This window comes from Candidatus Defluviilinea gracilis, assembly GCA_016716235.1.
GTDB classification, from domain to species: domain Bacteria; phylum Chloroflexota; class Anaerolineae; order Anaerolineales; family Villigracilaceae; genus Defluviilinea; species Defluviilinea gracilis.
Genome location: JADJWS010000001.1, coordinates 173,015 through 230,685, shown reverse-complemented (window position 1 = coordinate 230,685; position 57,671 = coordinate 173,015). Strand labels below are relative to the sequence as shown.

The 57,671-nt window shown below is 54.4% G+C and carries 52 protein-coding genes, 2 tRNA genes and 3 rRNA genes (2 of these 57 running past the window's edge); 29 read left to right on the top strand and 28 right to left on the bottom strand.

Annotated elements, in window-relative coordinates; genetic code table 11:
* Together IPM31_01115 and IPM31_01110 are read left to right on the top strand one after the other, a co-directional pair.
* Nucleotides 1-421 carry the final stretch of an alpha-ketoacid dehydrogenase subunit beta gene (locus IPM31_01115; protein MBK9005568.1) on the top strand. It extends 554 nt beyond the left edge of the window, so 421 of the gene's 975 nt are visible here — the last part of the coding sequence; its start codon lies beyond the left edge, outside the window; its stop codon occupies nucleotides 419-421.
* Nucleotides 421-1,710, top strand: coding sequence for a 2-oxo acid dehydrogenase subunit E2 (locus IPM31_01110; protein MBK9005567.1), 1,290 nt, complete (start codon nucleotides 421-423; stop codon nucleotides 1,708-1,710). Before IPM31_01115 ends, IPM31_01110 begins: the two co-directional genes overlap by 1 nt.
* 42 nt (nucleotides 1,711-1,752) lie before the next feature.
* Here the strand turns inward: IPM31_01110 and IPM31_01105 are convergent, their stop codons facing one another.
* The 4 genes from IPM31_01105 to IPM31_01090 are packed head-to-tail and all read right to left on the bottom strand — an operon-like array spanning nucleotide 1,753 to nucleotide 5,971.
* Complete coding sequence (locus IPM31_01105) at nucleotides 1,753-2,106, bottom strand: hypothetical protein (protein ID MBK9005566.1); 354 nt, start codon at nucleotides 2,104-2,106, stop codon at nucleotides 1,753-1,755.
* 6 nt (nucleotides 2,107-2,112) lie between these two features.
* Nucleotides 2,113-2,646, bottom strand: coding sequence for a hypothetical protein (locus tag IPM31_01100; protein ID MBK9005565.1), 534 nt, complete (start codon nucleotides 2,644-2,646; stop codon nucleotides 2,113-2,115).
* On the bottom strand, nucleotides 2,643-3,953 hold the full coding sequence (locus IPM31_01095; protein ID MBK9005564.1) for a hypothetical protein: 1,311 nt from the start codon (nucleotides 3,951-3,953) through the stop codon (nucleotides 2,643-2,645). The genes IPM31_01100 and IPM31_01095 overlap by 4 nt, the downstream gene beginning before the upstream one ends.
* Nucleotides 3,954-3,967: 14 nt before the next feature.
* Nucleotides 3,968-5,971, bottom strand: coding sequence for a hypothetical protein (locus IPM31_01090; GenBank protein MBK9005563.1), 2,004 nt, complete (start codon nucleotides 5,969-5,971; stop codon nucleotides 3,968-3,970).
* Between the two features lie 201 nt (nucleotides 5,972-6,172).
* On the opposite strand from IPM31_01090, the gene IPM31_01085 reads away from it, so the two are divergent.
* Nucleotides 6,173-8,989: a tetratricopeptide repeat protein gene (locus tag IPM31_01085; protein MBK9005562.1), complete on the top strand. Its 2,817-nt coding sequence runs from the start codon at nucleotides 6,173-6,175 to the stop codon at nucleotides 8,987-8,989.
* Between the two features lie 3 nt (nucleotides 8,990-8,992).
* Here the strand turns inward: IPM31_01085 and IPM31_01080 are convergent, their stop codons facing one another.
* On the bottom strand, nucleotides 8,993-12,052 hold the full coding sequence (locus tag IPM31_01080; protein MBK9005561.1) for a right-handed parallel beta-helix repeat-containing protein: 3,060 nt from the start codon (nucleotides 12,050-12,052) through the stop codon (nucleotides 8,993-8,995).
* 168 nt (nucleotides 12,053-12,220) lie between these two features.
* Nucleotides 12,221-13,099 (bottom strand): EamA family transporter, encoded by an 879-nt coding sequence (locus IPM31_01075; protein ID MBK9005560.1) that lies wholly within the window; start codon nucleotides 13,097-13,099, stop codon nucleotides 12,221-12,223.
* A 240-nt stretch (nucleotides 13,100-13,339) separates the two neighbouring features.
* Here IPM31_01075 and IPM31_01070 point away from each other — a divergent pair, with 240 nt between their 5' ends.
* The 4 genes from IPM31_01070 to IPM31_01055 are packed head-to-tail and all read left to right on the top strand — an operon-like array spanning nucleotide 13,340 to nucleotide 16,189.
* A complete protein-coding gene (locus tag IPM31_01070; protein MBK9005559.1) occupies nucleotides 13,340-14,146 on the top strand; it encodes a DUF4388 domain-containing protein in 807 nt (268 codons plus the stop codon).
* 26 nt (nucleotides 14,147-14,172) lie between these two features.
* Nucleotides 14,173-14,703 carry an ATP/GTP-binding protein gene (locus tag IPM31_01065; GenBank protein ID MBK9005558.1) on the top strand — a complete coding sequence of 177 codons (531 nt, stop codon included), beginning with the start codon at nucleotides 14,173-14,175 and terminating at the stop codon, nucleotides 14,701-14,703.
* 6 nt (nucleotides 14,704-14,709) lie between these two features.
* Nucleotides 14,710-15,564 (top strand): alpha/beta hydrolase, encoded by an 855-nt coding sequence (locus tag IPM31_01060; protein MBK9005557.1) that lies wholly within the window; start codon nucleotides 14,710-14,712, stop codon nucleotides 15,562-15,564.
* Between the two features lie 4 nt (nucleotides 15,565-15,568).
* Nucleotides 15,569-16,189 carry a 4-vinyl reductase gene (locus IPM31_01055; protein MBK9005556.1) on the top strand — a complete coding sequence of 207 codons (621 nt, stop codon included), beginning with the start codon at nucleotides 15,569-15,571 and terminating at the stop codon, nucleotides 16,187-16,189.
* A gap of 91 nt (nucleotides 16,190-16,280) precedes the next feature.
* Here IPM31_01055 and fdhD read toward each other — a convergent pair whose 3' ends face one another.
* From fdhD to IPM31_01025, 6 genes are all read right to left on the bottom strand, one after another.
* The gene (gene fdhD / locus IPM31_01050; GenBank protein MBK9005555.1) at nucleotides 16,281-17,060 is read right to left on the bottom strand and encodes a formate dehydrogenase accessory sulfurtransferase FdhD; all 780 of its coding nucleotides are present in this window, start codon (nucleotides 17,058-17,060) and stop codon (nucleotides 16,281-16,283) included.
* Nucleotides 17,061-17,268: 208 nt separating this feature from the next.
* Entirely contained in the window at nucleotides 17,269-17,772 is a 504-nt protein-coding gene (locus tag IPM31_01045) for a CAP domain-containing protein (protein ID MBK9005554.1), read from the bottom strand.
* Nucleotides 17,773-19,048: 1,276 nt separating this feature from the next.
* Nucleotides 19,049-19,897: a 3-hydroxybutyryl-CoA dehydrogenase gene (locus IPM31_01040; protein ID MBK9005553.1), complete on the bottom strand. Its 849-nt coding sequence runs from the start codon at nucleotides 19,895-19,897 to the stop codon at nucleotides 19,049-19,051.
* 30 nt (nucleotides 19,898-19,927) lie between these two features.
* Nucleotides 19,928-20,314: a four helix bundle protein gene (locus tag IPM31_01035; protein MBK9005552.1), complete on the bottom strand. Its 387-nt coding sequence runs from the start codon at nucleotides 20,312-20,314 to the stop codon at nucleotides 19,928-19,930.
* 66 nt (nucleotides 20,315-20,380) lie between these two features.
* Nucleotides 20,381-20,869: a DinB family protein gene (locus IPM31_01030; protein MBK9005551.1), complete on the bottom strand. Its 489-nt coding sequence runs from the start codon at nucleotides 20,867-20,869 to the stop codon at nucleotides 20,381-20,383.
* Between the two features lie 240 nt (nucleotides 20,870-21,109).
* Nucleotides 21,110-22,306, bottom strand: a complete 1,197-nt coding sequence (locus IPM31_01025) for an acetyl-CoA C-acetyltransferase (GenBank protein ID MBK9005550.1) — start codon at nucleotides 22,304-22,306, stop codon at nucleotides 21,110-21,112.
* Nucleotides 22,307-22,482: 176 nt separating this feature from the next.
* On the opposite strand from IPM31_01025, the gene IPM31_01020 reads away from it, so the two are divergent.
* The 4 genes from IPM31_01020 to hemW all read left to right on the top strand — a co-directional run bounded on the left by IPM31_01020 (nucleotide 22,483) and on the right by hemW (nucleotide 26,253).
* Nucleotides 22,483-22,689 carry a type II toxin-antitoxin system VapB family antitoxin gene (locus tag IPM31_01020; protein ID MBK9005549.1) on the top strand — a complete coding sequence of 69 codons (207 nt, stop codon included), beginning with the start codon at nucleotides 22,483-22,485 and terminating at the stop codon, nucleotides 22,687-22,689.
* A 2-nt stretch (nucleotides 22,690-22,691) separates the two neighbouring features.
* The gene (locus tag IPM31_01015) at nucleotides 22,692-23,087 is read left to right on the top strand and encodes a PIN domain nuclease (protein ID MBK9005548.1); all 396 of its coding nucleotides are present in this window, start codon (nucleotides 22,692-22,694) and stop codon (nucleotides 23,085-23,087) included.
* A 6-nt stretch (nucleotides 23,088-23,093) separates the two neighbouring features.
* Nucleotides 23,094-23,255, top strand: a complete 162-nt coding sequence (locus IPM31_01010) for a hypothetical protein (protein ID MBK9005547.1) — start codon at nucleotides 23,094-23,096, stop codon at nucleotides 23,253-23,255.
* Between the two features lie 1,696 nt (nucleotides 23,256-24,951).
* Nucleotides 24,952-26,253 carry a radical SAM family heme chaperone HemW gene (gene hemW / locus IPM31_01005; GenBank protein MBK9005546.1) on the top strand — a complete coding sequence of 434 codons (1,302 nt, stop codon included), beginning with the start codon at nucleotides 24,952-24,954 and terminating at the stop codon, nucleotides 26,251-26,253.
* A 16-nt stretch (nucleotides 26,254-26,269) separates the two neighbouring features.
* Here hemW and IPM31_01000 read toward each other — a convergent pair whose 3' ends face one another.
* Together IPM31_01000 and IPM31_00995 are read right to left on the bottom strand one after the other, a co-directional pair.
* Entirely contained in the window at nucleotides 26,270-27,076 is an 807-nt protein-coding gene (locus IPM31_01000) for a helix-turn-helix transcriptional regulator (GenBank protein MBK9005545.1), read from the bottom strand.
* Between the two features lie 71 nt (nucleotides 27,077-27,147).
* Nucleotides 27,148-28,134 (bottom strand): hypothetical protein, encoded by a 987-nt coding sequence (locus IPM31_00995; GenBank protein MBK9005544.1) that lies wholly within the window; start codon nucleotides 28,132-28,134, stop codon nucleotides 27,148-27,150.
* Between the two features lie 135 nt (nucleotides 28,135-28,269).
* Here IPM31_00995 and IPM31_00990 point away from each other — a divergent pair, with 135 nt between their 5' ends.
* The 4 genes from IPM31_00990 (at nucleotide 28,270) to IPM31_00975 (ending at nucleotide 31,597) form a co-directional block, all read left to right on the top strand.
* Nucleotides 28,270-29,133, top strand: coding sequence for a winged helix DNA-binding domain-containing protein (locus tag IPM31_00990; GenBank protein MBK9005543.1), 864 nt, complete (start codon nucleotides 28,270-28,272; stop codon nucleotides 29,131-29,133).
* A gap of 435 nt (nucleotides 29,134-29,568) precedes the next feature.
* Nucleotides 29,569-30,093, top strand: coding sequence for a hypothetical protein (locus IPM31_00985; GenBank protein MBK9005542.1), 525 nt, complete (start codon nucleotides 29,569-29,571; stop codon nucleotides 30,091-30,093).
* Nucleotides 30,080-30,862 (top strand): hypothetical protein, encoded by a 783-nt coding sequence (locus tag IPM31_00980; GenBank protein ID MBK9005541.1) that lies wholly within the window; start codon nucleotides 30,080-30,082, stop codon nucleotides 30,860-30,862. Before IPM31_00985 ends, IPM31_00980 begins: the two co-directional genes overlap by 14 nt.
* Nucleotides 30,863-30,970: 108 nt before the next feature.
* Entirely contained in the window at nucleotides 30,971-31,597 is a 627-nt protein-coding gene (locus tag IPM31_00975; GenBank protein ID MBK9005540.1) for a hypothetical protein, read from the top strand.
* A 36-nt stretch (nucleotides 31,598-31,633) separates the two neighbouring features.
* On the opposite strand, the gene IPM31_00970 is transcribed toward IPM31_00975, so the two are convergent.
* Complete coding sequence (locus IPM31_00970) at nucleotides 31,634-32,089, bottom strand: cyclic nucleotide-binding domain-containing protein (GenBank protein MBK9005539.1); 456 nt, start codon at nucleotides 32,087-32,089, stop codon at nucleotides 31,634-31,636.
* Between the two features lie 115 nt (nucleotides 32,090-32,204).
* On the opposite strand from IPM31_00970, the gene IPM31_00965 reads away from it, so the two are divergent.
* On the top strand, nucleotides 32,205-32,774 hold the full coding sequence (locus tag IPM31_00965) for a TlpA family protein disulfide reductase (protein MBK9005538.1): 570 nt from the start codon (nucleotides 32,205-32,207) through the stop codon (nucleotides 32,772-32,774).
* Between the two features lie 46 nt (nucleotides 32,775-32,820).
* Nucleotides 32,821-33,294 (top strand): OsmC family protein, encoded by a 474-nt coding sequence (locus tag IPM31_00960; protein MBK9005537.1) that lies wholly within the window; start codon nucleotides 32,821-32,823, stop codon nucleotides 33,292-33,294.
* 271 nt (nucleotides 33,295-33,565) lie between these two features.
* Here the strand turns inward: IPM31_00960 and IPM31_00955 are convergent, their stop codons facing one another.
* From IPM31_00955 to IPM31_00940, 4 genes are all read right to left on the bottom strand, one after another.
* Nucleotides 33,566-35,143, bottom strand: a complete 1,578-nt coding sequence (locus tag IPM31_00955; protein MBK9005536.1) for a hypothetical protein — start codon at nucleotides 35,141-35,143, stop codon at nucleotides 33,566-33,568.
* Nucleotides 35,133-36,737 (bottom strand): hypothetical protein, encoded by a 1,605-nt coding sequence (locus IPM31_00950; GenBank protein ID MBK9005535.1) that lies wholly within the window; start codon nucleotides 36,735-36,737, stop codon nucleotides 35,133-35,135. Before IPM31_00950 ends, IPM31_00955 begins: the two co-directional genes overlap by 11 nt.
* A gap of 67 nt (nucleotides 36,738-36,804) precedes the next feature.
* Nucleotides 36,805-38,544 (bottom strand): LysM peptidoglycan-binding domain-containing protein, encoded by a 1,740-nt coding sequence (locus tag IPM31_00945; GenBank protein MBK9005534.1) that lies wholly within the window; start codon nucleotides 38,542-38,544, stop codon nucleotides 36,805-36,807.
* A 235-nt stretch (nucleotides 38,545-38,779) separates the two neighbouring features.
* On the bottom strand, nucleotides 38,780-39,613 hold the full coding sequence (locus tag IPM31_00940) for an NAD(P)-dependent oxidoreductase (GenBank protein MBK9005533.1): 834 nt from the start codon (nucleotides 39,611-39,613) through the stop codon (nucleotides 38,780-38,782).
* A 91-nt stretch (nucleotides 39,614-39,704) separates the two neighbouring features.
* On the opposite strand from IPM31_00940, the gene IPM31_00935 reads away from it, so the two are divergent.
* The 9 genes from IPM31_00935 to infA all read left to right on the top strand — a co-directional run bounded on the left by IPM31_00935 (nucleotide 39,705) and on the right by infA (nucleotide 48,557).
* Entirely contained in the window at nucleotides 39,705-41,003 is a 1,299-nt protein-coding gene (locus tag IPM31_00935) for a glycosyltransferase family 1 protein (GenBank protein MBK9005532.1), read from the top strand.
* Nucleotides 41,000-42,265, top strand: a complete 1,266-nt coding sequence (locus IPM31_00930) for a glycosyltransferase family 1 protein (protein MBK9005531.1) — start codon at nucleotides 41,000-41,002, stop codon at nucleotides 42,263-42,265. Before IPM31_00935 ends, IPM31_00930 begins: the two co-directional genes overlap by 4 nt.
* Before the next feature lie 308 nt (nucleotides 42,266-42,573).
* A 16S ribosomal RNA gene (locus IPM31_00925) occupies nucleotides 42,574-44,085 on the top strand.
* Nucleotides 44,086-44,211: 126 nt separating this feature from the next.
* Nucleotides 44,212-44,285, top strand: a tRNA-Ile gene (locus IPM31_00920).
* Between the two features lie 16 nt (nucleotides 44,286-44,301).
* Nucleotides 44,302-44,373 (top strand) — tRNA-Ala (locus IPM31_00915).
* Between the two features lie 331 nt (nucleotides 44,374-44,704).
* Nucleotides 44,705-47,666: ribosomal RNA gene (locus IPM31_00910) — 23S ribosomal RNA — on the top strand.
* A 75-nt stretch (nucleotides 47,667-47,741) separates the two neighbouring features.
* Nucleotides 47,742-47,858 (top strand): 5S ribosomal RNA (gene rrf, locus IPM31_00905).
* The 16S, 23S and 5S rRNA genes sit together here with 2 tRNA genes alongside, the layout of an rRNA operon.
* Before the next feature lie 229 nt (nucleotides 47,859-48,087).
* On the top strand, nucleotides 48,088-48,288 hold the full coding sequence (rpsU, locus tag IPM31_00900; GenBank protein MBK9005530.1) for a 30S ribosomal protein S21: 201 nt from the start codon (nucleotides 48,088-48,090) through the stop codon (nucleotides 48,286-48,288).
* A gap of 20 nt (nucleotides 48,289-48,308) precedes the next feature.
* Nucleotides 48,309-48,557: a translation initiation factor IF-1 gene (gene infA, locus IPM31_00895; GenBank protein ID MBK9005529.1), complete on the top strand. Its 249-nt coding sequence runs from the start codon at nucleotides 48,309-48,311 to the stop codon at nucleotides 48,555-48,557.
* 114 nt (nucleotides 48,558-48,671) lie between these two features.
* On the opposite strand, the gene IPM31_00890 is transcribed toward infA, so the two are convergent.
* From IPM31_00890 to panB, 3 genes are all read right to left on the bottom strand, one after another.
* A complete protein-coding gene (locus tag IPM31_00890) occupies nucleotides 48,672-49,595 on the bottom strand; it encodes a hypothetical protein (protein ID MBK9005528.1) in 924 nt (307 codons plus the stop codon).
* Nucleotides 49,596-49,639: 44 nt separating this feature from the next.
* Nucleotides 49,640-50,620, bottom strand: a complete 981-nt coding sequence (locus tag IPM31_00885) for a 2-dehydropantoate 2-reductase (protein ID MBK9005527.1) — start codon at nucleotides 50,618-50,620, stop codon at nucleotides 49,640-49,642.
* Between the two features lie 63 nt (nucleotides 50,621-50,683).
* Nucleotides 50,684-51,568, bottom strand: coding sequence for a 3-methyl-2-oxobutanoate hydroxymethyltransferase (gene panB / locus IPM31_00880; protein ID MBK9005526.1), 885 nt, complete (start codon nucleotides 51,566-51,568; stop codon nucleotides 50,684-50,686).
* 234 nt (nucleotides 51,569-51,802) lie between these two features.
* Between panB and IPM31_00875 the strand changes: the two genes are divergently transcribed.
* Both IPM31_00875 and IPM31_00870 read left to right on the top strand, forming a co-directional pair.
* Nucleotides 51,803-52,021, top strand: coding sequence for a YtxH domain-containing protein (locus IPM31_00875; protein ID MBK9005525.1), 219 nt, complete (start codon nucleotides 51,803-51,805; stop codon nucleotides 52,019-52,021).
* 403 nt (nucleotides 52,022-52,424) lie between these two features.
* The gene (locus IPM31_00870; protein MBK9005524.1) at nucleotides 52,425-52,637 is read left to right on the top strand and encodes a DUF2281 domain-containing protein; all 213 of its coding nucleotides are present in this window, start codon (nucleotides 52,425-52,427) and stop codon (nucleotides 52,635-52,637) included.
* Nucleotides 52,638-52,850: 213 nt separating this feature from the next.
* Here the strand turns inward: IPM31_00870 and IPM31_00865 are convergent, their stop codons facing one another.
* Entirely contained in the window at nucleotides 52,851-53,021 is a 171-nt protein-coding gene (locus IPM31_00865; GenBank protein ID MBK9005523.1) for a hypothetical protein, read from the bottom strand.
* A gap of 234 nt (nucleotides 53,022-53,255) precedes the next feature.
* Here IPM31_00865 and IPM31_00860 point away from each other — a divergent pair, with 234 nt between their 5' ends.
* Entirely contained in the window at nucleotides 53,256-54,668 is a 1,413-nt protein-coding gene (locus IPM31_00860; protein MBK9005522.1) for a hypothetical protein, read from the top strand.
* Here IPM31_00860 and IPM31_00855 read toward each other — a convergent pair.
* The 5 genes from IPM31_00855 to IPM31_00835 all read right to left on the bottom strand — a co-directional run.
* Nucleotides 54,657-54,803, bottom strand: coding sequence for a hypothetical protein (locus IPM31_00855; protein MBK9005521.1), 147 nt, complete (start codon nucleotides 54,801-54,803; stop codon nucleotides 54,657-54,659). The two genes, IPM31_00860 and IPM31_00855, sit on opposite strands and share 12 nt — an antisense overlap.
* 6 nt (nucleotides 54,804-54,809) lie before the next feature.
* Entirely contained in the window at nucleotides 54,810-55,967 is a 1,158-nt protein-coding gene (locus IPM31_00850) for a thiolase domain-containing protein (protein MBK9005520.1), read from the bottom strand.
* An 11-nt stretch (nucleotides 55,968-55,978) separates the two neighbouring features.
* Entirely contained in the window at nucleotides 55,979-56,407 is a 429-nt protein-coding gene (locus tag IPM31_00845) for a hypothetical protein (GenBank protein MBK9005519.1), read from the bottom strand.
* 85 nt (nucleotides 56,408-56,492) lie between these two features.
* A complete protein-coding gene (locus IPM31_00840; protein MBK9005518.1) occupies nucleotides 56,493-57,572 on the bottom strand; it encodes a hydroxymethylglutaryl-CoA synthase in 1,080 nt (359 codons plus the stop codon).
* Between the two features lie 18 nt (nucleotides 57,573-57,590).
* Nucleotides 57,591-57,671, bottom strand: partial view of a GIY-YIG nuclease family protein gene (locus IPM31_00835; GenBank protein MBK9005517.1) — the 3' end only. The gene runs 723 nt beyond the window's last position; the window shows 81 of its 804 coding nt (coding positions 724-804); the start codon falls outside the window, past its right edge — the gene reads right to left on this strand; it ends in the stop codon at nucleotides 57,591-57,593.

Sequence of the window (57,671 nt, the reverse complement as noted above, 5' to 3'; positions counted from 1 at the left end):
AGGCGAGTATCTCATCCCGATTGGAAAATCCAAAGTGCAGCGCGCGGGCAAAGACCTCACCATCGTCACGTATTGCAAAGGTCTCGAACTTTCGATGAAAGCCGCGGATGAATTATCCAAAGAAGGAATCGAAGCGGAGATCGTTGACTTGCGCACACTGCGCCCGCTCGATATGGAACCCGTTCTCGAATCGTTCAAGAAAACGAATCGCGCGATTGTCGTCGAAGAAGGATGGAAATCCTACGGCGTGGGCAGTGAGATCGTGAGTCGCATGTACGAAGAAGCATTCGATTATGTTGATGCGCCTATCATCCGCGTTGCACAAAAAGAAGTTCCGCTTCCATATAATCGCGCGCTCGAACAAGCCGCATTGCCGCAAGTGCCAGACATCATCGCCGCGGCAAAGGAGGTCTTGCGATAATGGCTGAAACGATCAACATGCCCAAACTTGGTTTCGACATGGCGGAAGGCACGCTCGTCCGCTGGGTGAAACAGGTTGGCGAAAATATCAACAAGGGTGATGTGCTTGCCGAGATCGAAACCGACAAAGCCACCGTTGAAGTGGAGTCGCCTGCGGGCGGCGTTGTTCTGCAACTCATCGTCAATCAAGGCGATGTTGTGCCGGTGAATGCGCCGATTGCGGTGGTGGGAGCGGCGGGAGAAAAGATTAGTGATCAGTCATCGGTGAGCAGTAGGCAGTCGAAAGTGGAAAGTGGAAAGAAGAAAGAGGAAAGTGTGGCGGATGAAAAGCCGGTTCAATCTACGGGGCAATCTGCTTCAGTTCCCTCGACAGTTTCCACGCCTCAAGCATCGTCCATCGTCCATGGTCAATCGCCAGAGATCAAAGCGTCGCCTCTTGCGAAGAAGATCGCCCGCGATAACAACATCAACCTCGCCCAACTCCAGGGGACGGGTCCCGGCGGGCGCGTGGTTCGCAAAGATGTGGAATCGGTTATCAGTGGCCAGTCATCAGTGAGCAGTAAACAGTCCGCGCCATCGATTTACCAATTACCAATTACTGCCCCAGACGACGAAGTCGTGCAATTAACCAAACTCCGCCAAGCCATCGCTCGCCGCATGACGGAATCGAAAACGTCCGTTCCGCATTTCTATGTGAGCCACGAATACAACATGGGCGCGGTCATGGCGATGCGAAAACAAGTCAACGAATATTTGCCCGATAACGAAAAACTTTCGGTCAATGATTTCATCGTTAAAGCGGTTGCGCTTGCGTTGCGTGAATTCCCGAACATCAACGCGACCTTTGCGGGCGATAAAGTCGTCCGTCACGGCGCGGTGAATGTGGGAGTCGCTGTGGCTGTCACTGGCGGCTTGCTCACCGTCGTCAACAAGAACACGGATCAACTTCCATTGCGGCAAATCTCCGCCGACGTGAAGCAAAAAGTTGCGCGCGCGCGTGATGGCAAGGTCAAGCCCGATGATATCGAAGGCTCGACGTTTTCGATCAGCAACTTGGGCATGTACGATGTGGAAAACTTCATCGCCATCGTCAACCCGCCCGAAGCGGCGATCCTTGCCGTCGGTTCTGCGCGCGAGGTTCCTGTTGTGGAAAGTGGCGAGTTGAAAGTGGGCTGGCGCATGAAAGCGACTGTGTCCGTTGACCACCGCGTCAGTGATGGGGCGGAGGCGGCGCAGTTCATGCAGTCGCTGGCGAAATATCTGGAAACGCCCGCGCTGATGTTGGTGTAAAAATGTAGAACTCCGAGTTTTTCAAAAACTCGGAGTTCTTGCTTATGCTATACCGCGCGCGGTCACAAATTGCGGTTTTATAGGACTGACGCAGTTGAACCTGTTGCGCCATAGTTGCGCTGCGGCGGCGGCAGTACAACTGCCCGCCAACTGCGTAAGTCCTGTTTTATAAAAAGGAAAAGCAGAATTCTCTACCATACATGAGAAGATTTTTACCGCAAAGCACGCTAAGGTCGCCAGGTTAAAAAGGTTTTCTTTGCGTTCTTTGCGGGTGTCGCATGGCGCCATGGCGACACTTAGCGGTGCACATGTACGGTAGAGAGAAGCAGAATAAACAGGCTGAAAAATCTTTTTTTCAAGTTGTCTCTCCGTTGATGCCATCGCGCGAATGGGCATGGCGCCTTATTTCACCATCAACCAGATTCCCGCCGCCAATGCGATCAGGCTGATGGCGATATTGATCAGCCCGCGCGCGCGATATCCAAGGTCGACGGCTCCGCTTCTTTCTTCGGGACGTCTGCCGCTGCCGGCGATCAAGCGGATCAGCCCGAAGAGCAGGGTGAAAAAGCCAAAGGCGACGAGCAGGATGCCCCATCCGCGCGAAGACCCAACCAAGCCTGCGAGATAGCCGCCTGCCGTGCCGGGACTCGCCCATTCGAGAAAGGCGTACAACGTAACGCCCGCCCCAAACAGGAAGATGATCACGCCGAACAATCGCGCGGGCAACCCGGAAAAATATTCGCGCCTGCTGTGCCGCCGGTTGAACAGCCTGATCTCGCCATTGGCGAACGTTTCGATTCCCAGCAGAACGCCGAAGGAGCCGAAGAGTCCCAGCGCAAGCGGAATGAGATGCGGCATGTTGAACTCTTCGGCGGCATACGCCATTCCGCCAGCGACGACGAACACAGGGACAGCCAGTTTGTCGGCGATGTTCATGGAGCGCGGCACTCGTAGATCGGAACCACGCCGGGAATCTCCGCCCAATTACAGCCATTGGAGATACAGGCGCGTTTGTCGGTGTATTGCGAGCAGGAGGGGGTCGAGCCGCCTCCGCAGGCTTGCGCGGTAATGTCGGAAAATACCGGCGTGCGGATGGACGTACCGCCGTCAGTTTGCTGGATGACGATCTGGTATTGCAGTGTTGCCGCGTCGAACGGAACCGCGCCTCCCAACGCGGACGTGGGGTTGATCGTCCGCTCGTAGAGGTCGCCGCCCGTCGGGTTCATCGCAATGCCCTGAAACTCTGTCGAGGAATTGTTTGTTTGAAAGCGATAGAATAACACGACGGCTGTGATGGCGTTAGGCGAGACAGCGCGCGCCACGAAAGTGACCTCTGTGGGTCCGCAGTTTGCGCCGCCGAGGTAGACGAGGTTCGTGGAGATGCGTTCTACTGTGATATTGCCAGCCGGAGGCGTGGGAGTTCCGGCTTGGACTACAATATCCGCATACATACTTGGCATCGAGTCTCCGCCGCCGAATGTGATGGGTATCTTGCCGCCATTCGGGGCGACTAGATTCCATGCGCCCACGTACCAGCCATCCGTCAAGGGCGCGGTTTGAGGGAGCGGGATGATAACCTGCTGACCGGGAGGCACCGGGACAGACACGAGAGAGCCGAAAGGCAAATCCAACGACACGCTCATGGGCGAGCCGCCCTCGGATGGCGACGGTCCGCCGGTAAAAACGAAACGATAGTCTGCGTTCCACACGCAAGTTCCCGTATTCTGAATCGTCCATGTTTTGGTAAATTGCTGTCCAGGCAACATGTGGGACTTCTGCAATGGGGACTCGGATACGACATCCAACTTGTCAATGCAGTCCGCTGAAGTGGGCGCGGGCGTGGAGGTTGAAGTTCCGCCCTCGATGATCAGGCTGGTCTCCGCGTAGGCGGACCAATTCCCGGCGTTATCTTGCGCGCGGAGTTGCAGAAAATATTCGCCGGGTTCGGTCACTCCGCAGTCTTGCGTGAGGGTGACGAGCGATCCGCTCGTATCGGTGCTGGGGAGGGCAAGAGCGTTCGCGCCGTTGATCGTAAGCTCGAATTGCGAAATGCCCGCCGGCGACGCGCCATGCGCGACGATGAGGCACGGGTTAGGCGGAACGTGGATCGTCCCGGGTAGAGGCGCGTCGAACCACGCTTGCGGCGCATTGGACAACCCGTTGTTTTCAGCGGAGGTTGGCGCGCATGCCGAAATCAGCGCAAGGACGAACAGGAAGATGATACATTTTTTTCTTGCGTTCATTATTTTCTCCTGCCCTATGGGGCGAAATAGTAAATATCCAATTGGAAATTGCCCAGCCCGGAGAGGCATGAGCCGGACCCATCATCATACGGATGCGGGGCGGCGGCTGGCGCGAGGATGAAGCCGTGATTGCTGGATGGATCCTTTATCCAATCAACCACCGCCTGCGTCACGCTGGCTTGATTCATGTAATTGGACATGGATGTGAGAGGAGTGTTGTACGTTAGGGACGTCAATGATGGACTGCTTGCAAAATGTATGCCCGCGCTCAGCCCGCTCCAATCTTTTTTCGCTTTGCCTATGGCGCTGATGCACGAGGCGGGTTTCGGCGCGGCTATGCCGGTGGCGCCGTAGTTCATGAATACCGTTGAAAATCGCAGATCGGCGTTTTGAACGACCGCGTTCGGCGGCAGGCTTAAACTGATATCGAATTTGACGCCTGCGGAGTAGTGTCCTTCACGATAACAGTCATCGTCATCCACGATGTACGAACCCACCAGGACCTGCCCGTTTTGGTTGCCGAAACCGTTGTTTTGATTCTTATATTTATAGGTATCTGCCCCGCCATAATCGTCGCAGTCGCCGTCTTGAATCCATTGCCCGCCGGTGGTTAGCCATTGCGCCGCCGGCGTGATCGTTACTTTTTTCGCAGCGGGCGGTTGCCCGGGACAATACGTAGCCATTTCCGAAACGCCCATACCGGGGTAATCTATGTATGCCTCCACGCCGTAGCATTTTGCTCCCCACGGCAGCGGCAGGAAGGCGACCCGCATGGCGGAGGGGTGAACGTCTGCCAGAAATTTTTTCGCTTGAGTCGCCGGGTCAATCTCATACACGCCATACCCGGCAATTTCAGTCGCGCCATATTGACAAAAGCCGGGCCAGCAGGCTTCGGGCTTCCATTCCCATTCCAAAATAATGTTTTGTTTCACCTTGGCGTTCATGATCCCGGGACATAAGAATCCCGCCACGATCGGGTCTCCATGCGCGAGGCAATCTGCCGCGTTGGAAGGTTCTCGAAGCGCGTATGGCGGAGGCACGCTGTTCACGCCTAAAAATTTATCCTCCTTGATCGGCGGGAGTTTTGGCAAGCCTTTCAACACAAATCCTTCGCCGCTGATCGTCACCTCCGCGGAAGGATTGAGAACGTCGAATTTTGATTCTCCCTGCCCGAGGAATTTCAATGCGCCGGCAAGCCAGCCCCAGCACTGCGCTTGAATGACCCCCGTTTGGTTGGGGAAGATCACATCGAATTGCGCGTACGGATTGATGTCGTCTAAAAAACGAAACGGCGGCTTCGGCATTTTTTCCCAGATGCCGTTTCCAGCGGATGTGTAGCAATACGAATCGTCAACGGGTTGTAGGGGAGTGAACGTCCATGAAATGTAGACCGGAATAAATTCCAGTCCGGCGCCTTGCCCGCCTCCCGGCGCGGACCCTCCGCCGGGCGCGCCCTGCCCGACAGGAATCTTCACCGGTTGTCCATCTGGCAGTGGGGCGTTCGGGTCAAGTTGCGGATTCGTCTTTTGTATTTCTTCAGGCGACGCGCCGTACCCCGAACCGATCTCATTTGGGGTTTGATTTTCCCCGGCAAATACCTGTATCACGCCGTTGCCCGCCGAAACATTGACGATAACGGTCTGTGAATTCCCGGTCTCGCCTTTGGCGTTGGTGGCGCGTGCGGTGAATGTGTGAATGCCGGGCGTAAATGCCTGCCACGTCCACGCGGCGGTATCCGGCGGGTTTGCCGACCCGAACGGCTTGCCATCCACGAACAGTTCGATGCCGGCGATGGAGTCGGGCGCGACAGCCTGCGCGCTGATGGAAACATAATCGCCCGCGCTCACTTCCTCTCCGCTGGCGGGAGAAGTGATGAAAACAATAATGGAAGAATCCAACGGTTCCTCGAAGGCGGGCGGGCTCGACCGTACAAGCAACAGCCCGCCCCCTCCAACAACGAGGAAGAGGACGAGCAGGATTCCCAGAAAACATCCCCAGCGGACGGATCGGTTTTTCATTGGCTTCTCCTTATGCGAATCCGCGCGAGTGACGGATGGCTCGGTAGGGACTTCGCTCCATGAAACCTGCCAACCGCTCCCGTCCTTTTTGCGAACCAACTTTCGGTACACGCGCCGCGTTTGCATTACGCTCAGAATAGCAAATCACATGCAAAACCACATGACATAATTTTCCAGTTTTCTTCGGTTTATAATTTCCGCATGAAGAAAAATCAGATAAGATCCGACCGAATAAGCGGGGAGTCTGATGATTTCGGCTCGTTCCTGAAATATCTTCGTTTGCGCGCCGGGTTGGGTCAGCGCGATCTCGGCATCGCGGTTGGTTACGGCGAGGCGCAAATTTCGCGCCTTGAACACAATCATCGCCTGCCCGATCTCGAAATGGTGCGCGCGCGATTCATTCCCGCGCTGGAGTTGGACGATCAGCCTGAATTGGCGAAGCGACTCGTCGAATTAGCGCGCCGGTCTTTGCAGGCAGGCGATGAGGATGAGTCTCAGGTGGAAGAGATGGGGATATTGGAGGCGATCCCCTCAACGATGGGCTCGCAGGTCGCTCGCCAGTCTGTGGCAGATTCGATTCAAGGCGCGCTGGAGCGAAACCGCGTTGTTTTAGTGTATGGGTTTCCCGGCGTCGGAAAAAGCGCGCTCTGCGGCGCGATCATGAGACGCGCGTACGAGTCGAAACAGCCGGTGTTCTGGCATACGGCTCACAGGGCAGACCCTGCGCCGTTTGAAACGCTCCTGCGGCAATTGGCGTTGTTCCTCGTGGCGCAAGGGGTCGAAGACGCCGCGCTGTGGATCCAGCCGGGCGGGCTTCCCATCGAAGCGGCGCTCTCGTCTCTTGCGGAGCATCTGCGTTCTTTACAACCTCTTGTCTGCGTGGATGAATTTCATCATCTCGCCGCTCGCGAGCAAGCGGTTGCGATGACCGAGAAGCTGATCGGCGAAAGCCGCTCGCGCTTCCTGTTCGCTTCGCGCGAGCGCGTTGCGATCGCGGGCGCCGAGGCGATCCTGTTGACCGGGATGAGCGAAAAAGAATCGCGCGAATTGGCGAAGTCGCTCGATGTGTCGCTTGCCGACGATGCGTTCCATTCCCTGTTCGAGATCACGCAGGGCAACCCGATGATGTTGAAGTTGGCGAGCCAAGCCATTCGGCGCGAGCCCGCGCATACGGATCAATTCCTGCGCGCGCTTTCCACACAGCGCGAAGTCGCATCTTTTCTTGTGGAGAATGCCCTGCAAGGACTCCCGCCCTCCGCATTGAACCTCCTTTCGTTGATCTCGATTTTCAGGCAACCCGTCAACCTGCTCGATATTGACATCGTCCAACGCTTGCGCGAGGCGGAGTTGGCGACAGCGTTGGACGAGGCGTTGTCTGTGTTGCAAAAACGACAATTCTTCGATAACCCTGTCGAAGCGCGGCTGCACCCGCTTTTGAAGGAACATCTCGAAGCGATCTTGAACGCGCGCCCGGAATTACACCGCGCGCTTCACGAACTCGCGGCGCGACATCTCCGCGCGGTTGCCCCGCATTCGCTGGAAGCGCTCCATCATCTTACGCAGGCGAACGACGCGCCGGAGGTGTTGCAATACGTTCGGTCTGCGCATCTGCATTGGGATTCGACCGGGCAGGGCGAGTACGCCGCCGATCTGATCGCCTCCATGTTGAATCGAACTCGCAACACTCCCGCGTGGAACGCTCCACTGGAAGCGCAACTCCTTTCCTATCGCGGTCAACTGCTGATGAGCGGACGACGAGCCGCCGAAGCCGAGGCAGATTTTCGTCAGGCGTTGTCGCTTGCCAACGCGGCAGACGCTTTGCCGCCGGAGCGCTTCTCGATCTCTTTGCGACTCGCCCGATTCTTGTTACAGCGCGGGAAAGCGGCGGAGGCGGATCAACTGTGCGACGAAGCCGAACGTATCGCCGCCTCGAATCCGGATCCCAGCCTGCTCGCCGAGGCGTATGCCGTTCGCTGCACCTTGAGGCTGATCCAATCGCGCTTCGACGACGCGGCAGGGCTTGCCCAGCGCGCGCTCGATCTCGCCGAACCGCTGGAACATACTCACATCCAACTCGTGGCGGGCGCGCGGACCATGGCTTACAACACGCTGGGTATCGTCTCGCACATCCGGCGCGACATCCCCGCCGCGCTCGCCCATTGGCGCAATGCGGAAGACGCCGCGCTGTTGGCGGGCAATCTGCGCACGGCGTTTCGCATCAAAGGCAATATCGGCGGTTTGCGCTTCGATCAAGGCGAACTCGACGACGCCCGCCAAACGTATGAGGAAATTCTGGATGCGACGCAAGCGCTGGGCGATATCTTTGCGCTCGGAAAAATCTTGAACGCGCTCGGCGCGATCTATCATTTGCAAGCGCGTCCCGCCGAGGCGTTGGAACTTTTAGACAAGGCGAGAAAATTGAAGCGGTTGATCGGCGATGCGCAAGGCGAGGCGACCACCGACAACCAGCGCGCGCAAGTTCTGCTCGGAACCGGACGCGCCGCAGAGGCGCGGCAAGTTATGGAACGCCTGCTCAAACAAACCGAAGAGACCGGCGAAACGCGCTGGCGCGCGTCTTACCTCGACACCTTGGGGATGATCCTGCTGGGGTTGGGAGAATTCGATGAGGCGCGTCTGCGGCTGGAGGAGGCATCGTCGCTCCCCGGCGCCGCGGCAGACCCGCAACTCAACACATACCTTCGCAATCACCTCGCGCTTGCGTGTTTGGGTCTCGAGGAGGCTGTGGAAGCGGAAGAGGTATTGACCAAAACAGAAGGTATGCTGAATGACGGCATGGTCGCGCTGGAAAGCCGTCTGGTTCATGCGCTGGTCTTGTCGGCGCGCGGCAGGCAGGCGAATGCGCTCGCCGCGCTGAAATCCATTGAAGAAGACGCAACGCGCCAAACGCTGTGCTTTTTTGCCGGCATGGCGCGCCATGCGCGCGAAGCGATCAAAGATGGGAATTCGATCGGTCACTGTGTTTCTGTGTTGGTTTGCGGCGGGGCATTGGAGAACTAATTGCTACGGAACGTAGTACTCAACTTGCAAGATCGGGTGTGATGTGGCGGAGTAGTAATTTCCGCTATAAAACCGAATCCAATCGTTGCCCCGGTCCGCGTTATCAGGAAGTTGGAAGCGCAAGCGGAACTCGGTCGCGCCGGTTAAATTGATATATTGCAACGCGGATGGATCTAATGCCGCCCAATACCAGTCGGTGATCGGGTTATTGAGGATCGTCCCCGCACTGCTCAGGCTGGCTGGCGCTTGAAAATCTCCGCGGTCGAGGCTATTGACCCCCAGCACACCGGAGGAGCCGAAATATCCCTTTCGTATGTCCACGACGATGTTCTGGTGCGTGGTGAACGGGTTGGTTCCCATGTAACTCTGACTGCGGATCATCAGCGTCACTTTGGTCACAACGGCGTTATCGGGCAACGAAGCCGTCGAAAAGTGAAGGATGGAAATATATTGCCGGTCGCGGTTATCGTCGCCGAGGATGAATGTGGACTCGGACGCGTTGCGTGTTCCGCCGCGCTCGCTGGTCTTTTGTGATTCAAGAATCCAACCGTCGTTTGACCCGACCGACCTGAAAACTACAGTGACAGGGATTGGCGCGGGCTTGTTGATCGCGTATATTTCACCATTTAAGAAATTTCCATTGCCGGCGCCCACCCCGCCAAGCGGCTGACCGATCGAGTCGCGGATGCTGTCGTCGTCCAGCGCGTGCAGTTGAATTGTCCCATTGCCTGTGCCGGTGTTCACTTGCACCACATAGCTCGCGCCCGTTTCCGGTGTAACCCCCGCGATTGAAGCGCCGCCGACTCCGGCTGTGGTCAACACAAAATCTACAAACGGCGCAGACCAATCCACGCCGGTCACAGGTTCAGAAAATACCACGCGGAAGCGGACGATGGCTGAATTGGCGGGAGATGCGTCCACGCGCGTGACAGATAGCACTGTCGGGGGTGAATCGACCGGGAACGGCGTCAGGCTTGGCGTGGTTTGAGTCGGCGGGAGTCCAGTTGTGGCTATCTGCGTGACCGGGAATGGCGTGATGGACGGGGTGACTATGGGAGTCGGCGATTGAAAGATCGCGGTCGATGTTGAAGTGAGTGCTGGGAATAGCGTAGGCGTGGATGTGAATACCGCGCCAAATTCGAACGCGCCGCGATCGGGCGCCGAGCCGCTGTATGAATCGTTGATGCCGGGGATGGATGCGCCTCGATCCACATTCGGGCTGGATGCGCTCAGGGTGAAGTTTCCGCCGGTGGGGTCCGCCAGCCCCGGTGGCGAGTCGGTACCGGCGCACTCGAGTCCCGATGCCTTGCAGAAATTGCCGATGCGGTTGTAATTTGCGTTTTCCCATTTGAAATGCGGATTGCTCGAGGCGCGGGTGTTATAGAGGTTGTCGTTGTTCCAATCGTTGTTGGTCGAGCCGCTGGTCTTTTCGGAAAATGTAAACCCGCTCACTTGAAAAATATTGTTGCGCATGACGGTGTTATGAATGGGGCTGATCAGATCCATGCCGTTGGCGTCGGGCGAATTCGTCCATGCGGTATTGTGATAGATCATCACCGCGCCGTCTGAGTTGCGATCCCATTTGAACGCTTTGTTCGTGAAATTCGTGATGGTGTTGCGCGTCACCCACACGGGACCCACTGTGATCGGCGCAAGCGAAATGCCGCTAAAGGCGCGGTCGATGGTGTTGTTGCGGAAGCGCTGATTAATGCACGCGCCTTCGGGTTCCAAACCGTCATCGGCGATATCGTATATGCGGTTATTGTAGATATCCGCATCGAAAGCAATGGCTGGGTCTTCGCCCGCAGGTCCGGAAACGCCGGTGTAGATTCCATTGAAGATATGATGGATCTGATTCCCGCGCGCGATGGCGCCGTTATGCCCGCGTAAGACGATGCCCGTTCCCTCGTGCGCGCTTCCTTTCACGGCGTCCCATTGCCAATTGCCCGCTGTCGGATCGTAGATTTCGTTGTGCTCGATGCGCGTATCGTTGCCGAGGTTTTCGCCGCCCGTCCAATTGATAAATATGCCCAGTTGCATGTTGTGGATCTTGTTGCGGCGGATCACTACATGAGATGAATTCAAAGAACACACGCCGCACCCATCGGTGCGCGTGCCGTAAAAGCGCATTTCGAATCCTTCGATCCAGATCCATTCGCGCCCGTTCACATCAAAAGCATGGTTGAAACGCGGCGCTTGCCAGGCGCGCGCCGCCGGATCGTCCGCGGAACGCGCATAAAGCCGCAAGGTTGCCGCTTCAAAAAACCAACCCTCGGCAATCGGCGCGTTGTTATGTCCTATGCCGTTATTCAACCCGTTCATCGATTCGTATTGATACATGCGCTTGCCGTCCCGCGCGAGATAACCGATGGCGCCGCCTATTTGTGTAAACCAGATATTGGATTTTCCCACTGCTTGAGTCCAGACACTGCCCGAAAGAGTATCTGCCCCTTCGAGGATGGCGCCTCCTCCCTCCGCCTTGACCTGGATCCAGTTCCCCGGCGTTCCCGAAGCGGGGAACTGGACGTTTTCACGATACATCCCGTCTGCTACAAGGATTTGGGTACCGGCGACTGCCGCATTGACCGCTTCTTGAATTGTTCGGTACGGCGCGGCGACTGAGCCGTTTCCACCGGGCGCCGCATCATCGTTAACGCGCAGGACGACAGTCGGCGTGAACGAGATTTCATCGGGTTGCGTGACAACAACGCCGGCAATTTCACTGCCCCCATCCACAACCCTCACATCGTACGATGTGGAGGGGGACAGCCCGAAGACACTGCCCGCCAGCCTGCCATCATCGATTCGTTTAAGAGGATGTCCGCGTTTCCAATCGATCGTCCCGGTTTGTCGATAGAACAATTCGGCGGAGGGTGGCAGGTTCGCGCCGCTTGCCACAACCCCCACAGTTTCGATGTTGGCTAGCAGGCTGATCCCCGTGAATGATATTTGTTTGGAGGATGAAATTTTCGCTTGCGGATGGGAAACTTCACGAGTGAACAGGAGGCACACAAGGAACATCGACGCCATCGCGCGAACCATGTTTGGAAATCCAGGCTTCATGATCTTCCTCCGGAGCCTCTTGTGCCGGATGCATCCCTGCCTGACGATCAAAGCTCCATGCGAGAACAAGTTCCTGCCGCAGTTTCACTGTGTCAAGACAGATTCCGCGAGACTTGCCGGGCAAACCGATCGGTCTCTTGAATCTTCGTTCCAAACGTATTGTACAACTTAATCGGGTTCGGCGCTGGCTCGCGCCGCGATTTCACCCCTCGTCAATAAAAGAACGGCAAGCAGGATCAACCCGCCTCCCGCCAACCCGGTGGGAGAAAGTTGCTCGCCGAACAAGCTTGCCCCTAAAATAACCGTCACAACCGGTTCCAGAGTGGAGAGCATCGCCGCGTTGGTCGGTCCGACACGTTCCAGCCCCGCTAAAAATGCGACGACGGGAATCGCGGTCGCAATGAACACAATGCCAGCCACGGTAAACCAGCCGGAGTTTGTCGTTGGCAGATGCGCCCCCTCGAACGCCATCATCGTTCCGAACACCGCGCCTGCCGACGCAAAGATTACCGTGGACGATTGCACCGGCGAGACGCGCCTCATCACATTTGCGCCGACGATGATATAGACCGAGTAGATCGCCGCGGCGGCGATTGCCATCACCGCGCCAATCGCCTGCCCGCCTTGCGGATCAACGGTCAATGCGGTGCCAGCCAACGCAAGCGCGAGCGCCACGACCTTGATGCGCGTTATCCGCTCGTGGAACACGATCGCCGAAAGGATCAGCACAAAGAATGGATACAGGTACAACAGCAGCGCGACGAGTCCCGCTGAGGCGTATTGGATCGCCGTGAGATACAGGAACGATTGTCCAACATACCCGAACGCGCCCATCCCAATCAATTGGGCGAGTATTTTTCCCCGCGGCAGTGATTCGCGCCGCGCCGCCAGCAAAATCCCCATCAGGATTGCCGCCAGCGAAAAACGGAGGAACAGAACGGTAAATGTATCCATGCCGGCGGCATAGGCGTAGCGACCGAAAATGGCGAGCGTTCCAAAGGCGGCGGCAGAGAGGGCAATGAGAAGGATGCCTGTTAATCGTTGCATGAGACGCGAATTATACACACCGACTGATTACCGTACGGTAATCTAACACACCGACAGCAAACGTGGTTTCCCGAAAAATCATTTGAGACACCCGCGGGAGACGCATCCGCCGGGCTTTCGGACAATTTCCCACCTCTCTTTTTTGACAATTGCGGAAACAGCCATTTTGTTTGACGTGTTCCCTCGCTTGCAAGTATAATCTTTCAATCTCCCACGGTGGGAGATTTTATTGAGGCAACCATGGCTCTGCGCGGCAACTTACGCGATTTCACTATTACTCAACTGCTCAACTTGATCAACCTTGCTCAAAAAACCGGCACCCTCGTGGTGGATGGACCCAGCGAGCAGGCGTACGTGTCGTTCCGCGATGGGAAACTGGCATACGCCAAAGTAGGGCAGGACGATGGGAGCCTTGCGGCGGTCCTTCACAAAGCCAATAAATTGACCGTCAATCAATATCGCGCCATCGTCGAGCGCGCGGGCAAGATCAACGACAAAGAACTGGGATTGTTGCTCATCAACGCGGGGTATTTGTCGCAGGAGGAAATCCTCGCCAACCTGCAATCGTATTTTACCGACGCGCTTCGCCGCCTGTTCACCTGGGTGGAAGGGTTCTTCCGCTTCGAAAGTGAAATGATGGCGCCCGAAGACCGCATCAACGTGCGGCTTGACCTGGAAAACATCATTATCGAAGGTTCGCGCCAATTGCGCGAGTGGGAGCAGTTGCAAGACGAGATCCCCAGCCTCGATATGGCGTTGAAGTTCACCGACCGCCCAATGAAGAACGTGAACCTGAGCGTGGAAGAGTGGCGCGTGGTTTCATTCATCAACCCCAAGAACTCAATGAAGCAGATCGCGCAGACCAACAAGATGAACGATATCGAAATTCGACGGATCGTTTACGGCTTGTTACAGGCTGGGCTGGTGGAGATCGTTCGTCCCGAAGGGATGGTCGTTCAACAAAGCCCGAAGATGTTCCCGACGCAGGATAAAGCGGAACAGAAGTCGCTGGTGAACAAATTGATCGGGCGAATACGCTCGCTTTAAAGGAACAGGCGGAAGGATAAGTTATTATGCAAACAGTCAAAATGGTCGTTACCGGTCCGTTCAGCGCGGGCAAGACGGAATTCATCCAATCGGTCAGCGAGATCGATGTGGTTTCGACAGAGCGTAAAATTTCCAACGCGGCGGAGAAATCCGTCAAAGAAGCGACAACCGTGGCGATGGACTTCGGTCGCATTACCGTGAACGACGATCTCGTGCTGTATCTTTTCGGAACGCCCGGTCAAAAACGCTTCGACTTCATGTGGGAAATCCTTTCCGAAGGCATGCTCGGCTTCATTGTGATGGTCGACAGCACCCGCCCCGAAACCTTCCGCGAAGCGCGCTCGATCCTCGAAACCTTCCGCGCCTACGCGCCCACCCCTTATGTGGTCGCCGCAAACAAGCAGGATATGGAAGACGCCTGGGACCTCGAGGACATGCGCCACGCCCTGCGCCTCGACGGAAAAGTAAAACTTCTGCCGTGCGTTGCCACCGACAAAGGCACTGTCAAGACCGTGCTCGTCGAACTGCTTACCAACGTTCTCGCAGATTTGAAATAATTTTCTGTGTCTTCCATAACCACCGATCAAGGAATCGTTCATTATGAGGTGTTCGGGCGCGGCAAGCCCGTCATCCTCCTGCATGGCTGGCTGGGCTCGTGGGGTCTGTGGCAGGAAACGATGGCATACCTCGGTAAATCCTACCGCACCTACGCGCTCGACTTTTGGGGTTTTGGCGAATCGGGCAAGAAGCGCGAGACCTACGCCATACAAGATTTTGTCAGCCTGGTCAACCAGTTCATGGAGCAGTTGGGCATCTCGCACGCGCCGCTGGTTGGTCACAGTATGGGAGGCACGGTCAGCCTCTCGGTGGCGATCCGCTATCCCGAACGCGTCAGCAAAGTAGTCGTGGTCGGCTCGCCGATCATCGGCTCCTCGCTGGCTATCCCGTTGAAACTGGCTGGATACAAACCCATTGCCTTCATGCTCTTCAACATGATGGGCGTCTTCCGCTTTGGTGTGCGAGTCGCTTCGCCCTTCATCTGTCGCGACGAACGCTTCGCGGAAATGATGGACCGGGACCTCTCGCGGACGACCGTCGAATCATTCCTCCTTTCGATTGCTTCCCTTCGTCGAACGGATCTACGACCCATGCTAGACCAGGTCAAAGTGCCCGCCTTGGGCATCTACGGCGACCGAGATATTATCGTGCACCCCAAGCAATGGCAACCCATGCAACAGGGAATCGCTCATGCGCAGGTCGAACGATTCCCCCTACTGGGCCACTTCCCCATGCTCGAAGAGCCGCGCGTGTTTGCAGAAAAACTTAAAGCCTTCCTCGACCAAGATAGCGCCGCACTCGCGCGAAAGACCTCCCCCCGGGCTGTTCCACAAAAAACATCACCCTCGGTGACCTTGTAACATCATGATCGACACCTTCCATTATCCGAATCGTATGGGGCGGATCATTTTGCTATCCATGGAAGAAGTGATGGGGCGCAACGGCGTCAACGCCGTGTTGAATCTTTCCTCCCATAAAACATTGATCGAAAATTACCCAGCCGATGATTCGAAACTGAATTTCCCCTTTTCCACCGTAAGCGCGCTGGGCGGAACGTTGGAGCAGGTCTACGGTCCGCACGGCGGACGCGGGCTGGCGACCCGCATCGGGCGCGCCTGTTTCAATTACGGAGTCCGCCAATATAGCGGGCAAATGGGACTGACCGAGATGGCGTTCCGACTGTTGCCCCTGCCCGCCAAGTTAAACGCGGGCGCGCGGGCGTTTGCCGAACTGTTCAATAAGTTCACCGACCAGCGCGTGCGGATCGAGGAAAATGGGAACACTTTGCTTTGGCACATCGAACGCTGTCCCTTGTGTTGGGAGAGGCGGTCGCATGAACCGGTCTGTCATCTGGCGGTCGGGTTATTGCAAGAAGCCTTGTATTGGTTGAGCGGAGGGAAGATCTTCCACGTGGAAGAACAAACATGCATCGCCGCGGGAGACCAAACCTGCGCGATCGCGATCGATCCCTCGCCGATGTTATAAATCACAATTGACAAGGCTTCACGAAAGTTCTATCGGCGCGATTTGCCAGGCGCTATGAGCCTCATCGGAACCGGTCGGCATGAACTGCCGGCTAGCGAAGCGACTTGACCCTTTGCCCATTGGAATATACGTTGAACCTGTGCCTTCGCGCATATCCAATCAATGTGATCCCATACAATTCAGCCATTTCGATCGAGAGCGAACTCGGCGAGGTGCGCGAGATTAGGATCGGCGCGCCCAGCCGCGCGGCTTTTTGAAGCATCTCGGAACTAATGCGCCCGGTGCTGATGAGAATTTTTGTTTCGGGGAATTCATTGTTCAGCACGCACTGCCCCGCAATCTTATCGAGCGTGTTGTGCCTGCCGATATCTTCCGCGGAGTAAACGATCTTTTCCCCATTACTGAGCGCAGAAGTGTGAACCCCGCCGGTCTCGCGATAGAGTTCCTGCGCGGCAAAAAGATCTTCCACCAGAGCGCTGATTTGTTCAGGATCGAATTGAGGCTCGTGGGATTTGAATGACACCTCCACACGGGCGAGGGTTTCCACCGCGGTCAGCCCGCCCGCGCAACCCGACGTTCTCTTCCACGATTTGGGCTGTTCCACACTCCGATTGAGCCACACATCCACGTTGTCGCCGTGTTCGCACAAGCGCACATCGGCAACCTCATCCATGCGCTGGATGATGTTTTCGTTGTACAGGAACCCAACCGCCATGGCTTCGAGATCGACCGGGGTGCACATAAACGTCAGCCAGACCTCCCCGTTGACGGTGAGCGACACCGGCGCTTCGACGATGGTCTCAGCGTCGTAGCCTTCCCATTTTTTGAATTCGTATCTTTCGTAGTGGATCGATTTTTGAGGGGAAATCATTCAATCTCCTGCGCCTGTTGCGGCGCGGCATGGATTGTACCCGAAGGCGGCACCCTGTGGTTGTTCGGCGCGGTTAAGGGGGCGGCTATTTCGGTGTGTAAAGACACAGAGACCGCAGAGATTTTGAGGTTTTCTCTCTGCGGTCTCTGTGTTCTCTATGGTGAAGAGGGTTTTCACACACACTTGCTTCGCCTCATCCCTCGGTTCGCTAGGGCGCTCCGAAGACCACTGCGTAATATCCAAAATCACCGAAGAATGAATACCCCACGCCAACCTCTGTATATTTTGTGGTGAGCAGATTTTGTCCATGCCTTGGATCGGTTTGGTCGGTTGCCCACCATGCGACCACCTCTTGCCCGGAGGGTGGCGGGTTGCGCCCATACACATTTTCGGTCACTGCGCCGGAATATCCGGCGGCGGTGGCGCGTGATTGCGGCGTGGAGCCGTCTGACCCGCTGTGGACGAATAGGCTGTTGCATGCCATGTCGTTGCTGTGCGCTTGCGCGGCGGCGGTTAACGCGGGGTTGACGGTTAACGCCGGGAGGCCGTTATCTGCGCGGTAGGCGTTGACCGCATCCACGACCGCGCTCGTGTTCGTTGAACTGACGGTAAACGCGCAAGTTGCCGAAGCAGACCCAGGTCCGCCTGACGCGGTGGTTGCCGTCCCGACGGTGATGATGATCCACAGCGAGGTGCCGTTGTCGATCGGCATGGCTTCGCCGGCAGGGTTGCGCAGTTCGTAGTCGCCTCGGTAGGCGGCGTCTTTCGCCGGCGCGATCATGTTCACAGATATATCCAGTGTTTTGCCCGGTTGCGTGGCGCTGAGCGGCTTGGAATCTGGCGCGCCCATTTGTTCGCCGCTGGTGAACACAAGCGTGTATTTGTCGGTCCAGGCGCAGGTGCCGGTATTTTTCACCCGCCAGGTTTTGACGAACGCTTCGCTTTGATCGAGGTTGGTGTTATCTGGCACGGTCACATCGGATACGAAGGCGGCGCTGTCGGCACAACCTGACGAATTCGACTTGGCTGTAGGCGCGGCGGATGATGTGGCGCTTGCTTTGGATGCGGGCGCGGCAGGCGAGGGAAGATTCGCCTCAGACGTGGGCGCGGGAAGAGTGGTTGGATTCTCGTCAGGTGTGGACGTTCCTCCCGCCGCGCAGGCTGAGAGCGCCAGCGTCAGCAGGGCAACCAGGGAAAACGTTTTGCGGAACATGATATCGTCTCCTTAATGGGTGAACAGTAAACTACCTACCTGACAGATATAAAACAAGACGCAGACATTTGCGCCGAGCGCCAGTGCGGCGCGAACGCTGAAATCGCCGATACAGATGGATTGTTCAGAGTAGCCTCCCCAAAAAATCTGAGTCCGTCTGCGTTTTCACCTGCCCTTGCGGGCGGCGCTGGGGCAGGTGTCCAAAGGTGAATCTGTCGGGTGGCTGGAACAGTAAACAGTGTTTCAATAAAACGCCTTGTTGTCTTGCTAAAAGGTTGTAGGTTGTTTTTAATTGGGGTAGTTGGGTTATGGAACATGACGATTGCTCTGTCTTGCGGGCATTTCTCACAAAGGGGCGAAATAGCCGTCCACGAGTGGGATCACGAATACTTCAACAGGCTCAGTGCAAACTTGTGTGAAGGGAGGACAAGCTCATTTGTTTCTTCGCGGTTGGAATTCGTAAAGGGTTATTCTGAAGAGCGGCGCGTTTTTCTTCGGCAGGTAGAACTTTAAATGCAGTCCAAAAGACTTCTGCGGTGACTTAAGTGGTGGTCATAGAATAAATCGGCTCTCCCGTTTCTGACGGGGTTGCGACTCGCAGGAAGATTCTTTTCCACGAATTTACACGAATTTTTTAAACACTCCGTGTGAATTTGTGAAATCCGTGGCTAAGGTTTTTGGGCTTTCCCGTTAATAACGGTAGAGCCAATAAACCTTCTTGCTGATGGTCAAAAGTATAGCACAACCCAACTGCTAACTGATCACTGATAACTGATCACTCGTACGTATAAAACCCTCTCCCCGATTTCCTTCCCAAATACCCCGCATCCACCATCTTGCGGAGCAACGGCGCGGGGCGGTATTTGTCTTCGCCGAGGTCGCGGTGCAGGACTTCCATGATGAACAGCACCACGTCGAGACCGATCAAATCCGCCAGCGTGAGCGGACCCATCGGGTGGTTCATGCCGAGTTTCATCACCGCGTCAATCGCTTCTTTCGTGCCGACTCCCTCTTGCAGGGCGAAGATCGCTTCGTTGATCATCGGGCACAAAATGCGATTTGAGATGAAGCCTGGCGCGTCGTTCGCTTCCCACGCTTCCTTGCCCATGACCTTGCACAGTTCCAGCGTTGTGGCGAGAGTCTCTTCGCTGGTGGCGAGACCTTTGATGACCTCCACCAGTTTCATCAACGGCACGGGATTCATGAAGTGCATCCCGATCACTCTGTCGGGACGTTCCGTCTGCGCGGCGATTTTGGTGATCGAAATGGACGATGTGTTGCTTGCCAGAATCACACCCTCGCGCGCGTTGGCGTCCATGTCTTTGAAAATTTTGAATTTCAGTTCGGGGTTCTCCGTCGCGGCTTCGATGACAAAGTCCGCGTCTTTCATCGTGTCCATGTTCGACGCGTATTGAATCGCGTCGGCGGAGGCTTTGCCCTCAGCGGAAATTGTTCCCTTTTCGAGCAGTTTCGCCGTGGACTTGGCAATCGCGGCTTTGGCTTTCTCCAGCGCGGCGGGTTGAACGTCCATGCACGTGACTTGATACCCCGATGTCGCCGCGACCTGCGCGATGCCGTTGCCCATTGTCCCTGCGCCGATTACAAATATTCGTCGAATAGTCATGTGGTCTCCTGGTCGTATTGTCTCGTAGCCCTATTGCGATGCGGTTGGTCCGCGTTTGGATTTTCGTAAGTATGCGATGAAAGCGTTGACGGATTTCTTCGTTGTTGTTGCCATATCGTGAACCCGTTGGAAGTCTTCGGCACTTACGTATTTACGATCGAGCGCAAGATAGATTTCGGATTGAACTTCGCTAGCAGAACGTCGGGCATATTTCAAAAAGCGGATGAATTCTATGTCGGACCCATCGTCGAAACCTTCCGCGATGTTGTGCATGATCGAACCAGCGGCTCCCTGAATTTGGTCTCGTAAGCGAAAGTCTTTTGAGAATCTGACCTGCTCGGTCAAGTCATAAACCTGATTTGTCAATTCTCTCGCCTGTTGCCACGCCCGAATGTCCTCAAACTTTTCAATTTTCATTTTTCCTCCATGACTGATGTTAATGACCATCCAACGATTTGACCATGCGACCATCTGACCATGTGACTATCCGACTTTATCTCTCCAAATTTTGTAATTGTTCTTGATCTGCTCAATATGTCCAGGAATATGCGCCGAATAAATATTCAGCCACTTCTCGAACGTGTACGGCTCATCGTATTGTGGATGTTTCCCTGTGTGTTCAAAAACTTCGTCGGGTTGTTTCTTGAGCAATTCATACGTCGTCTTGCGGACGAGTCTCACAACGTCCAACGCGTCTTCCCAACTTTGATCGTGATAATCCAGTTCGATTGCCCACTTGTCCTGATCGTATCCCATGAACGCGCCGCCTGGCTCGACGATCAACTTGCGAGCGCGTAACGCGGCGTTTGATTCTGAATCTGCCAAATGCACCAACACCTCATGCACGCTCCACTCCTTCGGCTCAGGCTTAAACTTCCACATCTCGCGCGGGATGTCTTTGAGAGTCTCCATGAGCATGGAATATCCATCGCCATAAAGTTCGATCTTTTCGTTGCGTTCTTGTTTATCCATTGCATTCATCCCTCGGTGGTCGAGCGCAAGCGGTCGAGACCACCAGTAACCAAAATATTTTATGTTACAAAATTTAGTATGCGTACCTGTGGTTTCGATACATCCCGCGACAAGCATCGCGGGACTACTCAACCACCGTGTTTACTTGTTTGCAACACTTCTGTACACTCGCAATTCTCTAATCCTCTAATTCTCCGTTCCTCAGTCTCCAGTCTCTAATCTCCAATTACTACTTACCACTCACTCCACCTCCACCGCCATTGCGACCGCCTCGCCTCCACCTAAACATAAAGAGGCAATGCCGCGCTTCAACCCACGATCTTTCAAAGCATACAACAACGTCGTCAACACACGCGCGCCGCTTGCGCCGAGTGGATGCCCCAACGCAATCGCGCCGCCGTTGACGTTGACCTTGTCCCAATTCCAGCCTTGATCTGCCAGCGCGTACCCGTCCGCGAGAACTTGCGCGGCGAAGGCTTCGTTGAGTTCGATCAAATCCACGTCGGATAACCTCCAGTCAATTTTTTTCAACAATTTCGGAATCGCATGAGCGGGCGCGGCGAACAAATATTTCGGTTCGACTGCGGCTTGGGCATAGCCCACCACACGCGCCATCGGTTTTAATTTATTTTTTTCCGCGTAAGCGCGCGACGAGATCACAACTGCCGCCGCGCCGTCGTTCATGGGCGATGAATTTCCAGGAGTCACTTTTCCGTTTGCTTTGAAGGCGGGCTTGAGTTTGGACAATGCCTCGAGAGTCGAATCTTTGCGCGGACCCTCGTCCGTATCCACGATCACTTCGCCTTTGCGCGATTCGATTCGGACGGGGACGATCTCAGGCGCGAATCGGCCTGCCGCTTGCGCCTCAACAGCCTTCCCGTGCGAGCGAAGCGCAAAGTTGTCCATCGCCTCGCGCGTCACCTCGTATTCATCCGCAATAAATTCTGCCGCGTTGCCCATGCTCCAATTTTCGAACGGATCCCACAAGCCGTCTTTGAGCAGCACGTCGGTGAGCGGCTGGTCTCCAAATTTTAATTCGCCCGAACGACCCGCGACGAGAAACGGAGCGCGACTCATCGATTCGAATCCGCCCGCGACGAAGAGCGACGCGTCGCCCGCCCGAACAGCCTGACTCGCCATCATCGCGGCTTTCAACCCCGACCCGCAGACTTTGTTGATTGTGCTCGCGCTGACCGTGGCGGGGATGCCGCTCAAAATTCCCGATTGACGCGCGGGAGCCTGTCCCTCGCCCGCCTGCACTACGTTGCCCATGATAACTTCTTCGATCTCTTCGGCGTTGATGCCTGCCCGCTCCACCGCGGCTCTCACGGCGATCGCGCCAAGTTGCGTCGCAGGGACGGAACTCAGCACACCTTGAAATTTTCCAATCGGCGTCCGCGCGGCGGATAAAATAACGGCTTCTGTTTCTTTGGTCATGGGTTTCTCCTGAATGAGGCGATTATAAAGCCAAATGTGTCACTGTCATTGCGAGCGAGCGTTAGCGAGCGAAGCAATCCCCAACACTATGATGGAGACATTTTCCTCGTAGGGGATTGCTTCAGTGTATAATACACACAACATGTGAAAATTATACACATGAGAAAGAGGATGCGATGCGAACCAACATTGTGTTAGATGACAAGCTTATCGGACGCGCCCAAAAAGTAACGGGCATCAAAACCAAACGCGAAGTGGTACATGAAGCATTGCGGTTGCTCATCTTGTTGAGTGAACAAACTGATGTGCGCACTTTGCGCGGCAAGATGGCTTGGGTTGGCAATTTAGATGAACAGCGTCAATCGCGCGTTTCAACGAACTGACCATGCTTCTCGTTGATACCAGCGTTTGGGTGGATTATTTCAATGGAATTGAGAATCCACAGACCGACTATCTCCACGAAAACCTAGATCGGACCCCGATATTGGTTGGTGATTTGATTCTCGCTGAAATCTTGCAAGGCTTTCGGAGCGAGTCTGATTTTGAGAAGGTTCGCCGTGTGCTTGGCAAGTTCATTCAAGCCGATATGGTTGGAACGGAGTTAGCGGTTCAGAGCGCGAGGAACTTTCGGTTCTTGCGCCAAAAAGGGATTACTGTTCGCAAAACCATAGATAGTTTGATTGCCACCTTTTGCATCGAAAACGACCATCAACTGATACATAACGATAGCGATTTCGATGGTTATGAAAAGCATTTAGGTTTGCAAGTCGTTCATCCATAACTACTTATGATTGACTCCGAACATTCTCTCTACGAACTCCTCGGCGGCGAGACGGGCGTGCGCAAACTGGTTGACCGCTTCTACGACTTGATGGATTCCGCTCCCGAAGCCGCGGACATCCGCGCCATTCACCCGAAGAGTTTGAAGCACTCGCGCGAAAATAATTGACGCATCGGAATCGTAAACAACGACAAACTCATTTGAGTCACGCAAAGCTTGTTCAAGGATCGAAGGTTGCGAATCGTATCCGCCCTCTGCGTTGGGTCGCTCGCGGCGGATGTAGAGGTAATCAAAATCCCAAGTTGAAAGACAATCTATATCTTGATTCAAACACGACTGCGCGTGTGTATACTGGCGTAAACTTTCCAGCAGTGGAAGTTCAGGCGTCCACTCGTGACCTTGCGCGGTGACGAGACTCGTCCGTTCGGTGAGCGCGGGGAACCATTCCGAAAGCGGATCGCTCAACGCCGCGTCACCGGTCAACACGAGGAAGCGCGAGTCGGCTGGCGTGTTGTTGCGAATCCATGCGAACGCTTCTCGCTCCTCGGGCAAGAGTCGGAGTTGATTTCCCATCTGCATCGAGGCGATCATGCCAGAGAGAAATAAATATGCCGAGAGCCCGAGCAGGACGCGGCGCGAGAAATTCGAGTCGAATACACTCTCGTTGGGGGAGGGGAGGGCGAGTCCGTTGAGGGTTGAATCAAGTCCGCGCACGGCGAGCAGGATGAGGGGAGTCAAAGAAGCGAATGGCGCCGCGCGCGGGTCGCTCAAAAAACTGAGTCCGATCCACGCGGGGAGGAAAAAGTCGCGGCGGCGGAAATCCGCCAGAAGACCGATGAAACCAAGAACTGCAACGATGTCGAGGATCGCTTCGCCGCTCAGGTTGAATTGAACGAGGTACAGAAGCGACGAGGCGTAATCTTTTGGGTGCGCCGTGAGCGCGGCTTGAAACGGCGCGACGCCGTGACGATGGAGGACAGTGAGCCACCACGGCGAGGTGAGCGCGAGCGTGAGCGCGGCTGTGGCGAGGAGATGCAAAAAAGTTTTTTTGTCGCGCAAGAAAAAGAGCGCGAGGATCAACACGCTGAACGCGGTCTGAAATGTGATCTCTGGATGCGTGAGCGTGAGCAAAGACGCGCTGATCGAAAGAGGGATGATGTTGCGCGGCTCTTTTGTTTTCAGCAATTTGTACGCGAACGCGAGCGCGAGAAACGAAAAGACCAACGCGGGCGCGCGCGTGACGCCTCCGCCCATGATCGTCCAATCGAAACTTTTGGGAATCATCGAATAGAACAACGCGGCGATGGAGGCGTGAAGCGCGTCTTGTGTGAATTGAAGCGCGAGAAAATAAAACGCGAGGATGGCGAGCGTGGATAGGATCGCGGGGAGATAGGTGAAAATATCTAACAATGAAATTTTTAGAGCGGATTGAATTATTCCCGCCAAATAAAACCCCAGCGGCGGATACACAAACGGGATGCCCGAATTATTATAGGTTGTCGTCTCTGGCAACGCAAAATGATTCGCTTGTAGGTCGCGTGTCATTTGGAAGAAGAGTCCGCCGTCGTTGACGGGACCGTTCGCGCTCATCGGCGCGGCGAGTCGGATCATCAAGCCGAAGAGGAGCGCGGTGAGGAGAATTAGTTTTGCGAATTGGTCGTTGTTTTGCATAGGTGTATTGGGCGTTGTCATAAATAATCCGCAGATTTTGCAGAGTAGACAGATTGAAAAAACAATTTTTACCGCGAAGGCGCGAAGAGCGCTAAGTTTTCAAAGGTTTTCTTCGCGCCCTTCGGGCTTAGCGGTTTAAGTGTGATCTGCGGATGGCGTCTATTTTACTTGCACTTGTGGTAAAACATTCCCCGTGTACAGCCTCTATTTTCACATCCCATTTTGCGCGCATCGCTGTGCCTATTGCGACTTCAACACCTATGCGGGACAGGAAGCATTGATCCCCGCCTACGTGGATGCGTTGTGTAAAGAGATTGAATTTGTCGGCTCTCGTCGCGCTGAGCGGACACTGAGCGAGCGACAGCGAGACGAAGTGGCAGACGAAGCGCAGGTGCATACAATTTTCTTCGGCGGCGGGACTCCCTCGCTTCTTTCCCCAAGTCAATTTGATTCAATTTTCCGCAGCATTCGCGCCAACTTCAACTTGACCGACGATGCGGAGATCACCATCGAAGCGAATCCCGGTACTTGCTCGTTTGCGAATTTGCTCGAATTGCGCTCTATCGGAATCAACCGCATCAGTTTCGGCGTGCAATCTGCCAACATGGAAGAACTCCGCATGTTGGAGCGGACTCACAACTTCTTCGATGTGATCCAAGCCGTGACCTCCGCGCGCAAAGCGGGATTCGGTAACTTGAATCTTGATCTCATCTACGGCTTGCCCGAACAGACCCTGCAAACGTGGCAAACCTCCCTCCAGCGGATTCTCGACCTGCATCCCGAACACATCTCCGCCTACGCGTTGACCCTCGAACACGGCACGCCGTTCGGACGCTGGTCCGCAAAAGGATTGATGCCGCTTCCCGACCCCGATCTCGCCGCAGAAATGTACGAATGGGCGAGTGAAACTCTCGAAGAGAATGGTTATGTCAATTATGAAATTTCCAATTGGGGGAAACACGTCGAAAGTCGAAAGTCGAAAGTCGACTCTTCGACCTTCGACTTTCAACCTTTGACTCCTTCTTTTGCTTGTCAACATAACTTACAGTATTGGCGCAGTCTCCCCTACCTCGCCTTCGGCGCCGGTGCGCACGGATACGTGGACGGCTACCGCTACTCCAACGTGTTGCGTATCAAAACCTACATCGAACGGCTGAACACTGATCACCGTTCACTGATCACTGCTTTTCCACTCTCCCCGGTAACGGTGAATCACCACAAACAAACCCTCCAAGACGACATGTCCGAATTCATGATGACCGGTCTACGCCTGACTCAAGAAGGCATCTCCGAATCCGAATTTGCGGATCGCTTCGGAACATCCCTGCGTGAGGTCTATGGAAAAGAAATTGACGAGTTGTTGAAGTTGGGATTAATTGAATGGTGTGAATCCCCCTCTCCCAGCGGGAGAGGGGCTAGGGGTGAGGGAGAAACCCTACGCATTACGAAACGCGCCTGCCTGCTCGCCAATCAGGTGTTTATGAGGTTTGTGTAAAAAAATTGACCCAATCTCACTTGTACCATGTAGCCCCGCAGAAATGTTCGGGCTGATCGGGCGCTCGAGGCGTGGAGGGTTCAGGCTGTCCGGGTCCCGCCATATCGAATACATCCATCCAGAACCCCATAAATCCCGGAAACGCTCCTTCGGGGACGTGCACCCAACCGTCTTTTGTTTGCAGGAAGAAGGATCCAGGCGCGTCACAGCCTTCGTCAGAAAGGCTGGACCCATCCGCGCGAGCGGACGCGTGTACTTCGGCGATCACATACCAAACGTGAGTCCTGCGTCCATTGAATGAATTCGTGCCCGCATACAGGATTTTTACCTGTCGGTCGGCGGAGTATCCTATGTCCATGAGGGCTCGCATTCCCTGTTCGGCAGATTCGTACACGCCTTTGGAGCGCGCAATGTTCAACTGTGTAAATGTGTACACCCATGAGGATACAACACATGCAAGGATAATCCCCAACGTGATAAGAGTCATACGCATGGTTCTCATCTTTAACTCCTTGTCCAGAAGAGTTTTGAGTCGGATTGTAAACAGGCTTTCACCATCTTGATTATCTATACTTATTCCTGGTTTCGCAACTGTGGATACCCGTAGCATTTCATTTTGAGTCACTCCTGTGGCTTCCCCCAGTTTCAAAATCAACTCAACTTTTGAAGTAACCTGGAATTTTTCGTAGATGTTCTTCAGGTGAAATTCAACCGTGCGTTCTGTAATGCCCAGCATGGACGCGACTTGCTTGTTACTCTTCCCCGCCAGGACAAGTGTTAGCACCTCTGTTTGACGTTTGCTCAAAATTTGACTTGAGGTCATGATTATATTTTTACTGTAACCAGTTAATCTTTTACCGACAAGCAGATTCTATTCACTGGTCTATCCCTTGTTCAAGCTGTAGTCACCATCCTCCAAATCGCGGGCGCGACGTGGGTCAAATCCGTCATCCCGCGCGTGAACTCCTCCCGCGCGGACTTGCTCCCGAGCACGATCAACGGCACATCCGCATCCGTGTGCTTGCGCGTGGACACATCCTCCATGTTTCCATGATCCGAAGTCACCAACACCAACAACTCCCCCTCCTCCCACCTCCCACTTTCCACTTTCTTCTTTCCTCTTTCCTCAACCTCCGACCTTTGACCTTCGACCTCCAACCCCTCCACCATCCCCCCAACCACTCCATCAAACACCTCCATCAACCCCACCGCCGTTTCCATCTGTTGCTTATGCCCCGCATAATCGCTTGCCCAATATTCGAAGAACGAAAAATCATAGTCCATTGCCAGCGAGATCAACCTTCGTCCCGCTTCGCGCGGATTCATCACCGGCGCGTCGGGGAAGCCGAGCATCGTCCGCCAGCCTTCGCCGGTGAAATCGGCTGAGAGCGCGCGCCCCGCGACTAGATCTTCATACGTGAACAACTCCAGCCCGGCGTTCGTCACTGCCAGCGGAATGGACGAGTACAACCGCTTGCCCGAATCGATTCCCTGAAAATAGCGCGGCGGATACGCGTTGAGCAATGCGGTTCGCTTCCCTGCGGCGACGCATTTCGAGAACAACGTCTCGCCGTCCAAATACGCCGCCACTTCGGGATTCGGTTTCGGTCCGTAGTGATAACCGAGTTCAGCCGAAATATTTTTCCCGGTCAACAACATCGCCTGCCCCGTCGCAGACTGCGGCAAACCGTCCACGCCCACACCAGCGTCAATTGCGATTAGCGAAGCGTGTTCCCCGTCGAACGGCGCGGAATCTCTCACGAGCGAACGTCCGCCCAACAGCGCGTTCAAGTTCGGCATCTTCGCCCGCGCCAACGGATTCGTTTCGGGATTGTCCTCGCCCAATCCGATCCCATCGAGAAAAATAAATAGGACGCGCATGTCGAGGATTATAATCCACGAAGAATCCAAACCTGACAGGTTTTATCGCGCGCGCTCCTGTCGTGACGTCTGTCCGCCGAAGCACCATGATGGATCGAGTCTCATCGGAAACCTGTCAGGTTTTTACAGGACATCATGCCCACCATTGACTTGAAAAAATTACAAACGCATCGTACGCGGACGTTCAACCTGCCTCCCCAGCGGAGGCTTGCCTCGCCCGCCTCAGCCTTGAAGTTCGTGGACGCGCGTGGCTTCGTCTACTTCTGGCCCATCAAAGGCATTGACCTGCCCTCGCTGTGGACAGCCGTTGCAGGCAATCGTCCCGTCGCTGATGCGCATGATGATCCCGGTCACATCACGTGGGGATGGAAAGACAACGCGCTCGATAAAAAGATTTGGTATTACGGAAAAATTCTCCGCAAAAAAGCGACGATGATCTCGCTCGAGATCGCGCCGTATTTTTACGCGCTCTCTGAAAATTATGGCTCGCCCGACGAAGATTATCTGCTCGCCTACGAAGAGGGGAGGTTGACTCAGTCCGCAAAGCAGGTGTACGAAACGTTGCTGAACGAAGGTTCGCTGAACACGCTCGACCTTCGCAAAGCCGCGAAACTGTCGAACGCAAAAGATTCTGAGTTCAACAAAGCGTTGGAAGTTTTACAAGCCGACTTCAAGATTCTCCCCGTCGGTGTGGCGCAAGCGGGCGCGTGGAAATATTCGCACATCTACGAGATCGTCCCGCGTCATTTCCCATCATTGCCTGAGCAAGCGCGAAAAATCGGCGAAAACGTGGCGCGCGCGAAACTGCTCGAACTCTATTTCGAATCCGTCGGCGCGGCGACCGAACCCGACGCGGCAAAACTCTTCGGCTGGAAAAAAGAATTGCTCGCGCGCGCAATCGCGGGACTTGTTCAGAAAAAGATCATCGTCGAATCTGAACACCCCAAACAAAAGGGGAAATGGTTGGCGTTGCCGAAGTTGGCAGGAGCGCGGACTTAAGTCCGCCCCCGATGACTTGCTCAATGCCTAAGAGTCGGTACATTAATAACTTCCCGTATGTTCGCTCGCAGTTGCACTGCATCCCCAACAGGCAGATACAATCCCGAAGGGATGAAAGGATTCTAGAATTTTGCAACCCGGTTCCCAAATCCCGAAGGGATGACATAATTTTCAACCTCTGACACCCCTTCGGGATTGAAAACGTTGATCTTCCAAGATCTATAATCATTTGACCCGTTTTGACACGGTGAGCGAAAGACGAACCGTCAACACATCGCCTTCGGGGTCTGTGGGTAATTGGCGTATTGCTCGGTTTAATTGTTAAGCGGACTAAAAGTCCGCGCTCCGATGTTCGAGCCGAAAAGGATGAAACTTCCACAACACAACAACGTAAATCAACTCAGAGTGTTTACTAAACAAGAGGAGAATGAAACCATGAAAAACCGTTCCAACCTATTTCTCGGCATCCTGCTCATCGCGGTCGGCGGATGGCTGGTGGCGACGAAACAAGTCCCTTCACTGCAAGCCTTCACCGAAAATATGACCGGCGCCATGTGGACCATCGCGGCGGGCGTTTTGATCCTTGTCATTGGCTTGCTCACCGGCGCGCCCGGCATGGCGGTTCCCGCCTCCATCGTCGCGGGTATCGGCGGAATCCTGTTGTATCAAGAGCGCGTTGACGATTATTCGTCATGGTCGTATATGTGGACTCTCATCCCCGGCTTCGTCGGCGTTGGCTCCATCCTTGCCGGCATACTCGGAGAAAACACGCGGCGCAACGTAAGCAGTGGGCTTCGCACCATCGCGTTCAGCGCGGTGCTGTTCCTCGTCTTCGGCACATTCCTCGGCGACCTGAAATTTCTCGGCGAATATGGCGTGGCGATCCTGCTCATCTTGTTAGGGCTGTTCGTCCTCGCGCGCGGCTTTTGGCGGGGCGGAGGTCATCATGAGACGGGGTAATTTATTCTGGGGATCGTTCATCATTTTGCTCGGCGTTTTGTTTTTTCTGCAAGCGCGGGGCATCATCACGAACGTCTTCAGTTTTATCTTTCCGCTCGCGCTGATCCTCGTCGGCGGCTGGATCATCCTCAACGTGTTCTGGAAGCCAGACATCAGCGACGATGACACGTTTTCGTTTGCACTGCAATCCGCGAAAAGCGTGCGCTACGAATTCTCGCACGGCGCGGGACAGATTCAGATCAGCGGCGGCGCGCCAACTGGCAAAGCCATCGTCGGCTCGTCGGCGGTTGGGATGAACACCGAAAGCCGCATGGACGGAGACAGGCTGAACGTCGAGATTGGAGCGGGACCTTCGATGATCCCCTTCATCGGGCCCTCGTCCGGCGTCTGGCGTTATCAGATCACGCAAGAAGTCCCCGTCACATTGGAGATCAACGCGGGCGCGAGCGGTCTCGATGTTGATCTGAAGGACGTGCTTGCGACGCGCATCGAAATCTCGACGGGAGCCAGCGGCGTGAAGTTGACCATGCCCGCGCGCGGCGTTTCTCTTCTCGACGTGGAGGCTGGCGCGGCTTCGTTCGACATTCGCGTCCCCGACGGCGTCGCGGCGCGCGTCCGCTTTGATGGCGGCATGAACTCGATGAACGTGGACACGAACCGCTTCCCCAAAATCGATTCGGGTTTTTATCAATCCCCCGATTTTGATTCGGCAGTCAACCGCGCCGAGATCAATTTCGAAGGCGGGCTTGGTTCGGTGACGGTTAAATAATTACGGCATGTCACTCTGAGCGATAGCGAAGAGTCTCCGTTGTTGTGACTGAGATGCTTCGCCCCTTCGGGGCTCAGCATGACATGGTGTTTTAAAATGGAGAATCAAATGAAAAAATACGACCCTCGTTTATGGATCGGACTCTTGATGGTGTTCGGCGGCGTGTTGATCTTTCTCGAAAACCTGAACATCATTTCGAACGTCAGCGGAATTTTTTGGGGAGCGATTTGGGGCTTGGTGGGAGTGTTCTTCCTCTACCTACTCATCAAAGATCGCAACAATAATTGGTGGGCGGCGTTCCCCGCGTTCACCTTGATCGGGCTTGCCGCGTCGTCGTTTTTACCTGACTCGCTCGAAGCCTTCGATGGGCTTGTGTTCTTCGCGGGCATCAGCCTTGCTTTCATCTGGGTCTATGCCACCGATACGAGTCGCTGGTGGGCGATCATCCCTGCCGGCGTTCTGCTCACGCTCGGCGCGATCTCCGCGCTCGATGAACTCACCGGCATGGACAACGGCGGCTTCCTCTTCCTCGGGCTTGGCATCACGTTCCTCCTCGTCGCCATCCTCCCCGGCGGAAGCGGTCGCAGTTGGGCGTTCTTCCCCGGCATTGCCCTGCTGATCTTCGGCGCGTTCCTCAGCGCAGACGTGGTCGGCTGGATGGAATATCTCTGGCCCGCCGTCCTCATCCTCCTCGGCGGATATTTCGTGTTGAAGTTTTTCAGGAAACCGGCATAACAATGCGCCGGGGCAGAGTCGCTCTGCCCCGGCGCTTTATTTCATCCCATTTTCAAGAATCAATTTCACTTGCTCGCGCGCATCCTTCCAGCGCGTTGAAATAGCCTCGGCAAGGCTATTCATGATTTCGCGCCCGGCCTCGGGATTCCTCTTTGTCAATTTCCGCAGATCGCTCCCGCGTATTCGCGCCGCCTCTAAAGGTTCAATGGCAATCACAGACGAGGTATATTTCCCGCTTCCGATCACAGCCGACCAGCCGAACAACCCTCCAGATTCTACGTGAGAGATCGTGATGGGCATTCCATCATAGGGTTTAAAGGAGATCTGAACTGTGCCGCTCAGCACGATATACAAATATTCGGCGGGCGTATCCTGCTCAATGACGAAATCCCCGGCGGGGCAAGAAATAGTTTCCAGGAGCGGCTCTAATGCGCTGAAATGTTCCCGACTCAAGGCGTCGAAGATCGGCAGGTGATGAACGTCAAAACCCATCTAAACATGTTAATCAAGGCGGATAAAACCCATCCAGTGGCAAACATCATATTTTGCATGACATTCTTCCTGAATTTGCCCCCGGCTCGAATCGACGGGTATACTTGCCAAAACCATGAACGAGATTCAACCCGCGCGTGACTTCCAAAAAGCCATCCCATTCTTGCTGATTGGGTTGGGAGTTGCCCTCATCACCGCCTCCGCTTTTTATCTCTATCGCAACCTCCCGCCTCGCGCCGACCTTACGGTTGTCCCGGCCGCGGCGAACTATCCCGCTCCCGAATTGACCCTCACCGACCTCGACGGCGTTTCCCATTCCCTTGCAGACTATCGCGGGCAGGTTGTGCTGGTCAACTTGTGGGCAACATGGTGCGAGCCATGCAAAGAAGAAATGCCCGCGCTTCAAGCGTTTTATAAAAAATACGAACAAGACGGCTTCACCATCATCGCGGTCAATGACGGCGACCCGACCGAAGATGTGACTCAATTCGCAAAAGATTTCAAATTGACCTTCCCAATCTGGCTCGACCCAACGTACATCGCAACGGAACAGGCATTCAAAACGCTTGGGCTTCCATCATCGTATGTGATCGATCGCAGTGGAACAGTCCGTTTACAGTGGATGGGGGGCATCGAAAAACGCGCGCTCGAGAAATACGTTGCGCCGATCATCCTAGAGAACTAACGTAGCGCGAGATAGTATCTCGCGCTACAAATTATCGGAGAACACAATGAAAGCATCAGTCAACTGGCAAGATGGAATGAAATTTATCGGCGTGGGTCCTTCAGGCTTCCCGATTCGCATGGACGCCGAATCAACCCTCGGCGGCAGTGACAGTGGAGTCCGCCCGATGGAGTTGATTGCATTAGGGCTGATCGGTTGCCAGGCGATGGATGTTATCTCCGTGTTGCAGAAGAAACGCCAACAGGTGACTGGGTTTGAAGTGAAGTTTGACGGTCCGCGCTCGCCTGATTTTCCGAAAGTGTTTACCCGCGCCAGCATCACATTTGTCGTCACCGGCAAACAGGTAAGCGAGGATGCTGTCTTGCGCTGTATCGAACTTGCCGCCACGAAATACTGTCCCGCCAGCGCGATGCTCGAGCAAGTCATCCCGATGGACTTGATGTATGAAATTTATGAAGATGAAGAGGATGGAAATAAACGATTGACGCATCAGGGCGTGTGGCAGGGTTTGACTGAATAACTGATGTTGCGCAGTTGAAGTCGATTTGATTCTCGTAATGCGACATTCATGTCGCTCTTGCGCAAGAACAGCCTAAACGCGAGATATTGCAGATCAACAATTAAACCGAGCAATCCTTCTGCTTTCTTTTGAACCACGGAGACACTGAGTCACGGAGTTTTTTTTTATTGCTCTTCTCTGTGTCTCAGTGGTTTAGTTTATTGCTCGATTAATTTAGAAAAGAGCAAAATCGCGCGTTACGATCTTTACTGCGTAATCTGAGCGAATCAAATCAACGCGCCTCAGATTCCACGCGCGTTCCAAAGTCGGAACATTCGCAGGCGGTGATTACTTGCGCTCCTCGCGTAAGCGTGCCATCGCGTTCCTCGCCGTCCGCCACCCAGCCTTCGAGGTCGAAGGCGAGCGTCCCGTCTGCGAGAATCCATTCGCCGTTGTATTTGCGCGCCACGTGGATGTGAGTCCCTGTGGACGAGCCGCCTTCGCAGGAGGGATAACCGATCGGGTCGCCGGCTTTTACCTCTGTCCCTACGGTCACGCGCGAATCGGTGGCGGTGTGCAGGTAATACAAAGCCCAGCCGGTGCGTTCATCGCCGTCTTTGTCGAGGTCCAGGATCACGCCATCCACATCCGCGCGGACGATGAGTCCGTCTGCCATGGCTGTTGCGTACAAATCACGCGCCACGGTGTAACAGCCGGAGGTGTCTGATGCGGGCGCGAAATCGAGGGCGGCGTAGGGTTGACCGGCGCCCCAGCCGGTGTGCGGTCCGCTGGTGTATGCCCACACATGACCGGGCAGAAACGGGAAGCGCAACTCCGGTTGGCGAAGACTGCCGGGGATGACGATGGGGGAATCGAGCCAGGGGTTGCCGAAAAAAGCCGAATAGGTGCGAGCCAGCCCGTCCCGTCCGATCGAAGCGTGGTATTCATCCCCGGAGCGCAAGCGTGAAAAATAATATTGAAGCGCCACCGATCCCGCATTCTGCCATGGGTCGGGTCGGGTTAAGGATCGGTCGGTGAGTTCGAACTCGGTCAGGTTGCCGCTGCGCCAGCCGTAATATCCGTTGTTCAGAATATTGGCGGCAATGACGAGTTGCAGATACGGCGAGTCGTAAAACGCGCGGCGAAAACCAAGCAGGTATTTTTCTTTGGGCGGTTCGGGTTGGGTGAGCGCGCCGCTTTGATATTCGAGCAGGGCAAGCAGTAGGCGCGGGCTGAGGCTATAGTTGACGGCGACATACTCTACCAGTTCGGCGCCGGTGCGGTTTCTTCCGCCCGCATACGCGCGATATTCTTTGAGCCAGCCGTTGGTAGACGATACGAACGCGCTGGCGTTGAAACCGATCTGCGCGGGTCCGTTCACGAAGGCGTGATCGGGGATGCTTTGAAATTCGGTGCCCCATAGCGGAAGATAATAGATCGGAATCTTCATCGGCAAGCCGACGGGCATGGTGGTCGCGTCGCGCGGGATGATCGGATTCGCTTTGAAGATTTCATCCACCGAGGTGTTGAAGCGCTTCGCCAACGCGGGCAGGTTGTCTCCGTTTTGGGCGATGTACTCCACCAGTTCGCCGGGTTGATATTGCGGTCTGCCGGAGGTCGGCGCGGGAATGAGCGTCGGCGCAAGCGGGGTGATGATGTTTTGGATGGCGGTATTCGGTTCGCGCGGCGCGCAGGAAGTGATAAAGATTGCGAGAATTAAACCTGCTTTAAACACGAAGGTCACAAAGTACTCTAAGGTTGGACGAATGATGAGCAAGATATTTTCCCGCAGATTTTCTTTGTGACCGTTGTGTTGTTTCGGCAAGCTCAACACGTCGCCTTTGTGTTTAAAAATGTTCTTAATTATCATCGTCTTCACGAACAATGAGCGATTTCGATTGACCGTATACATCTGCTGTGACGACGCGATTGCCGTTGACGAGTTTGCCGAGGTAGGCTTTATCGCCGGCGATCACTGTCCAGCCGCTTAGCACCCAGGGGATGCCGCCGTCCGCAATGATCCATTCGCCGTTGTACTTCCTTGCCACGTGAGTGTGCGTGCCGGTCGAGATGCCGCCTTCACACGAGGGGTGACCGATGTGGTCGTTTTGGTCCACCCATGTGCCCAACGTCACCCGTCCCTTGTTTGCCACGTGCAAGTACATGATGTTCCAGCCGGTTTGTTCGTGCCCGTCGCCGTCGAGGTCGATGACCACGATGCCGTTCCCCGAGCGCACCACCAAGCCGGGCGCCATCGCCAGCACCCACGAGTCGGATACCGCGCACCCGCTCTTGGCGGTAGAGGGGGCGAAGTCGACAGCCGCCAGCGCGCCCTCATCGCCCCATGCGCTGTGCGGTCCGCCGGTGTATGCCCACTCGGTGTTCATTTCAAAAGGCAGGGTCATCTCCGGTTGCGCGAGGCTGGGCGGGTAGATCGGTCCTGCGCCATCTGCGCGCGACCACGGGTCGCCAAACATATTGGCGTAGAATAACGCGAAGCCGCTGTTCGGGTCTATGATCCTCAACCATTCGTTGAGACTGTGTTGTTTCGAAAAGTAGTACATGATGGCAACTGTGCCGGCGTTCAAAGACGGATCGAGTTGATACCGGGTTCCGTCTTCGAAAGTGATCTGGGTCAGTTTCCCGTTCCGCCAGCCGTAGTAGCCTGTGGAAAGTTGATTGATCGCCCAGCCAAATTGCAGAAACATGCCTTTGTTGCGAAAATTTTCGTAGCCGAGAGGATAGGTTTTGTGAAAGTCATCGGAAGGCGCGCCGCGCACCCATTGCGCCTCATAATCGAGAATGGCAAGCAGGAGGCGCGGGTTGATCGAATTTTCCAGCGCCGAGCGTTCGAGGGCGGCGGCGCCGGTCATCCAACCGGTCGAGCCGAGATATTCGCGGTACGTGGATAAATATCCGCCGGCGTTCCGCGTGTACTGGGCAACGTCGAAGTCTAGCGCGCTGATGGAAAAAATAATTTCACTGTCGGGGATGAGTTGCGCATGCGATGTGTATTGCGCCGCTTTATCTCGGCGGTCTGGGATGATGAGCAGAGTGCCGGTGTCGAGGATTCCCTCTGCGGGAAGGATCTTCGGGGAGGTGATCTCGTTCGCTTCCACCTTATATCTGCGCGCCACAGCGGGGAGCCAATCGCCGTCTTGAGAGTAATACAGAATCGTCGCCCCGGGTTGTGTGGGAGTTAAAAAATTCGTCGGCGTGGAACTCGCCGCCGGCTGTGTGACGAACGAACTTAATAATGAGGTCGGTGTTGCGGTCAACGGGGGAGGCGGAGTCGTCGGAGCCGTGGTTGGCGTGGGCAGGGCTTCGAAGACCGGCGCTTGATCGACAGCCGGTCCGCCACTAGGAGTAGGGGTTTGGTATTGTCCCCATAGCGAGGAGGAATTTCCCCGGCATGACGAAAGTATAACGGTTGTAAGGGTCAGAATGATAAACGCGCGTTTCACAATGGGGATTATACCTTCAAGCAGTTCAAGGTAACCTGTTGCGCCACAAGGCCGCGGTATGCGGATGTTATCTCGAAATTTGATTGACGCCTTCGAATATCCCCTCTTCCGCTTGCAAGACGGTAGACCCGCGTGTGAGCCAGCCGTTATATAAAATGCCATCGCCGCTGGAGACCCATCCATCCAGGGTGAACGGAAGATTCCCATCGGCGGGAATCCATTCGCCGTTGTATCTGCGCGCGAGGTGAAGATGGGTCGCGTTCGAGATGCCGCCTTCGCAAGAGGGATGCCCGATGACCTCTCCGGCGTAGACGTATGCGCCGGGTTGAACCCGGTCGCGGGTTTCAATGTGCATGTATAAAACGGTCCAGCCGGTTTGTTCGTAACCGTCGTTATCCAAGTCCTGAACGACGGCGCCATCGTTCGAGCGGACGATGTATCCATCCGCAACCGCCACAACCCACGCCTCGCTTTGCGCGCATCCTGCGGCTTCGCCCGGTGGGGCAAAGTCTAACGCGCCCCAGGCTGAGCCGTTATCCCACCCGCCGTGGGGACCGCCGGTGAAGGACCAGGTCGCGCCGGGGGTAAAGGGAAGTTGCATGGGAGGCTGAGTCAAATTCACTGGGAGATGCGAAGCGATATCGTAGTCGAAGGGAAAGCCGAAGAGCGCATTGTAGGTCTGATAAAAACCGAGTTGGCTCACATCGAAATCCCATGTGGCTCGGTCGTTGAAGAGCGAGAAAAAATATTGAACGGCGGCGGTGCCCGCGTTGATGGTGGGATCCATGGGCGCGTAGGTCCCATCGTTGAGGGGCAATGTGCCGAGGGCGTTGACGCGCCATGAATAATAGCCGCGATTTAAATTATCCGCCGCCCACGCGGCTTGACGATACAAACCCGCGTAATAATCGTCGTAGTAGCCCATCGGATAATCCACATTCGCCGGCACGGGGTTGGTGACCCATCCGCTTCGATATTCGAGGATGGCAACGAGCAAGCGCGGGTTGACGGAGTAATTTTGCGCGACGCGCAGGATGATCTGCGAGCCGCTCAGGTAGGCGCCGTTCACATCCTGCACGTAATTGCCCAGGTAGCCGCCTTTGCTTTTGAGGTAGGTGTCGAGGTCGAACGCAATAGAGGCGGGTCCGTAGATCAACTCCGAGTCGGGAATCAATTTGAACTTTGAACCGGGGATCGGGTCCGTGACGACCGGGGGGATGTTGATCGCCTGACCGACGGATAACACCGACGCTTCATTCAACCCGTTTGCCTGCATCAACGCCTCGAGCGTGATGCCGTACGTTTGAGAAATACTCCCTAGGGAGTCTCCGGCTTGAACGGTGTATTGATCGACAAATTCGCGCGGCGGCGGGAGCGGGTGCGGCGCGTCGGGTGTTGGCGCGGTGAATGAGGAGTTTGGGTTGCGCGTGGGGATCGTCACTGAAATTGGCGCGCGCGTGGGCGTGGGTCCCGAGGGTGTTTTTGTGGGTTGGATGATTTCGCCGGGTTGAGGCGGCGCGGGCGTGAATGCCTGCCCGGTCACCGGCGCGAAGGGATCGTACGTGGGGTAGGGCGTGATCGCCGAGGGGGAACAGGAGGCGAGCGCGAGAGTGATGAATAGGTAATATATGAAGCGATCGGCGCGGCGAAACATGCGGGGGATTGTACCAAACAGATTCTTTGATAAAAAACGCGCAATGGAATTATCACCCGCTTCTTCATCTTCGTCCAGATCTATCGAATCGGCGCCGAACAAAATCACATGCGCCTGCTTCTGGCTGAAAAGATTGGTTTTCAAAATAGCCACGACGTTGATTGGTGAAACAAATTCACGGTTGAGCAGGGTACTTGGTAGATCGGGGTGCGAATGCCTGCTTCGGTATCATCGGTTTTCAAGTACAGGACTTACGCAGTTGGCGGGCAGTTGTACTGCCGCCGCCGCAGTGCAACTACGGCGCAACAGGTTCAACTGCGTAAACGCTAAAGTATTTCTTTTTCATCTCATTTTTGGCGAAGGTGTTGATTCATGTTGGTTATTCCCGCTACTTGAGCAATGCTTCTAACGCCTCTTCCAACTTTGGAGATTCAGCCGCATCTTTGAATCCCGCGATGCGACGATAAACCTCCGCCGCCGCTTTGTGGAATCCGCTGGGCAAGCCCGCCTCTTCAAAAGTTGACGCGATCTCGCGCATCTCGCCTTCGAACCTCCATGCCTTTGCCGTGACGCGCGTCGCTCTCCGATTTGCCTGCTCTGAAAAATTGGAGTCGTCCATATCCCATTGTTTGTAAAGTTCATCGCGCACACCGAGCGACTCGGCGGTTGCGAGAATTGCGCTGAGCAGGGCGGTTGTCCCTTTCGAGTAAGCCGCGTAACACATCTTGAGCGCGGACGCCTTACCGATTTCATCACCGATGATTCTCGTTTCGAGCGGTCCGTTTGAAAAGCAATCGGCGATAACCTTTGCGTCTTTGCCCGACAAATAAAGAACGGTCTCTTTCGGTGTCCAGGCAGGTCCGCCGATGATACCTCCGTCAATGAATTGGATGTTGTTGGCGGATAATAATTCTCCAATTCTCTTTGCCCGCTGCGGCGAAATCGCATTGGCGTCGAGATAATATCCCTTGAAACCGCAGTCAATCACCGACTTCGCAACATCCTCAGCCGCATGTGGAGGGCAGACGCTGAAGATGATCTCGACGGAGTCGCAAAGCCGTTTCATTGATTCAACTTCAATCAAATTATATTTTTCCGCGCGGCGGCGAGTCTTATCACTGCGGTTTTCTGAAACCCAACGAACTTCATGTCCGTTGTTGACGGCGGACGCGGCGATGGAAACTCCCATCTCGCCAGGATGCAGGATGCCAATCTTTGCCATAATGTCTCCTTGATGCGATCTGTTCATGCGACAGTGCAACTGCGCCAAGAACTTTTTGAGTATAGCATTTTCCGCAAGGTAAAATATTCGCATGAAGATCGTCATCCTCACCTACGGTTCGCGCGGCGATGTTCAGCCGTTTCTTCCACTGTCTATAAAATTAATTTTACGGGGACATTCTGTCAAACTTGCCGCGCCGAGTCGCTTCGAGGATTTGGTCGAAGGGTATGGCATAGAATTCGTCCCTTTGCCGGGTGATCCCGGCGCCGCGATCCTGCGCATCAACGATGCCCGCAACAATATTTTCAAAATGTTGCGCGAGGGGTATGCGCACGCGCTCGAAGTCGGCGCGGACGTGTTCCAGCAAAGCGCCGAGGCGTGCAAAGATGCCGACCTCATCATCCACGCTTTTTCGCACATGGTTGACGGTCACACCCGCGCGCGAGAGATGAATATCCCCGATGTCCACGTGCAAACCTTTCCGATGTTCGCGCCAACGGGCGATTATCCGAGCGTTGTGTTGCCCGATCTGAAACTCCGCGCGTTGAATTATTTCACGCACGTCGCGGGGATAAAAATAATGTGGTGGTTGTCGCGTTTTGGATTTCGACACATCAGCCGCCGCGCGGGACTCCCCAAACGGAAACTTTATTTCCCCTTTGACAAAACATCGCCCTTCGATAAACTCAGGACATCGCTTCGCCCTCCGACCTTGATGCTGTGCGCGTGGAGCCCCAGCCTTATCCCACCTTCAAAAGAATGGTCGGCGAACGTCCACGTGACGGGATATTTCTTCTTTGAAAAAGCCGAATCGATTCAACCGTCAACTGAATTGCAAAACTTTCTTGATGCGGGCGAACCTCCCGTTTGCGTTTCGTTTGGGAGCATGGTTAATCGTGATGCGGAAAAGATTGACCGTATCGTTCGTGAAGCTCTGACGAAGACAGGTCAACGTGGGATCATCTTGTCGGGATGGGGAGGCGCTCGTAAGAATTCCTCCAATGATCTGCTCTACATCGAATCCGCTCCGCATGATTGGCTTTTGCCGCGCTGTAAAATGCTCATCCATCACGGCGGCGCAGGGACAGTTGCCGCCGGTCTTCGAGCGGGCATCCCGCAAGTTGTCGTCCCGTTCATGACCGATCAACCGTTTTGGGCGCGGAGAGTCCACTCGGTAGGCGCGGCGCCTAAACCAATTTTGGTAAAGCGCCTTTCTGTTGAACGATTGACTCAAGCCATCAGCGAAGCGAGTGGCGATAACATTCGTCAACGCGCACATACGCTTGGGCAGTCCATTTATAAAGAAGACGGTGTGATGCGCGCGGTAGAATTGATCGAGTCACACGCGCGAAATTGGAAAGAAAGAACGATCAACCAAAACGATAAATGAACATCACCATCCTCACCTACGGCTCGCGCGGCGACGTCCAACCGTTTCTTCCGCTTTCGCTCGGCTTGATGGCTCGCGGGCATTCAGTCAAACTTGCCGCGCCGAATCGCTTCAAAAACCTTATTGAGGGATACGGCATTTCGTTCGTCCCTTTGGCAGGCGACCCCGAAGATTTGAGTCGCCGCTTGAACAATGTCGGTTTCAATCCGTTCAAACAAATGCGCGAGATGATGGATCATGCCGTAGCCATCGGCGCCGATGTTGCGCGTCAAACCGATGAAGCCTGCCGCGATGCGGACCTCATCATCCACACGTTTGCGCACGCGGTCGGTGCGCACACCATTGCCCGCGAAAAAAATATCCCCGACGTTCACATCCAAACTTTTCCGATGTTCACGCCAACGGGCGATTATCCCAACGCCGCCATGCCCGATCTGAAACTCCGCGCGTTGAATTATTTTTCACACTATGCTTCCAGTCGAATTTCAAAATGGACTGCCACATTTGGATATGAACAAGTCCGCCGCCGCGCAGGATTGCCCAAGCGGAAACTTTATTTCCCGTTTGACGATGATCCGCTTCGCCCTCCAACCTTGATCCTGTGCGCGTGGAGCCCCAGCGTTTTACCCCCTTCGGCAGAGTGGAAGGTAAATGTCCACGTGACGGGATACTTCTATTTCGACTTTGTTGATTCATCCTATCAACCACCACATGAGTTGCAATCCTTTTTGGAATCAGGAGAAAAACCCATTTGCGTTTCGTTTGGGAGTATGGTCAATCGTGATGCGAGACGAATTGATGAGATCGTTCGTGATTCATTGAAGCAAACCAATCATCGCGGAATTATCCTTTCGGGATGGGGAGGCGTGAATCAATCTTCGTCAAAAGATTTGCTGTATCTCGAATCCGCTCCGCATGATTGGTTGTTGCCGCGTTGTAAGATGGTCGTTCACCATGGTGGGGCAGGGACAACTTCTGCCGGGTTGCGCGCGGGGATTCCAAATATTGTTGTGCCGTTCACTGGCGATCAGCCGTTTTGGGGAAGACGTGTTCATGCGATCGGCGCTGGACCAAAACCTATTCTTATAAAGAATCTCACGGTTGAACGATTGACGCGGGCGATCGCCGAGGCTTCGAGTCCAGCCGCAGGTGAGCGCGCCCAAGCCGCCCGTCGAAAGATGCGAGGCGAGGATGGCGCGAGTCGGGCGGTGGAGTTGATCGAATCCCATGTTCGAGATTGGAATGAAAGGGCAATTTTTTAAGGTTAATTTGTCTGACGACTATTGACAAAGTCAACGAAAAGCATATAATCAGCGTTCGCAGTACGTTGATGGATCTCGTCCCCCTGACAGATCATTGAAAATTGAGCAAGCAGTCTCCAGTCAGAGACACAAGCCTGTTGGTTTTGCAGTCTGACGAGCCGATGTTGAAAGCGAACATCGGTTTTTCGTCTGTCGATGATTTGACAGGCCGAACAGCACCTTGACAACTGAATAGTGATAGGAAGCAACAACTCTGTCGATCCAGTAAAAAAAACCGTAAACTAACACTCGCAAGAGTGAAAAAATTTTTTGCGGAGAGTTTGATCCTGGCTCAGGATGAACGCTGGCGGCGTGCCTAATACATGCAAGTCGAACGAGGTGCTTTTTGTAGCAATACGAGGAGTATCCTAGTGGCGAACGGGTGAGTAACGCGTGGGTGACCTACCCCAAAGTGTGGAATAACAGTCCGAAAGGATTGCTAATGCCGCATGTGGTCTGCGAGTTTAGAAATCGTTGACTAAAGGAGCAATTCGCTTTGGGAGGGACCTGCGTCCCATCAGCTAGTTGGTGAGGTAACGGCTCACCAAGGCTACGACGGGTAGGGGACCTGAGAGGGTGGCCCCCCACAATGGAACTGAAACACGGTCCATACACCTACGGGTGGCAGCAGTAGGGAATATTGCACAATGGGCGAAAGCCTGATGCAGCAACGCCGCGTGCGCGATGAAGGTCTTCGGATCGTAAAGCGCTTTTCTGAGAGATGAGAAAGGACAGTATCTCAGGAATAAGTCTCGGCTAACTACGTGCCAGCAGCCGCGGTAAAACGTAGGAGGCGAGCGTTATCCGGATTCACTGGGCGTAAAGCGCGTGCAGGTGGTTCGGTAAGTTGGGCGTGAAATCTCCCGGCTCAACTGGGAGAGGTCGTTCAATACTACCGGACTTGAGAGCAGAAGAGGAAGATGGAATTCCCGGTGTAGTGGTGAAATGCGTAGATATCGGGAGGAACACCAGTGGCGAAGGCGATCTTCTGGTCTGTTTCTGACACTCAGACGCGACAGCTAGGGTAGTAAACGGGATTAGAGACCCCGGTAATCCTAGCCGTAAACGATGTGAACTTGGCGTTGGTGGGTTAAACTCCATCAGTGCCGAAGCAAACGCGATAAGTTCACCGCCTGGGGACTACGGCCGCAAGGTTAAAACTCAAAGGAATTGACGGGGGCCCGCACAAGCAGCGGAGCGTGTGGTTTAATTCGATGCTACACGAAGAACCTTACCCAGGCTTGACATACAGGTGGTAGAGATCCGAAAGGTGACCGACCCGCAAGGGAGCCTGAACAGGTGTTGCATGGCTGTCGTCAGCTCGTGTCGTGAGATGTTCGGTTAAGTCCGCTAACGAGCGCAACCCTCGCCGCGTGTTATACGTGTCACGCGGGACCGCCGGTATTAAGCCGGAGGAAGGCGGGGATGACGTCAAGTCAGCATGGCCTTTATGCCTGGGGCTACACACACGCTACAATGGGCAGTACAATGGGTTGCCAAGCCGCGAGGTGGAGCCAATCCCGCAAAACTGTCCTCAGTTCAGATTGCAGGCTGCAACTCGCCTGCATGAAGCTGGAGTTGCTAGTAAACGCGCGTCAGCTATAGTGCGTTGAATACGTTCTCGGGCCTTGTACACACCGCCCGTCACGTCATGGGAGCTGGTAACACCTGAAGCCGGTAGCCTAACCGCAAGGAGGGCGCTGTCGAAGGTGGTGCTGGTGACTGGGACGAAGTCGTAACAAGGTAGGTGTACCGGAAGGTGCGCCTGGATCACCTCCTTTCTAGAGTACTTGAGCGATCTCCCTCACGAGAGATTTGCTCCACTCATTTTCATGTGCCTTACGGTGATGAGGCGCTGGACATGGGGTTGGAATTTCCTATCACTACTCAGTTGCCAAGGTCCATACGGGCTTGTAGCTCAGTTGGTTAGAGCACTGTGCTGATAACGCAGGGGTCACAGGTTCGAATCCTGTCAAGCCCACTACCCAGTTCGATCTGGGGATGTAGCTCAGTGGGAGAGCAGCGCGTTTGCAACGCGAAGGTCGCGGGTTCAAATCCCGCCATCTCCACTGAGTTCGTGTGAAGTTTTGGAGTAAAGAAAAATTTGTTAAACAGTTCGCAGACATAAAGCCAGAAAAGCGCCGCAATGTTTAAAGGTCGAAGTTTTCCGACCCGGCGGTGTGTGCCGGGTCGAACTGTCTCTAAAATCTGAATATTGTTGAAGGGTGACCGATGCCCTTGATGAATAAAATAAGATCAAGCGCGTCGTTCACTGGTCAACCGGTGAGTTGCACCTTAAAAACTGAATAGTGACTGAAAGATAATATCCTCAAATATCAAGAAATATTTGTAGGCCGAAAGCAAGTAATGAAGAGTAATAAATTCTCCGCATCACGTGGAGAAGCTACTAAGGGCTTTCGGTGAATGCCTTGGCGCCAAATGCCGATGAAGGACGTGGGACACTGCGATAAGCCCCTGGGGAGCCGTGTACAGGCTGCGATCCGGGGATGTCCGAATGAGGAAACTCGCTCGAGCGAACCTCGAGCATCCTCCTACTGAACACATAAGTTGGAGGAAGGTAACCCAGGGAACTGAAACATCTAAGTACCTGGAGGAAAAGAAAATATTCTCCTAGTAGTGGCGAGCGAACGGGGAACAGCTCAAACCGTCCGTGCTTGCACGGGCGGGGTTGTAGGGTCTGGCATATGGAAGTTACAAAACAGTCAGTTAGCGGAAAGGTGTGGGAAAGCCTGCCAAAGAGGGTAAGAGCCCCGTATGCGAAAACTGATTGTCTTCCGCCAGATACCTGAGTACTGCCGGGCACGCTAATCCGGCAGGAATCTGGGGAGTCCACTCTCCAAAGCTAAATACATTTGGCGACCGATAGTGAACAAGTACCGTGAGGGAAAGGTGAAAAGTACGGCTGTTAGCCGAGTGAAATAGAATCTGAAACCGAAAGCCTACAAACAGTTGGAGGACTAACAGCGGGTTGAGCGCTGTAGAAATACAGATGTTCCCCGCTATGTCTGACAGCGTGCCTCTTGGAGAATGAGCCTGCGAGTTAATCTCAGTGGCTAGGTTAAGGGAGTGACACCCGAAGCCGTAGCGAAAGCGAGTCTGAATAGGGCGTACAGTCGCTGGGATTAGGCCCGAAACCGAGTGAGCTACCCATGGGCAGGGTGAAGCGAGTCTAAACGCTCGTGGAGGCCCGAACTTACTAATGTTGCAAAATTAGAAGATGACCTGTGGGTAGAGGTGATATGCCAAACGAACTCGGAGATAGCTGGTTCTCCCCGAAATAGCTTTAGGGCTAGCGTCATGCGTTTAATACTGGAGGTACAGCACTGAATGGGCTAAGGGGCTTACCGCTTACTGAACCCAATCAAACTCGGAATGCCAGTATTCCAGAGCATGGCAGTCGGACTACGGGAGATGAGTTTCGTGGTCGAAAGGGAAACAGCCCAGATCATCAGCTAAGGTCCCAAAATCTACACTAAGTGGGAAACGAGGTGAGGTTACTTGAACAACCAGGAGGTTGGCTTAGAAGCAGCCACCCTTTAAAAAGTGCGTAACAGCTTACTGGTCTAGTGACCTTGCGCGGAAAACTTAACGGGGCTAAGTGTAGTACCGAAGCTATGAGTCTCAGCATTTGCTGGGGCAGTAGGGGAGCGTTCCATCAGCGGTGAAGGTCGATCGATAAGGGCGACTGGAGCGGATGGAAGTGAGAATGCAGGCATGAGTAGCGTATAAACACGTGAGAACCGTGTTCGCCGTAAATCTAAGGTTTCCGACGCCAGGTCATTCCGCGTCGGGTTAGTCGGGTCCTTAGCCGAGGCCGAAAGGCGTAGGTGATGGACATCCGGTCAACATTCCGGAACCGCTCAGGACGAGTGATGGGGGGACGCAACGAGGTAGGCCAGCCTGCTATTGGATGCAGGTGCGATCTGTTTAGGCGTTGAGGCTGATTGGCAAATCCGTCAGCTGAGCTGAGACAAGAGCGAGCCGTAAGGCATAAGTGGTTGAGCCTTGTTGCCGAGAAAAGCCTCTAAACGTTGAATTCTGAGCGCCCGTACCGCAAACCGACACTGGTAGATGGGTAGAGTATACCAAGGCGAACGGGAGAACCCTTGTTAAGGAACTAGGCAACATGACCCCGTAACTTCGGGAGAAGGGGTACCTTCGAGCGTTCGGGTAACCAAAGCGCTTGAAGGTCGCAGTGAAATGGCTCTGGCGACTGTTTAACAAAAACACAGGTCTCTGCTAAGCCGTAAGGCGATGTATAGGGGCTGACGCGTGCCCAGTGCCGGAAGGTTAAGGGGAGAGGTTAGCGTAAGCGAAGCTTCGAACCGAAGCCCCGGTGAACGGCGGCCGTAACTATAACGGTCCTAAGGTAGCGAAATTCCTTGTCGGGTAAGTTCCGACCCGCACGAACCGCGTAACGATCAGAGCACTGTCTCAACAAGGGACCCGGTGAAGTTGAAATGGCTGTGAAGATGCGGCCTACCCGCAGCAGGACAAAAAGACCCCGTGGAGCTTTACTGCATCTTGGCATTGTATTTGGACATGATCTGTGTAGCATAGGTGGGAGGCTTTGAAGCTGGGGCGTTAGCCTCGGTGGAGCCATCAGTGAAATACCACCCTGATTATGTTTAGATCCTAACCCCATTCCGTCATCCGGATGGGGGACCGTGCCAGGTGGGCAGTTTGACTGGGGCGGTCGCCTCCTAAATGGTAACGGAGGCGCCCAAAGGTTCCCTCAGGTGGAATGGAAACCCACCACAGAGTGTAAAGGCATAAGGGAGCTTGACTGCAAGACCAACGCGTCGAGCAGATACGAAAGTAGGGCTTAGTGATCCCACGGTACCGAGTGGAAGGGCCGTGGCTTACCGGATAAAAGCTACCCCGGGGATAACAGGCTGGTGAGATCCAAGAGTTCACATCGACGATCTCGCTCGGCACCTCGATGTCGGCTCATCGCATCCTGGGGCTGGACAAGGTCCCAAGGGTCGGGCTGTTCGCCCGTTAAAGCGGTACGCGAGCTGGGTTCAGACCGTCGTGAGACAGGTCGGTCTCTATCCGCTGTGGGCGTAAGGGATTTGAGAGGAGCTGCTCCTAGTACGAGAGGACCGGAGTGGACTGACCTCTGGTGTGCCAGTTGTTCCGCCAGGAGCATTGCTGGGTAGCTACGTCGGGCAGAGATAACCGCTGAAAGCATCTAAGTGGGAAACTCGCCTCAAGATTAGATCCCTGTATTCTGGTTAACAGAGTAAGACCGCAGGTAGACCACCTGCTATATAGGCAACAAGTGTAAGCGCAGTAATGTGTTGAGCTAAGTTGTACTAATGGTCGAGGGCTGAATCCCGTGATGTGGAGAACTTATTACTCTTCCACGCAAATCTTATCAGTTACTGTTCAGCACTACCTTGTGAAATAGTCTCTTGGTGATTGGAGCGACGGGGGTACACCCGGTCACATCCCGAACCCGGCAGTTAAGTCCGTCAGCGCCGATGGTACTTGGAGGGCGACCTCCTGGGAGAGTAGGTCATTGCCAAGAGGCTTTTCTTAAAAAAGCACACGCGCAGTCTATCCAACTGCGCGTGTTTCATGTATAATTAATCTTGCAGTTCGGTTGACGGGCATAGCCCCGATTACAAAAGAGGAGCGTGAAGCGCACGGTTTGATCCAGCGATCATTTTGTCGTTTCTTATTTCTTGAAAGACCCTCAACCGACTCTGCATGTAAGCAGAGTTTTTTATTTTCATGCGGGAAGGAGGTGACTTCGTTTGGCATCCGTAAATCTTCGTAATGGCGAATCGCAAGACTCGCTGTTGAAACGCTTTCGCAAAAAGGTCGTCAAGAGCGGAGTGCTCAGCACCGTCCGCCGCAAACGCTGGTTCGTCTCCAAAAGCGAACAGCGCCGAATGGAAAAGAAAAAAGCGATCCGTCGCATCAAGCGGCGCACCTTCACCCGCGACGGCGAGTGAAACAAGTAGAAAGAGACACTATGGCTAAGGAAGAAGATAAAATTCGCGCCGAAGGACTTGTGATCGAGGCGCTGCCCGGCACCCAGTTCCGCGTGAGGCTCGATAACGGGCATGAAGTGCTCGCCTACCTCTCCGGTAAAATGCGTAAACACTACATTCGCATCCTGCTCGGAGACCGCGTCGCGATGGAAATGTCGCCGTATGATCTGACCCGCGCGCGCATCACGTTCCGCCAGCGCAAAAATGCGCCCATGCCTGTGCAAGAATAGCCATCCCTCCTTTTTCATTGATGGAACTGAAACGGCTCTCGAAGTTTCGAGAGCCGTTTTACATTTAATGCGGATGGACACAACGCTTCTTTCCACAAGTGCGGCTGGTTCGCCCTACCTCGCGCGGAGTTTGCTCCCGCACGCGCGGCAGAAGCGATCCCCGGCGACGGCGCGCGTGCCGCATTGGTGGCAATAGACTTCCTCTTGCGATTCATCCGTTTGGGAGCCTGCGCGTTTACCGCGTCGTTTTCGAGAGTTGGAGGAGTGCGATACATTCGATTGCAGGGATCGACGATACAAGATCAACACAAAACCGATCATAGCGATCCCGATCCCGCCGACAATCCATGGAAGATTGTCCACCGAAGTACGGCCCAACGTATCCTCGCCCAATGGCTCAGACGGTTGCACCTGGCTGACCGCGTTTGGAGAAGTAAGCGACTCTGTGTCTCGTCGATATTCCAGCTCCATTTGATAAGAATGTCCCATCTTCAGGCTGTTTTTGTTAACGGTAGCAATGAGGAACTGACCATCTTGCGAAGTCGCAAAGGTGTTGGCGGGATCGATCATAACCTCGCGGCTATCGACGGGAAGGCTTAGAGTCAGGCGGAACTCGTTTACTTGATAGTCGCCGAACCATTTGTAAATAAACGATCGTGTGTTCCCTTCACGCAACATGGGTTGATAATATTCAATGCGATACGGCGCGTAGGAATCCACATTCAACGCGATCGTTTGCCAGTCGCCTTGCTGGGTAGGCGTCTCAAAAGGAGCGTTAATCAACTGCCCGTTCACATTAGAAGCCACCGCGGTCAAGTTTCCCTCTTTTGGGAATCGCAACATCACTTGAGCCGGGAGCGGCGTTTCTGCCGACACGACAAATTCATTGATGATCAGCATGCTTGGCTGGTCGTATTCAGCCCATAGTTCAATGCTGAGAAAATCCAATTTGACCTCTCCCTGCGCGCGCGCTTTCGATGGAAAAGCAAGCAGAAGAGAGATGAGAAAAAAAGCATACCACTGTTTTATTTGAGACATGCAGACACCTCTCCCCGAATCTTACCATGTAAATCAATATCAATTCACTGTGGGCTCTGAAGCGAGCGCGTCAGTTGCCAGCACGCCCAGTTCATTGGTGTTTCGATATTACGTTTCTTCCCGATCTCGACCACCGCGCCGCAGATCGCGTCGATTTCCGTGGGCGCGTTGCGGAGCACATCCTGCAACATGGACGATTGATTTGCTGAAGTCTTGCGCGCCACCTCTTCCACCATCGCTACGGGATCGTTGAAGGGCAGTGTTATTTTTTCCGCGCGGGCAACTTCGGCGACTTCACTTGCTAATCTCGCCATCATCTCGCGCGCGGAAGGACGATTCAATAACTCGCCGTTTGGCACGCGGAGCAACGCGGTCAATGGGTTGATCGCCGCATTGATGACGAGTTTTCCCCACACCAACGATTGCGCGTCTTCGACGAGATGCACGTTGAATTTTGCCGAGAGCAATGCTGATTCGATAGGATCGAGTTTTTCATGACGTTGAATCGTGACAACTCCCTCGCCCCCGGCGCGCGCTAATCCCGGTGCTACGAGGGTTGCGCCGGTGGTTGTGCTTCCTAAGGCAACGCGGGAATGTTTAGCCACAGAGATCACAGAGTTCTTTGAGTTTTCTTCTCTTTTTTTCTCTGCGCTCTCTGTGGCTGATTTATTTAAAACTTGTGCGAGTGTTTCGTAATTGCCGATCCCGTTTTGGAGCGTGACCGCGAGTCCATCGTCCGCGAGACATTCTGAAAGTTGATTTGCGGTGCGTTCCGTTTGCCATGCTTTGACCAGCACGAGCGCGTGTTTCGCGCCAACACATTCACGCGGATCGTCCGTAGCGCGGACTTTGAACGCTGTTTCGTTTCCATTGGAATCAACGATCCGCGCGCCATCTTTTTGCAGGGACGCGATTCCCTCCTTCCATGTGCCGAGCATGGTGACGTTGTATCCCACCTGCGATAAACGCGCCGCGAACAGAGTTCCCAGCGCCCCAGTGCCGAGGATGAGGATATCGTTTGCCATGTTACGCAATACGCAGTACGCAATACGTTTTACTCCATACTGCGTACTGCGTGGTTTGTTGTTTTAGATGAGTTCCTTTTGCAAAGATTCCCACTCTTTGTCGTCCATCTCAACGGTGTGTTCCTGCGCGGGAAAGCGTTTCGATTCGACATCTTCGATGAAATCGCCGAACGCTTTTTGCATCTCGCTGTGAAAGTTCGCGTACTTCTTGACGAACTTCGGCGTGAAGCGGTCGAACAGACCGAGCAGGTCGTGCGTGACCAGCACTTGCCCGTCACAGCCTGCGCCCGCGCCGATTCCGATGGTGGGGATGGAAATCTTTTTGGAGATCAACTCCGCCAGCCGCGCAGGGACCGATTCAAGCACGATGGCGAAACAGCCCGCCCCTTCGAGAATGAGCGCATCTTCCACGAGTCGTTTCGCGGCGACGGCGGTCTTGCCTTGCGCGCGGAATCCGCCAAGTTGGTTGACCGACTGCGGCGTGAGTCCAAGATGCCCCATGACGGGAATCCCCGCGTTGACGATGGAGCGGATCGCATCCGCGCGTTCGCGTCCGCCCTCGAGTTTGACCGCGTCCATGCCGCCGTGCTGGAGGAAGCGTCCCGCGTTGCGCGTCGCCTCTTCGACGGACACTTGATACGACATGAACGGCATATCGCCGACGAGCAGGGCGGACTTTGCTCCGCGTGAGACGGCGCGGCAGTGATGGAGCATCTCCTCCATGGTGACGGGAAGCGTGTTTTCGTATCCCAGCACCACCATGCCGAGCGAATCGCCGACGAGAATGGAATCGACTCCCGCCTTGTCCATCGCCAGCGCGGTGGGATAGTCGTAGGCGGTGAGCATGGTGATGATCTCGCCGCGTTCCTTTTTCTGGCGATAGGTGAGCGTGGTGACTTTTTTGCGCGCGGTCGTTGCCGCGCTGGTGGAAATTGGTGTTGCAGACATGGTATCCTCCGAATAGGTAGGAGCCGTTTGGTGCGGTCGTCCCCTTGTCGCCGCGGTGGACAGGCTTGGGTAAATTTTGCCGTCGCGTTCACGCAAAGCGGATACGCGCGGTACTCGTATTATTCCACAAATCTCCTTTTTCGCCTATAATAAATTTATAAATAATGCTGAAGCCGCCGTCCTCGGCGGCGGGGACGCCGCCGAGAGCAAGGTAGATAATAGAGGAGAATTTCCATGAAACGCATGTTTGGCTTTTTGATCGGAATTTTTGTCGGCAGTCTCGTCGGTTCGACAATTGCGCTGTTGATGGCGCCTGAATCGGGCGAGGAACTGCGCGGGATGATCCGCGCGCGCGGCGAGAACTTCTTCAACGATGTGCGCCACGCGGCGGACGAACGACGCATCGAATTGCGTCACCAGTTAGAGTCCATGCGCGCGCCGAGGGGGGAATAGAACTTAAACAGACAGGGCACACGTGGACCCGCCTTACTCATACACGTGTTCGTAAAACCCCTCCGCCCTCTGCATATTTCTCCCATACTCTGCGCGTGATGAAATGATCTCTCGATTCAAGCCTGCGGATTTCTCCCGCAGGTTTTTGTTTTCGATGTACAATAAAGGCGAGGTGCAATATGACCTTTGCTCAACTTCTAACCGAAATTGACCGACTCTCAACTGACGAGAGACTGAAATTGATGGAAGCGTTAACTCGCTCCCTTCAAGTTGATATGCGTCCCTTGCGGAAATCGCGTAAGGGGTCGTCATTGAAACGCGTCCGAGGCGCGCTTCGCCTGCGAGGGGGCAAGGCCCCTACCGACCGGGAACTGCGTGACGAGTACGTCAATCGAGGTGTAATATGACCCTTCACGAACAAATCCAAGAACAAATTGCTAAACTGTCTCCTGAAAAACAGAACGAGGTGATGGATTTCATTTCTTTTCTGCAACAGCAAAGCCCGACGCGCGCATCTCGTAAGCGTCAGTCGTTGAAAAAACATCCTGCCTTCGGATCATGGCGCGGACGGAAAATAAACGCGCTGACGTATCAGAACACCCTTCGTGCTGAGTGAGATGTACAAATTAATTCGTAAGATGTAATTACGAATTACCAATTACTCTATTGTAAAACCCCTCCACCCTCTGCGTATTCCTCCCATGCTCTGCGCGTGACGAAATGATCTCCCGATTCAAACCTGCGGACTTCTCCCGCAGGTTTTTGTTTTCTACAGTTTTGATGGACATAGATTTTGAACCTCGTAATGCGACACGTGAAGCGTGTCGCTCTACCCACTTTGCAAAATATGACTCACCGCCGTAGACGCGGGTCTGCCCAGCGACTGCAATAACAGAGTGATTCTATTCTGAAATTGAGTTGCTTCTACCTTACCCTCGAAGCCTGTGCCGCCGTATCCATGTCCCGCCATACGCTTGCAGTCCACCAATTGTTGCCACAATTTGGATAAACCTTGTCGATATAACTGTGGGGTTGATTTATGTTATCAGCATCCCGAAATTTCTATGCTCGTTTTCCTTCTCAAGAGTCGAACTCTCAAATCCTATCAAAGTTTTACGCTGATTGGAAATGAGAGTCGTTAGCAGAAACTGCTTTGTATTCATCGGGTTGTCGTATGCAAAGTTTATCGACGCAACATTTTGTGTTGCTGTCCCTGCTTTGAAATGGAGATGAAATGAACCGCTATCAAAAACTCATGCTCGGTTTCTTGTTAATGATCTCGCTGGCGTGCGGTGGTTTGCAAATACAACCAGGCGCGCCATCAATGCCGACTTCGGATCCCGGCGCAATCAACACCTATATTGCCCAAACTGCGGAAGCGGCGTTCACACAGACCGCCAGCGCCGCGCCGCCAACCTTTACCCCCACCTCTACATCAACTTCAACGCCGACACTTGTGGTAACTGAAACTCCCCTGCCAACGATTTCTGTTCATATCGAACAGGCAAACCTTGACTCAAATTCCCTGCTCATCGTTGGTCAATTAATCGGAACGCTGGCTGAGACAGGTTATCGGAGCGTCGCAACGCTTAGCCTTTTTGATTCCCAGAAAAATAAACTTCTGGAGCAGGAAGCGCCTTGCGCCGAAACACCCAATGAAGCAGATAGACTCTGCATATTTAAATTTTCAATTCCAGAACTTCCAGCCGACTTTGCCAGTTACCAAATCATGGGACGAATCCAACTCGGTAACGGCTTGACCTTGACCGGCCAAATGGAAAGCGCGGTAGCGGGAGGGGAAACGCAGGCAAATGTCTCTGAAGGTAACTTGACACAAGTCCCCTCGCCATCGCCCCAGCCTGTTCAACCTGCGGTATTCATCTCGAAAAACAATGTTTCCATCTCTGCATCCTTTTCTTCTTCTTTTTATTATAGACCTGAAAATGGCTCGTTTTTACGCGCCACCGTAACCTATTACGGCGATCCCGTTTTAGCAAACGCTGCAAATCTCAAATTCTGCGCTTCCATCGTTGAACATCGGAAGTACGAATCGGGAAAAACCGCGCAAGTCGTCCTAACGGACGAATGCAAGGATGCGTACTTTTCAGAAGCTGACAAGCCGGCAAGCCTGTCCAACAATTATTTCTTCAAGCCTTCAGGCTATAGTTTTGTTTTGACCGACAGCCCCGATGGTCGTTATCAAATTTTAGACGTTCGCGCCGTGGTCACGTTGGAACAAAATCAGCAGGTGTTGGCAGCCTCGGAGCAGTCGCATCATCCCGTGCCTGTGCGCGTGGTTAATACTTCACTGTATTCCACGCAGGCGACCGCCACCGTTGAGATCATGGCTGGGCAAGGTCAAACATACGACCTTGCGCTCAGGGTCTATCAAGTTGAAGGAGATCCAGATGAAGTTTTCTGGAGTTCCCTCCTTTTCTTTATCCCTTGCATTGTACCGGGAATTTGCGATGACCAAAAGATGATTGGCGAATCTTCCCAACCAATCGAACTCACACCCGGCGAGAAGGTGACAATTTCCACCAGTAACTCCATCGCCCCAGTTTCTGAAGAAGGAAATGTCATTACAGGATATGAAATGGTCGTCTATTTTGAAAATATTATGATTGGTAGAACTCTACCCGAATAAATCTGAACGCTGATCGCGCAGAAAACGCAGATTTTCTTTTCTTGAATCAGCGAAATCAGCGTTTTTCAGCGCCCAAAAAATATTTTGTTTATTACGGATAAGGTCTAACATTGAACCACGCAACTTGACATTCATGTCGCGCTATGCTCTTTGCAAGATATGACTCACTGCCGTTGATGCGGGTCCGCCAAGGGATTGGATCAACGCGGTCTTCGCATTCGGGATTTGATTCGCTTCGCCCTCACCTCGAAGCTGGGCCACCGCATCCACAGCCTGATACACGCCTGAGGCGCCGCCCGCGAAGCCGCGCGCTTTCATTCCGCCCATTGTTGCACACGGGATTTTTCCCTTCAACCCGATTTCATTGTCTGCGGCAAGTTTCCATCCCTTACCTTTGATAGCGAATCCCACCGCTTCGAGTTGTAACGCGGCGTAGACGCTGAATATGTCGTGATACTCAAACAAGTCAATGTCATCCAACACCGCGCCGACTTGTTTCATCGCCTTGCCAGCGGAGATTTGCGCGGTGTCGAAGTACAGCATGTCTTTGCGATCATGCAATGCAAGCGTATCCGATGAAGAAGCCGAGCCAGCGATTTTCACCAGAGGATGTGAGAAATTGTTTGGCAATAACTCTTGGCGGGTCAATACAACTGCCGCCGCGCCGTCTGCGTTGGGAGCCATGTCGAACATGTTGAGCGGATCGCTGACCATTTCGGCTTTAGCGTAAGTCTCGGGCTTGATGGCTTTGCGGAACATCGCGTGTTTATTTGCGACTCCGTTCGCGTGGGCGGTCAATGCAAAACCAGCGAACCCGTCTTTGGGGACATCGTACTCGTGCATGTAGCGTTTCATCAACAATGCGGCTTGCGCGGCGGGAGTCATCCCCTGCACCGACTCGAAATCCGCGTCCCCTGTGGTGGCGAGAGCCGCGTCCACGCCTGAGCCGACTTTATCTGTAAACTTCTCCACGCCGACGACGAGCGCGACATCCACCAATCCACTTTTGACGGCGAGATAGCCTTGCCGCAACGCCGCGCCGCCTGATGCGCCCGCGGCTTCGATGGTCACGGCTTCGATGCCGAGCAAGCCCGCGTAATCCGCGATCAACACGCCGAGATGCGCCTGATTGGAAAGATTCGGCGCGAGCATATTGCCGACGAATAACGATTGCGGTTTCAATCCGCCCGAATCTTTGACGGCTTCTTGAATGGCGGCAAAGGCAAGGTCGCGCAGACCAATGTCCCAATGCTCGCCGACTTCTGTTTGTCCGATACCTGCGATGATGACTTCTGTCATGTTGTGTTATCTCACTTTGAAGTAAAAAGAAATTCTGCGGGTTCATCAGACGGATAGGCGACCGATGACGGTCCGATGAGTTGCAAGTTGCTGTCTTTTGGCGCTTCCATGCGCAACGTCACGGGATAGTCAACGCCGCCGGGGATGGTGATGAAGGCATAGCCTGTTTTGTCGGTCAAGCCGCCGGTTTCGAATCCGCCCTGAAGTGTAACAATCAGAGTCGCATTCTCTATGGGCGTATCTTCCGAGTCGATTACACCGTTACCATTGACATCGAGATATGCGTAACCCGAAAAAAAGGCATCTACGATGGGTCGGATATCCGGTGTTGGCGTGGGGGAGAGGAAGGTACAGCCCATGATGAACAACAAAAGAATGAGCATGGCGGCGAGTTTGCCGAGTTGTGTTTGTCTGAATTGGGCGATGATGATATTTGTCATATATGCGCTCCGTTGGACACGTAGACAGGCACACAGGGAAACACATTTCTCGCGGTCTTGTGTACCTGTCTACGTGTGTACTTGTTTACTTCATCGCTAGCTTCCCGCGGAAACGGACATACGTTGCGTAATCAATCTCTGTTCGGCGCTTGACGTACTCTTGTGTCTTCGTGGCGAGGCTGGCGCGGAGCGGGGCGTTGTCAGTGACGGAAATGTCGAAGGCGTCGGAACCAGCTCCACTTCCGAAAGAGACGACGAGAATCCGATCGCCAGGCTGGGCGATGTCGAGAGTCGCAGTGAGTCCGATCATCGCCGCGCCCGCGTACGTATTCCCGATCACAGGGACGAGAAGCCCAGGTTCGATCTGATCCATCGAGAAGCCGAGACCCGATGCGACGCGTTGCGGAAATTTTGTGTTGGGCTGGTGGAAGACCGCCCACTTGTAATCTTTGGCGGTCGTGCCGCTGGCTTCCATCAGATGCGTGGCGGCTTCGCTGACGTGTTTGAAATAGGCGGGTTCGCCCGTGAAGCGCATGCCGTGTTCGGGATATTTCGCGTCGGAGCGCCGCCAGAAATCGGGCGTGTCGGTGACGTACGAATACGAGGCGTTGATGACCGCCAGCGATTCTTCGGCGGGACCGAGAATGTACGCGCCGCCGCCCGCGCCTGCGGTGTACTCGAGCGCGTCGCCTGGCTTGCCTTGCGCGGTGTCCATGCCGATCGCCATCGCGTACTTGCCCATGCCCGAGCCGACCAAGCCCATCGCGGCGACGAGCGCTTCGGTGCCTGCCTTGCAAGCGAATTCCCAATCGGCGGCTTGCGTGTTGGGGACCGCGCCAATCGCCTCAGCGACCAAGGTGGAGGTTGGCTTCACCGCATACGGGTGGGACTCGCTCCCGACCCAGACCGCCCGCAATTCAGTCGGGTCAATTTGCGCGCGTTTCATCGCGTTGCGCGCCGCTTCAATGGACATGGTGATGACGTCTTCATCCAGCCCAGGGACGGCTTTCTCTTTGATGGGGAGTCCGCCTTTGCCGCCCGTCCATACGCGCGCGACTTCTTTTGCGGGCAGACGATAGCGCGGCACGTATGCGCCGTAGCCAATGATGCCAACGGGTTTGGCTGGTTTGAGGAGGGTGGGGGGGTGAGGGTGAGGGGAGGTCATTTATGCGCCTTCTTGAATTCAATTTGAGTTATATCCAAATTGCCTTGATAATAAAACCTTTTTCCAATAGGTTTCTCTTTCAATAATAAATTCATCTGT

Coding starts and splice junctions, on each gene's coding strand:
- IPM31_01080 (MBK9005561.1), bottom strand. CDS start 12,052: ATGAAGCCTGGATTTCCAAACATGGTTCGCGCGATGGCGTCGATGTTC.
- IPM31_00860 (MBK9005522.1), top strand. CDS start 53,256: ATGAACCGCTATCAAAAACTCATGCTCGGTTTCTTGTTAATGATCTCG.
- IPM31_00940 (MBK9005533.1), bottom strand. CDS start 39,613: ATGGCAAAGATTGGCATCCTGCATCCTGGCGAGATGGGAGTTTCCATC.
- IPM31_00870 (MBK9005524.1), top strand. CDS start 52,425: ATGACCCTTCACGAACAAATCCAAGAACAAATTGCTAAACTGTCTCCT.
- IPM31_01025 (MBK9005550.1), bottom strand. CDS start 22,306: ATGACCAAAGAAACAGAAGCCGTTATTTTATCCGCCGCGCGGACGCCG.
- IPM31_00875 (MBK9005525.1), top strand. CDS start 51,803: ATGAAACGCATGTTTGGCTTTTTGATCGGAATTTTTGTCGGCAGTCTC.
- IPM31_01040 (MBK9005553.1), bottom strand. CDS start 19,897: ATGACTATTCGACGAATATTTGTAATCGGCGCAGGGACAATGGGCAAC.
- IPM31_00890 (MBK9005528.1), bottom strand. CDS start 49,595: ATGTCTCAAATAAAACAGTGGTATGCTTTTTTTCTCATCTCTCTTCTG.
- IPM31_01090 (MBK9005563.1), bottom strand. CDS start 5,971: ATGAAAAACCGATCCGTCCGCTGGGGATGTTTTCTGGGAATCCTGCTC.
- IPM31_00930 (MBK9005531.1), top strand. CDS start 41,000: ATGAACATCACCATCCTCACCTACGGCTCGCGCGGCGACGTCCAACCG.
- IPM31_01000 (MBK9005545.1), bottom strand. CDS start 27,076: ATGACCTCAAGTCAAATTTTGAGCAAACGTCAAACAGAGGTGCTAACA.
- IPM31_01075 (MBK9005560.1), bottom strand. CDS start 13,099: ATGCAACGATTAACAGGCATCCTTCTCATTGCCCTCTCTGCCGCCGCC.
- IPM31_01020 (MBK9005549.1), top strand. CDS start 22,483: ATGCGAACCAACATTGTGTTAGATGACAAGCTTATCGGACGCGCCCAA.
- IPM31_00955 (MBK9005536.1), bottom strand. CDS start 35,143: ATGATAATTAAGAACATTTTTAAACACAAAGGCGACGTGTTGAGCTTG.
- IPM31_01010 (MBK9005547.1), top strand. CDS start 23,094: ATGATTGACTCCGAACATTCTCTCTACGAACTCCTCGGCGGCGAGACG.
- IPM31_00855 (MBK9005521.1), bottom strand. CDS start 54,803: ATGAATGTCAAGTTGCGTGGTTCAATGTTAGACCTTATCCGTAATAAA.
- IPM31_01030 (MBK9005551.1), bottom strand. CDS start 20,869: ATGGATAAACAAGAACGCAACGAAAAGATCGAACTTTATGGCGATGGA.
- IPM31_00935 (MBK9005532.1), top strand. CDS start 39,705: ATGAAGATCGTCATCCTCACCTACGGTTCGCGCGGCGATGTTCAGCCG.
- panB (MBK9005526.1), bottom strand. CDS start 51,568: ATGTCTGCAACACCAATTTCCACCAGCGCGGCAACGACCGCGCGCAAA.
- IPM31_01035 (MBK9005552.1), bottom strand. CDS start 20,314: ATGAAAATTGAAAAGTTTGAGGACATTCGGGCGTGGCAACAGGCGAGA.
- IPM31_01100 (MBK9005565.1), bottom strand. CDS start 2,646: ATGAACATCGCCGACAAACTGGCTGTCCCTGTGTTCGTCGTCGCTGGC.
- IPM31_01085 (MBK9005562.1), top strand. CDS start 6,173: ATGAAGAAAAATCAGATAAGATCCGACCGAATAAGCGGGGAGTCTGAT.
- IPM31_01045 (MBK9005554.1), bottom strand. CDS start 17,772: ATGCCGATCGACAACGGCACCTCGCTGTGGATCATCATCACCGTCGGG.
- IPM31_00995 (MBK9005544.1), bottom strand. CDS start 28,134: ATGCGCGTCCTATTTATTTTTCTCGATGGGATCGGATTGGGCGAGGAC.
- IPM31_01105 (MBK9005566.1), bottom strand. CDS start 2,106: ATGCCCATTCGCGCGATGGCATCAACGGAGAGACAACTTGAAAAAAAG.
- IPM31_01015 (MBK9005548.1), top strand. CDS start 22,692: ATGCTTCTCGTTGATACCAGCGTTTGGGTGGATTATTTCAATGGAATT.
- IPM31_00990 (MBK9005543.1), top strand. CDS start 28,270: ATGCCCACCATTGACTTGAAAAAATTACAAACGCATCGTACGCGGACG.
- IPM31_00850 (MBK9005520.1), bottom strand. CDS start 55,967: ATGACAGAAGTCATCATCGCAGGTATCGGACAAACAGAAGTCGGCGAG.
- IPM31_00975 (MBK9005540.1), top strand. CDS start 30,971: ATGAAAAAATACGACCCTCGTTTATGGATCGGACTCTTGATGGTGTTC.
- IPM31_00840 (MBK9005518.1), bottom strand. CDS start 57,572: ATGACCTCCCCTCACCCTCACCCCCCCACCCTCCTCAAACCAGCCAAA.
- IPM31_00980 (MBK9005541.1), top strand. CDS start 30,080: ATGAGACGGGGTAATTTATTCTGGGGATCGTTCATCATTTTGCTCGGC.
- IPM31_00960 (MBK9005537.1), top strand. CDS start 32,821: ATGAAAGCATCAGTCAACTGGCAAGATGGAATGAAATTTATCGGCGTG.
- IPM31_00985 (MBK9005542.1), top strand. CDS start 29,569: ATGAAAAACCGTTCCAACCTATTTCTCGGCATCCTGCTCATCGCGGTC.
- IPM31_01095 (MBK9005564.1), bottom strand. CDS start 3,953: ATGAACGCAAGAAAAAAATGTATCATCTTCCTGTTCGTCCTTGCGCTG.
- IPM31_01065 (MBK9005558.1), top strand. CDS start 14,173: ATGCAAACAGTCAAAATGGTCGTTACCGGTCCGTTCAGCGCGGGCAAG.
- IPM31_00845 (MBK9005519.1), bottom strand. CDS start 56,407: ATGACAAATATCATCATCGCCCAATTCAGACAAACACAACTCGGCAAA.
- IPM31_01055 (MBK9005556.1), top strand. CDS start 15,569: ATGATCGACACCTTCCATTATCCGAATCGTATGGGGCGGATCATTTTG.
- IPM31_00970 (MBK9005539.1), bottom strand. CDS start 32,089: ATGGGTTTTGACGTTCATCACCTGCCGATCTTCGACGCCTTGAGTCGG.
- IPM31_00965 (MBK9005538.1), top strand. CDS start 32,205: ATGAACGAGATTCAACCCGCGCGTGACTTCCAAAAAGCCATCCCATTC.
- IPM31_01110 (MBK9005567.1), top strand. CDS start 421: ATGGCTGAAACGATCAACATGCCCAAACTTGGTTTCGACATGGCGGAA.
- IPM31_01070 (MBK9005559.1), top strand. CDS start 13,340: ATGGCTCTGCGCGGCAACTTACGCGATTTCACTATTACTCAACTGCTC.
- infA (MBK9005529.1), top strand. CDS start 48,309: ATGGCTAAGGAAGAAGATAAAATTCGCGCCGAAGGACTTGTGATCGAG.
- fdhD (MBK9005555.1), bottom strand. CDS start 17,060: ATGATTTCCCCTCAAAAATCGATCCACTACGAAAGATACGAATTCAAA.
- IPM31_00885 (MBK9005527.1), bottom strand. CDS start 50,620: ATGGCAAACGATATCCTCATCCTCGGCACTGGGGCGCTGGGAACTCTG.